51 protein-coding genes and 2 rRNA genes (1 of these 53 running past the window's edge) are annotated in these 57,671 nt (G+C 47.9%); 20 read left to right on the top strand and 33 right to left on the bottom strand.

Translation table 11 applies throughout. The features are described from left to right. Together M0P91_RS12260 and M0P91_RS12255 are read right to left on the bottom strand one after the other, a co-directional pair. A protein-coding gene (locus M0P91_RS12260; RefSeq protein WP_295067835.1) for an EAL domain-containing protein crosses the window boundary here: on the bottom strand, positions 1-686 show its 5' end (the start). It extends 2,578 nt beyond the left edge of the window; only the first 686 of its 3,264 coding nucleotides appear in the window; it begins with the start codon at positions 684-686; its stop codon lies off the left edge, out of view. A gap of 523 nt (positions 687-1,209) precedes the next feature. After that, the gene (locus M0P91_RS12255; RefSeq protein ID WP_295067832.1) at positions 1,210-1,545 is read right to left on the bottom strand and encodes a hypothetical protein; all 336 of its coding nucleotides are present in this window, start codon (positions 1,543-1,545) and stop codon (positions 1,210-1,212) included. A 208-nt stretch (positions 1,546-1,753) separates the two neighbouring features. Between M0P91_RS12255 and M0P91_RS12250 the strand changes: the two genes are divergently transcribed. The 8 genes from M0P91_RS12250 (at position 1,754) to M0P91_RS12215 (ending at position 12,776) form a co-directional block, all read left to right on the top strand. After that, entirely contained in the window at positions 1,754-2,521 is a 768-nt protein-coding gene (locus tag M0P91_RS12250; RefSeq protein ID WP_295067829.1) for a M15 family metallopeptidase, read from the top strand. Between the two features lie 8 nt (positions 2,522-2,529). After that, positions 2,530-2,976, top strand: a complete 447-nt coding sequence (locus M0P91_RS12245; RefSeq protein ID WP_295067826.1) for a nucleoside deaminase — start codon at positions 2,530-2,532, stop codon at positions 2,974-2,976. A 432-nt stretch (positions 2,977-3,408) separates the two neighbouring features. Next, complete coding sequence (locus M0P91_RS12240) at positions 3,409-5,052, top strand: methyl-accepting chemotaxis protein (protein WP_295067823.1); 1,644 nt, start codon at positions 3,409-3,411, stop codon at positions 5,050-5,052. 445 nt (positions 5,053-5,497) lie between these two features. Beyond that, positions 5,498-6,892: a cytochrome c gene (locus tag M0P91_RS12235; RefSeq protein ID WP_295067821.1), complete on the top strand. Its 1,395-nt coding sequence runs from the start codon at positions 5,498-5,500 to the stop codon at positions 6,890-6,892. Further along, entirely contained in the window at positions 6,892-8,214 is a 1,323-nt protein-coding gene (locus tag M0P91_RS12230; RefSeq protein WP_295067819.1) for a c-type cytochrome, read from the top strand. Before M0P91_RS12235 ends, M0P91_RS12230 begins: the two co-directional genes overlap by 1 nt. A gap of 583 nt (positions 8,215-8,797) precedes the next feature. Beyond that, positions 8,798-10,960 carry a TonB-dependent receptor gene (locus M0P91_RS12225; RefSeq protein ID WP_295067816.1) on the top strand — a complete coding sequence of 721 codons (2,163 nt, stop codon included), beginning with the start codon at positions 8,798-8,800 and terminating at the stop codon, positions 10,958-10,960. A gap of 9 nt (positions 10,961-10,969) precedes the next feature. After that, the gene (locus M0P91_RS12220) at positions 10,970-11,782 is read left to right on the top strand and encodes a hypothetical protein (protein WP_295067813.1); all 813 of its coding nucleotides are present in this window, start codon (positions 10,970-10,972) and stop codon (positions 11,780-11,782) included. Continuing rightward, positions 11,775-12,776, top strand: coding sequence for a 4Fe-4S binding protein (locus M0P91_RS12215; RefSeq protein WP_295067810.1), 1,002 nt, complete (start codon positions 11,775-11,777; stop codon positions 12,774-12,776). The genes M0P91_RS12220 and M0P91_RS12215 overlap by 8 nt, the downstream gene beginning before the upstream one ends. Positions 12,777-12,960: 184 nt before the next feature. Here M0P91_RS12215 and M0P91_RS12210 read toward each other — a convergent pair whose 3' ends face one another. The 9 genes from M0P91_RS12210 to M0P91_RS12170 all read right to left on the bottom strand — a co-directional run bounded on the left by M0P91_RS12210 (position 12,961) and on the right by M0P91_RS12170 (position 26,563). Continuing rightward, entirely contained in the window at positions 12,961-14,754 is a 1,794-nt protein-coding gene (locus tag M0P91_RS12210; RefSeq protein WP_295067808.1) for a hypothetical protein, read from the bottom strand. A 3-nt stretch (positions 14,755-14,757) separates the two neighbouring features. Next, entirely contained in the window at positions 14,758-17,502 is a 2,745-nt protein-coding gene (locus tag M0P91_RS12205; protein WP_295067805.1) for a DEAD/DEAH box helicase, read from the bottom strand. Between the two features lie 272 nt (positions 17,503-17,774). Further along, positions 17,775-19,895: a TonB-dependent receptor gene (locus tag M0P91_RS12200; RefSeq protein ID WP_295067802.1), complete on the bottom strand. Its 2,121-nt coding sequence runs from the start codon at positions 19,893-19,895 to the stop codon at positions 17,775-17,777. A gap of 4 nt (positions 19,896-19,899) precedes the next feature. After that, positions 19,900-20,352: a TonB-system energizer ExbB gene (gene exbB, locus M0P91_RS12195; RefSeq protein WP_295067799.1), complete on the bottom strand. Its 453-nt coding sequence runs from the start codon at positions 20,350-20,352 to the stop codon at positions 19,900-19,902. Positions 20,353-20,518: 166 nt separating this feature from the next. Further along, positions 20,519-21,325 (bottom strand): acyl-CoA dehydratase activase, encoded by an 807-nt coding sequence (locus tag M0P91_RS12190; RefSeq protein ID WP_295067797.1) that lies wholly within the window; start codon positions 21,323-21,325, stop codon positions 20,519-20,521. Beyond that, complete coding sequence (locus M0P91_RS12185) at positions 21,322-22,593, bottom strand: 2-hydroxyacyl-CoA dehydratase family protein (RefSeq protein WP_295067794.1); 1,272 nt, start codon at positions 22,591-22,593, stop codon at positions 21,322-21,324. Before M0P91_RS12185 ends, M0P91_RS12190 begins: the two co-directional genes overlap by 4 nt. Beyond that, positions 22,583-23,593 (bottom strand): 4Fe-4S binding protein, encoded by a 1,011-nt coding sequence (locus M0P91_RS12180; protein ID WP_295067792.1) that lies wholly within the window; start codon positions 23,591-23,593, stop codon positions 22,583-22,585. Before M0P91_RS12180 ends, M0P91_RS12185 begins: the two co-directional genes overlap by 11 nt. Continuing rightward, positions 23,583-24,551: a hypothetical protein gene (locus M0P91_RS12175; RefSeq protein WP_295067789.1), complete on the bottom strand. Its 969-nt coding sequence runs from the start codon at positions 24,549-24,551 to the stop codon at positions 23,583-23,585. The genes M0P91_RS12180 and M0P91_RS12175 overlap by 11 nt, the downstream gene beginning before the upstream one ends. Before the next feature lie 2 nt (positions 24,552-24,553). After that, positions 24,554-26,563: a TonB-dependent receptor gene (locus tag M0P91_RS12170; RefSeq protein WP_295067788.1), complete on the bottom strand. Its 2,010-nt coding sequence runs from the start codon at positions 26,561-26,563 to the stop codon at positions 24,554-24,556. 141 nt (positions 26,564-26,704) lie between these two features. On the opposite strand from M0P91_RS12170, the gene M0P91_RS12165 reads away from it, so the two are divergent. The 4 genes from M0P91_RS12165 (at position 26,705) to M0P91_RS12150 (ending at position 30,548) form a co-directional block, all read left to right on the top strand. Beyond that, positions 26,705-27,355 (top strand): sulfite exporter TauE/SafE family protein, encoded by a 651-nt coding sequence (locus M0P91_RS12165; RefSeq protein ID WP_295067785.1) that lies wholly within the window; start codon positions 26,705-26,707, stop codon positions 27,353-27,355. Then, entirely contained in the window at positions 27,352-28,086 is a 735-nt protein-coding gene (locus tag M0P91_RS12160) for a TonB family protein (RefSeq protein ID WP_295067782.1), read from the top strand. Before M0P91_RS12165 ends, M0P91_RS12160 begins: the two co-directional genes overlap by 4 nt. 98 nt (positions 28,087-28,184) lie before the next feature. After that, positions 28,185-29,453 carry a 3-isopropylmalate dehydratase large subunit gene (locus M0P91_RS12155; RefSeq protein ID WP_295067779.1) on the top strand — a complete coding sequence of 423 codons (1,269 nt, stop codon included), beginning with the start codon at positions 28,185-28,187 and terminating at the stop codon, positions 29,451-29,453. A 540-nt stretch (positions 29,454-29,993) separates the two neighbouring features. Continuing rightward, positions 29,994-30,548: a hypothetical protein gene (locus M0P91_RS12150; protein WP_295067776.1), complete on the top strand. Its 555-nt coding sequence runs from the start codon at positions 29,994-29,996 to the stop codon at positions 30,546-30,548. 188 nt (positions 30,549-30,736) lie between these two features. Here M0P91_RS12150 and M0P91_RS12145 read toward each other — a convergent pair whose 3' ends face one another. The 5 genes from M0P91_RS12145 to M0P91_RS12125 all read right to left on the bottom strand — a co-directional run bounded on the left by M0P91_RS12145 (position 30,737) and on the right by M0P91_RS12125 (position 35,896). Further along, the gene (locus tag M0P91_RS12145; protein ID WP_295067773.1) at positions 30,737-31,054 is read right to left on the bottom strand and encodes a nucleotidyltransferase domain-containing protein; all 318 of its coding nucleotides are present in this window, start codon (positions 31,052-31,054) and stop codon (positions 30,737-30,739) included. Between the two features lie 165 nt (positions 31,055-31,219). After that, positions 31,220-32,473, bottom strand: a complete 1,254-nt coding sequence (locus M0P91_RS12140) for an MFS transporter (RefSeq protein ID WP_295067770.1) — start codon at positions 32,471-32,473, stop codon at positions 31,220-31,222. After that, positions 32,470-34,599 carry a bifunctional acyl-ACP--phospholipid O-acyltransferase/long-chain-fatty-acid--ACP ligase gene (aas, locus tag M0P91_RS12135; protein WP_295067768.1) on the bottom strand — a complete coding sequence of 710 codons (2,130 nt, stop codon included), beginning with the start codon at positions 34,597-34,599 and terminating at the stop codon, positions 32,470-32,472. The genes M0P91_RS12140 and aas overlap by 4 nt, the downstream gene beginning before the upstream one ends. Further along, the gene (locus tag M0P91_RS12130) at positions 34,596-34,910 is read right to left on the bottom strand and encodes a metalloregulator ArsR/SmtB family transcription factor (protein ID WP_295067765.1); all 315 of its coding nucleotides are present in this window, start codon (positions 34,908-34,910) and stop codon (positions 34,596-34,598) included. Before M0P91_RS12130 ends, aas begins: the two co-directional genes overlap by 4 nt. Next, on the bottom strand, positions 34,907-35,896 hold the full coding sequence (locus M0P91_RS12125; RefSeq protein ID WP_295067762.1) for an amidohydrolase family protein: 990 nt from the start codon (positions 35,894-35,896) through the stop codon (positions 34,907-34,909). Before M0P91_RS12125 ends, M0P91_RS12130 begins: the two co-directional genes overlap by 4 nt. 269 nt (positions 35,897-36,165) lie before the next feature. Here M0P91_RS12125 and M0P91_RS12120 point away from each other — a divergent pair, with 269 nt between their 5' ends. Continuing rightward, entirely contained in the window at positions 36,166-36,633 is a 468-nt protein-coding gene (locus M0P91_RS12120; RefSeq protein ID WP_295067760.1) for a DUF2780 domain-containing protein, read from the top strand. Beyond that, entirely contained in the window at positions 36,633-37,217 is a 585-nt protein-coding gene (gene mobA, locus M0P91_RS12115; RefSeq protein ID WP_295067757.1) for a molybdenum cofactor guanylyltransferase MobA, read from the top strand. Before M0P91_RS12120 ends, mobA begins: the two co-directional genes overlap by 1 nt. On the opposite strand, the gene M0P91_RS12110 is transcribed toward mobA, so the two are convergent. Further along, positions 37,159-38,040 (bottom strand): hypothetical protein, encoded by an 882-nt coding sequence (locus M0P91_RS12110; protein ID WP_295067754.1) that lies wholly within the window; start codon positions 38,038-38,040, stop codon positions 37,159-37,161. The two genes, mobA and M0P91_RS12110, sit on opposite strands and share 59 nt — an antisense overlap. 263 nt (positions 38,041-38,303) lie before the next feature. Here M0P91_RS12110 and moaC point away from each other — a divergent pair, with 263 nt between their 5' ends. The 3 genes from moaC to M0P91_RS12095 all read left to right on the top strand — a co-directional run bounded on the left by moaC (position 38,304) and on the right by M0P91_RS12095 (position 40,171). Then, on the top strand, positions 38,304-38,789 hold the full coding sequence (gene moaC / locus M0P91_RS12105) for a cyclic pyranopterin monophosphate synthase MoaC (RefSeq protein WP_295067752.1): 486 nt from the start codon (positions 38,304-38,306) through the stop codon (positions 38,787-38,789). Beyond that, positions 38,755-39,024: a DUF493 domain-containing protein gene (locus tag M0P91_RS12100; RefSeq protein WP_295067751.1), complete on the top strand. Its 270-nt coding sequence runs from the start codon at positions 38,755-38,757 to the stop codon at positions 39,022-39,024. Before moaC ends, M0P91_RS12100 begins: the two co-directional genes overlap by 35 nt. Positions 39,025-39,121: 97 nt before the next feature. Then, the gene (locus tag M0P91_RS12095) at positions 39,122-40,171 is read left to right on the top strand and encodes a DUF6781 family protein (RefSeq protein ID WP_295067748.1); all 1,050 of its coding nucleotides are present in this window, start codon (positions 39,122-39,124) and stop codon (positions 40,169-40,171) included. 116 nt (positions 40,172-40,287) lie between these two features. Here M0P91_RS12095 and M0P91_RS12090 read toward each other — a convergent pair whose 3' ends face one another. The 9 genes from M0P91_RS12090 to M0P91_RS12050 all read right to left on the bottom strand — a co-directional run bounded on the left by M0P91_RS12090 (position 40,288) and on the right by M0P91_RS12050 (position 49,419). Next, on the bottom strand, positions 40,288-40,551 hold the full coding sequence (locus tag M0P91_RS12090; RefSeq protein ID WP_295067745.1) for a Txe/YoeB family addiction module toxin: 264 nt from the start codon (positions 40,549-40,551) through the stop codon (positions 40,288-40,290). Next, positions 40,548-40,772 carry a hypothetical protein gene (locus M0P91_RS12085; protein WP_295067742.1) on the bottom strand — a complete coding sequence of 75 codons (225 nt, stop codon included), beginning with the start codon at positions 40,770-40,772 and terminating at the stop codon, positions 40,548-40,550. The genes M0P91_RS12090 and M0P91_RS12085 overlap by 4 nt, the downstream gene beginning before the upstream one ends. 124 nt (positions 40,773-40,896) lie before the next feature. After that, positions 40,897-41,973 carry a 4Fe-4S binding protein gene (locus M0P91_RS12080; RefSeq protein ID WP_295067740.1) on the bottom strand — a complete coding sequence of 359 codons (1,077 nt, stop codon included), beginning with the start codon at positions 41,971-41,973 and terminating at the stop codon, positions 40,897-40,899. 1 nt (position 41,974) lies between these two features. Further along, positions 41,975-42,544, bottom strand: a complete 570-nt coding sequence (locus M0P91_RS12075) for a molecular chaperone TorD family protein (RefSeq protein ID WP_295067738.1) — start codon at positions 42,542-42,544, stop codon at positions 41,975-41,977. A gap of 145 nt (positions 42,545-42,689) precedes the next feature. Further along, on the bottom strand, positions 42,690-43,088 hold the full coding sequence (locus M0P91_RS12070; protein WP_295067735.1) for a hypothetical protein: 399 nt from the start codon (positions 43,086-43,088) through the stop codon (positions 42,690-42,692). Next, on the bottom strand, positions 43,088-44,269 hold the full coding sequence (locus M0P91_RS12065) for an ethylbenzene dehydrogenase-related protein (protein ID WP_295067732.1): 1,182 nt from the start codon (positions 44,267-44,269) through the stop codon (positions 43,088-43,090). The genes M0P91_RS12070 and M0P91_RS12065 overlap by 1 nt, the downstream gene beginning before the upstream one ends. Then, positions 44,269-45,366, bottom strand: coding sequence for a 4Fe-4S dicluster domain-containing protein (locus M0P91_RS12060; protein ID WP_295067730.1), 1,098 nt, complete (start codon positions 45,364-45,366; stop codon positions 44,269-44,271). Before M0P91_RS12060 ends, M0P91_RS12065 begins: the two co-directional genes overlap by 1 nt. A gap of 9 nt (positions 45,367-45,375) precedes the next feature. Continuing rightward, the gene (locus tag M0P91_RS12055; protein WP_295067728.1) at positions 45,376-48,288 is read right to left on the bottom strand and encodes a molybdopterin-dependent oxidoreductase; all 2,913 of its coding nucleotides are present in this window, start codon (positions 48,286-48,288) and stop codon (positions 45,376-45,378) included. 9 nt (positions 48,289-48,297) lie between these two features. After that, positions 48,298-49,419 carry a rhodanese-like domain-containing protein gene (locus M0P91_RS12050; protein ID WP_295067725.1) on the bottom strand — a complete coding sequence of 374 codons (1,122 nt, stop codon included), beginning with the start codon at positions 49,417-49,419 and terminating at the stop codon, positions 48,298-48,300. A 301-nt stretch (positions 49,420-49,720) separates the two neighbouring features. Between M0P91_RS12050 and M0P91_RS12045 the strand changes: the two genes are divergently transcribed. From M0P91_RS12045 to M0P91_RS12035, 3 genes are read left to right on the top strand one after another with little or no spacing between them, the layout of a single operon-like run. After that, entirely contained in the window at positions 49,721-50,326 is a 606-nt protein-coding gene (locus M0P91_RS12045) for a hypothetical protein (RefSeq protein WP_295067722.1), read from the top strand. Beyond that, a complete protein-coding gene (locus M0P91_RS12040; protein ID WP_295067719.1) occupies positions 50,323-50,697 on the top strand; it encodes a hypothetical protein in 375 nt (124 codons plus the stop codon). Before M0P91_RS12045 ends, M0P91_RS12040 begins: the two co-directional genes overlap by 4 nt. Next, on the top strand, positions 50,687-51,727 hold the full coding sequence (locus M0P91_RS12035) for an Mrp/NBP35 family ATP-binding protein (RefSeq protein ID WP_295067716.1): 1,041 nt from the start codon (positions 50,687-50,689) through the stop codon (positions 51,725-51,727). Before M0P91_RS12040 ends, M0P91_RS12035 begins: the two co-directional genes overlap by 11 nt. Positions 51,728-51,796: 69 nt before the next feature. Here the strand turns inward: M0P91_RS12035 and M0P91_RS12030 are convergent, their stop codons facing one another. The 7 genes from M0P91_RS12030 to M0P91_RS12000 all read right to left on the bottom strand — a co-directional run. Then, positions 51,797-52,213, bottom strand: a complete 417-nt coding sequence (locus M0P91_RS12030; protein WP_295067713.1) for a PAS domain-containing protein — start codon at positions 52,211-52,213, stop codon at positions 51,797-51,799. Positions 52,214-52,295: 82 nt separating this feature from the next. After that, positions 52,296-53,132 (bottom strand): hypothetical protein, encoded by an 837-nt coding sequence (locus M0P91_RS12025; RefSeq protein ID WP_295067710.1) that lies wholly within the window; start codon positions 53,130-53,132, stop codon positions 52,296-52,298. Next, the gene (locus tag M0P91_RS12020) at positions 53,129-54,079 is read right to left on the bottom strand and encodes a hypothetical protein (protein ID WP_295067708.1); all 951 of its coding nucleotides are present in this window, start codon (positions 54,077-54,079) and stop codon (positions 53,129-53,131) included. The genes M0P91_RS12025 and M0P91_RS12020 overlap by 4 nt, the downstream gene beginning before the upstream one ends. Positions 54,080-54,368: 289 nt before the next feature. Next, entirely contained in the window at positions 54,369-55,472 is a 1,104-nt protein-coding gene (locus tag M0P91_RS12015) for an outer membrane protein transport protein (protein ID WP_295067705.1), read from the bottom strand. A gap of 126 nt (positions 55,473-55,598) precedes the next feature. Then, entirely contained in the window at positions 55,599-56,849 is a 1,251-nt protein-coding gene (locus M0P91_RS12010) for an outer membrane protein transport protein (protein ID WP_295067703.1), read from the bottom strand. Between the two features lie 436 nt (positions 56,850-57,285). Beyond that, a 5S ribosomal RNA gene (gene rrf / locus M0P91_RS12005) occupies positions 57,286-57,401 on the bottom strand. 138 nt (positions 57,402-57,539) lie between these two features. Further along, positions 57,540-57,671 (bottom strand): 23S ribosomal RNA (locus tag M0P91_RS12000); the annotation flags it as partial.

The raw sequence follows: 57,671 nt of genomic DNA, 5'->3' as shown, positions 1-57,671 counted from the left end.
TGGATGCCGTGATCTTGCATCACTATCGCCGCCTCCTGAAGCGGTGTCGATTTGCACACCAGTTTCAGCTCGGTATGGGCCAACGCGGAAACAGACTCCGTCTCGTCTTGATCCCCGTGGATGCGAAATCGGGCGATATCGCGCTCGCTCACCACCCCATAAGGGGTCTGGTTTTCGAGGATCAGGACGTAATCTTTCCCCGCTTCGCGCATCTGCGCCGCCGCATCGGCAATGGTGGCCTCTTTTCCCATCAGCAGAGGGATTGCGTTCATCGCATCCTGAACCCGTTTGAATTTGACCAAATGTTCAAATCCCATATGGCGTAAAAAATCCCCCTCGCTCACAACCCCCCGATAACGCCCCTCCCCATCGGTCACCACGAGATGACGGTACTTTTTCTCTTCCATCGCCAAATACGCATCGTGCAGTACGGTATTCTCGTCCATACAAAATACCCCGCGCGTCATCACCTCCGAAAGCGTCACTGCCGAGGGGTCGTATCCGCTGATGGTTTTGAGGGTATCGTGTTCGGTGAATATCCCGATCGGCCGATACCTCTCATCCACCACCACAACCGAACTCACCTGATCGCGTTCCATCTGTTTCAGTGCATCCATCAACGCTATTTCCCCGCTCAGCGGAGTACTTTTCGAAGAGACAATCCCTTTTAAGGTCATAGTGGTCATCGTTTTTCTTTTCCCCCCGATGGATCGTTTTCCATCATAATGTTATGCACTTTCCGGGCAGAGCCCGAAAAGTGGCAGGGACATTTTGTCCCCTGCACCCCCCTGAAGCTTCCCGCATCTTTCGGATGCGGGAGAGATAAGCGATTTAATGTTATGCACTTTCCGAGCAAAGCCCGGAAAGTGGCAGGGACATTTTGTCCCCTGCACCCCCCTGAAGCTTCCCGCATCTTTCGGATGCGGGAGAGATAACCGATTTGATGTTACGCACTTTCCGGGCAGAGCCCGAAAAGTGGCAGGGACTAAAGTCCCTACAACCCCCTAAAGCTTCCCGCATCTTTCGGATGCGGGAGAGATAAGCACCCTTTACGCACTTTTCGGATACGGGAGAGTACGGACTCTTTTCACCCTCTTTAGAATAAGTGCTTCAGGTCCGTTCTGTTATTTATATAATACTCCAAGAAATCAAAAAAACAACACAAAAAAGGAGAGAACAAAAAAAAACCTTAAAAGCGCAGGGGGTGGTTTAACGAACCCGAACCAGTACGCGGCGCTGACAATCGCACTCTCCGAAATAGACCCACCGCTCCTCATACACCGGCTGTTCCGGGTAGACGACCGAAGCACCGATCGTCGCATAGGGTACCGATTGTCTGCGTGACTCTGTGAGGGCATACCCCAACACCCCTCCGACAACCAACGGAACAACCCAGTTGTTGCGGTGCGACGGATACCCCATTTTAACATGCCGGGGAGCGTCATAGCGCCCCCCCCGATCATGTTCGCCATGCCCCGCATACGCCGAAACCGAAAAAATCATAACGGCACCCACGACGGTACCGAGAATGTGCATTGTTTTCATAGGAGACTCCTATCGATTAAGATAACCGTATTCTCTCACCCCAACGTGAAGCGATTGTGAACATTCTCTCACCCGACACGATTCCCGAATCGATGCATAGTGGCTTTAGGGGGTTGTAGGGACTTTAGTCCCTGCCACTTTACGGGCTTTGCCCGAAAAGTGCGTAACATCAGAAAATAAGCTAAAATAGCATCCAAAAAGGGGAACCATGCGTTGTTTACCACTATTGGGGGTGCTCAGTGCCCTCGTCACCCTCAGCTGGGGAAATCCCGAATGCTACGTACAAGGGTATGGCCCCCTGATCACCTCTGCCGATGAAACGTCGCTGCTCTTACGAGACGGTACCCGCTTCCCCTATCACACCCCGACGCCCAAAGGGACATGGGATGAGACCATCAATAATGCCGATCTCTCCGTCCAGCTCTCGCAAACCTACGATGCGGGGGGGATCGAAACCCCTCCTCCGTATCTTTTCGATCCGGGGCGTCTTCGCTACCAGCCCTTTTTCCAGGCCCTCTACGGCAAAGACAAAAAAGGGATCGAAGCCAATCTCGTCACCATCGAATGGCCGACGCTGAAGGGGATGAGCACACTTCGGGTCAACCGTGTCGGGGGGGTGGATCAAAAACTCGCCGCCATCGGACGCGAAATCGCCGCCCTCCCGAAAAAAGAGCGGATTTGGGCGGAGGGGGCCTCCACCTATGAGTACCGGGTGATCAAAGACACCGACCGCCTCTCGATGCACAGCTTCGGGATCGCGATCGATCTCGCCCCGACCAAAACCCAATACTGGAAAGATGAAGCCCCTTCCGAAACGGCTAGAATCGGCTACCGCAACACGATGCCCCTCTCCATCGTCCGAATTTTCGAAAAACACGGCTTTATCTGGGGGGGGAGATGGTACCACTACGATACGATGCATTTCGAGTACCGTCCCGAACTTTTCGCCCCTTCCTGCGTTTCTCACAACCGATGAACCGTTGGATGCAAATCGCCCATGACGAGGCGCTGCGCGGCATGGGATCGGATGAGGGGGGGCCGTTCGGGGCCGTCATCGTCTGCAACGGCGACCTAATCGCCGCCGCCCACAACCGGGTCCTCTCCACCAACGACCCCACCGCCCATGCCGAGATGGGGGCGATCCGCCTCGCATCCGAAAAACTGGGGCGGTTCGACCTCTCCGACTGCACCCTCTACACCACCTGCTACCCCTGTCCGATGTGTATGGGGGCCATTCTCTGGGCACGGATACCGACCGTCTATTACGGCGCTACGGAAGAAGATGCCGCACGGGGAGGGTTTGATGACGAGCGGTTTCACACCTTTATCGCCGACCCCGGCACCGTACTCGATCTCAGGGTGATCGACGGGGAAAAAAACCGGGAGTTGTTTGACCGGTGGCTGGAAAAAGAGAACCGAAAACTTTATTAATATCTGATGTTACGCACTTTCCGGGCAAAGCCCGCAAAGTGGCGGGGACAAATTTGTCCCCTGCACCCCCCTAAAGCTACCCGCATCTTTCGGATGCGGGAGATTACTAACTGATGTTACACACTTTCCGGGCTAAGCCCGCAAAGTGGCGGGGACAATTTGTCCCCTGCACCCCCCTGAAGCTACCCGCATCTTTCGGATGCGGGAGATTACTAACTGATGTTACACACTTTTCGGGCTAAGCCCGGAAAGTGGCGGGGACAATTTGTCCCCTGCACCCCCCTAAAGCTACCCGCATCTGTCGGATGCGCGAGAAAAACTTCCCTTTACGTACTTGCTAAAGTAAGGTGCGTAAGGTCAGTTAATACCAATGTGATCAAATTGTAATAATCCTCCTTTATACTGTACGTATTTTTTTTCAAGGGTTTTTTTATGGTTTCTCCCCACTCTCACTCACTCTTTGCAAACCTCTCCATCCGAAAAAAACTGACCCTCATTGTCGTTTTGGCGCAGCTTTTTGCCCTTACGGCGGTCGCACTCGGGATTACCGGGATGTTTTTGTCCAACGGATCGCTGGAAACGATCCACAGCCAGAGCCTTGAACCCCTCCAAAATCTCCGCACCTGTAAAAACGGGATCGAAAAAGAGATTCTCCACACCGCGACCGAACTCTCCGAGGGGGTTGGAGATTTCGATGCGGCCGCCAAATCGGTCGCCGCTTCCCATCAACAGCTCAAAGAGAAATGGGGAATTTATCTCTCCGGGGAGATGACCGACGAGGAGAAAGAGATGATTCCGGAGGCGAAAAAGGCAATGGAGAGGGCGGAACGTTCGATCGTTTTGCTGGAAAAGGCTATCGAAGCCAAACAGATCATGACGATTCTCGATCTGATCCAAAGCGATTTTCCCTACAGTCTCACCCCGGCTGCCGAACAGCTCGACACCCTGATCGATCTACAGATTGCCAATACCCAGGCGCTCTATCTGAGCGCACAAGAAGAGTTTAACCAGACCCTTCTCCTGATTGCCTTGATCTTCCCTGCGGGGATGATCAGCGTCCATATCATTTTGCACTTCATCTCCCGTGATCTTCTCCAAAAAACGGCCAATCTCACCCAAATCGCCCGCCACCTCCGCTCCGGGGATCTTCTCCACCGGATCGATGCACACGGGAGTGATGAGCTGGCTACCGCCGCGCACAACATGAACGACTCGATGGATGAGTTGCAAAAAATCGTCGGAAGCATCAAATCGGCCTCCCATAACAGCATCGCTTCGGCACAGGAGCTCAATCTCGTCTCTGCGGCCATTAAAAACCGTCTCGAAGCAAGCAGTTCGGATATCGTACAAACCCATACCCAAATCATCACCCTTCAGGAGATTGTCCACCGCAGCAGTGCGGCGGCACACGATACCGACGAAAAAATCTCTCAGGCAAACGGCAACCTCACCCACGCTACGGACCAGATTGCCCACATGAACGATGACATCCAAACGGTCGCCGCCAGCCAGCAACTCCTCTCCGAGGATCTTAAAACCCTCTCCGCGCAAGCCAAAGAGATCAAAGGGGTTCTGGACATCATCGGCGATATCGCCGATCAAACCAATCTCCTCGCCCTCAATGCCGCGATCGAAGCGGCCCGTGCGGGGGAACACGGCCGGGGATTTGCCGTCGTCGCCGACGAGGTACGCAAACTCGCCGAACGGACACAAGAGAGCCTCTCTCAGATCAATATAACGATTAACTCTATCGTCAATGCCATCATCAACACCAGTAAAAAAATGGACAAAGCCACCGAATCGGTGCTGATCGTCTCTCAAGACTCCAACACGGTACAAGAGATCATCCGATCCTCATCCTCTCTCATCTCGATTGCCGCAAGCAGTGTCCGTCACTCCAACGATACCCTTGCCCGCTTAATGGAGGGGATGAACCTCATCTCCGCCAAAATCGACTCCCTCAATAGAATCGCTTCGTCCAATGCTGCCAGTATTCAAGAGATCACCGATGTGGCAACCGGACTCGATCACAACACGGCCGATCTGAGCCGACAGCTTCAGAAGTTTAGTGTGTAAGGTTAGCGTTTAACGTCAAAAATCGATCATCCGCTCAACCGGGCGGCCGATGATCTCCTCAACCTCCCGAATCAAATTTTCCCGTATCTTTCGGATACGGGAGATTAACTCCCATTGAAGTACCCCTTAAGGCAAGGTGCGTAAGGTCAGCTTTAACATAAATGTAACACTGTTTTTTCATAATGCTACTCTCGTAACTAAACTATTGAGGAGAAAAAAGGAGGAAAATACCGAGGAGAAAGCCTTAACGATCCGTCTGCCATCAGAATTGCAGCTCTCAGGCAGACGGAAAAACGTGTTGCACGGCAACGTCAAAATTATAGCGTTTTTTGGCGCTGTTTCTCCGACGTTGTCGTGCATATACACCTTTCAAATGCACTCTTTTAAAATCTTTCGCATAAATGCGAAAAGCTTTAGGGGGTTGATATAAAAACAAAGGATATATATGTTCGATTTCCCCATATTCGAAATGCCCACGATCGGGCTCAGAATGCTCATGGCGATCAATGCCATCATCCACGTCTTCGTCTCGCACGGCGGTGCCGTCGGAGGATCGGTGGTGCTGGCACTGGCCGCATGGTGGACCAACAAACGGGGCGATACGGCCGGGTATGAAACCGTCTACCGCCTCCTCATGGTCTTTTTTATCCTCTCTACCTCCATCGGCGCCCTCACCGGAATCGGGATGTGGATTCACGCCAACATCATCAGCCCCAACGCCATCGGCGGACTGATCCGCGTTTTCTTCTGGAAATGGTTTATCGAGTGGATCGTCTTTAACTTCGAGGTGATCTTGCTCCTGTTCTGGTTCATGACGTGGAAACAAAAAGAGACTACCCTCAAAGGGCGCACGTCATCGGTACGTTTCGGGATCTGGTATGCTATCTCCTCCTGGGTGACGATGCTGATCATCACGGCGATTTTAGGCTTTATGCTAACCCCGAATTTCGACGGTCAGCCGTGGGTTGATCCGGAAGTCTATCCGGGTAACGTCAACTACAACAATGCCCTCTTTAATCCGACCTGGTTCCCCGGCCTTTTAATGAGAACCTTTAGTTCGATCGCGTTTGCCGCCGCATTGGCGATTATGTGGACATGGCTTATCACCGCGTTTAGCAAAGACGAAGAGATTCGCAATACCAAAGAGCGCCTCATCAAGTTTTTCGCGACGATCATGATGGTTACCGTTCCGGTCGCTGCGGCATTCGGGTACTACTACCTGTTGCAAATCCCCGAAGCGGCCCGTGCCATGATCCCGACGGCGATGATGACGCGTGCGTTTGCCGACAAAATGGATTTGATGTACCTGATTATCAGCGGTATCGGCGGTGCGGTGGTGATCACCACGATCATCGCCTATTTCTCCCCCAAGCGGATGCCCTACATTGCGGCAACACTCATGGTCGCGGCATTCATGCTCTTTTGGGGTTACGAAGAGCGTACGCGTGAGTTTATCCGCAAACCCTACCTCATCTATCACTACATGTACGCCAACGGTATCCGTGTCACCGACGTCCCCTATCTGAACAAAGTGGGTATCCTCAAGCATGCTGTTTTCGTCGATGAAAAAGACAAAGTGATCAATGAGGATAAATCAAACCTTGTTAAAGTGGGTCATACGATCGCTCGAATCGAGTGCCGCGCCTGCCATACCGAAAACGGGATCAACGGTCTTAAAGCACTCACGGCGGGATGGAGCGAAGCGGCTATCCGCAACCGTATCAACAACCTCCCCGGCGGCGGAACACCGTATATGCCTCCGTTTGTCGGAACCGAAGCGGAAAAAGAGGCTCTTGCGGCCTATCTCGCAACACTAAATAAAAGAGGAGAGATCAAATAATGAACTGGAAACTCCCTTTTGACATCCCCCTCGTCATCCCGACGATGGGACTCCCCGGCTGGTTTTTCGATACGCTGGGCGTAATCGTCTTTGTCGTGCATATCGCATTTATCTATACCCTCATCGGGGCATCGACCGCGTCGGTCCTCTATAACATCACGGGGGTATTCAAAAAATCCAAAACGGATGATGTGCTGGCCTACAAAATGACCAACCCGACCACTATCAGTGAGAATATGGGGGCATTATGGGGGGTCGCGCCGCTGCTGGTGATCTCGGTACTTTATACCGGATTTTTCTATACGGCGATTTTGAAAGTCTCTCCCCATATTTTGCATATCATTTACGGGAACATCTTCGCGTTTTTGCTCTCGTATGCGTACAAATTTAGCTGGCATGCCTTGCACCGCCACAAAGGGTTCCATATCGCTATCGGACTGGTTGCGGTACTCACGTTCTATACGTTGCCTCCGGTGTTTATGTCGATGTCAAACCTCTATTTACAGCCGGAGACATTTGCCACGGTTCAAACCATCTGGGACATTATGCTAACCCCCCTTACGGGCTTTCGCTTGATCAACTTTTTCCTCACGGCGTTTAGCTTTACGGGGATCGTCATGATCTATCTGGGGGTCAAATGGATCAAAGCGGGCGGCGAAGATGCCGAAGCGGGACGTCTGGCGGTCGATCAGGGGAAAAAATGGTTTATGTGGGCGGCTCCGGTGAACATCGCCGTCCTTCCGCTCGTCTTTTTCGCTTTTTCACCGCGCTTCAGCGAAGCGTACATCCATACCCCGTTTGTATTCCTGCCGTTTGCGGCTTCGGCAGTACTCACGATTCTCTTCTTCTTCCTCCTCAAACGCTTCGGCGATGAAGAGATGAACCTCGGCGATGCGACCAAAGCACTCGTGCTGATGGTAGCGGCCGTAGCACTGATGGCGACCGCTCGCCACGGTATCCGTGTCGTGAGCTTCGAAGAGCCGCTCAAACTTCAGGCCGAAGCGACGGAAAAATACATGACCGACGTTATCGCCGAATACAAAGCATACAAAGAGGAGATGAAAAACGCTCCGGCGGTTGTTCTCGATCCCGCTGTTTCATTAGCCGATTCCAAAGGGTGTCTGGCGTGTCACAGCATCGATGCACCGCTCGTCGGCCCGTCGTACAAAGAGATCGCCGCCAAAGGGCAAAGCGCTGAAACACTCACCGCTTCACTCAAAAACGGCTCAACGGGCAAATGGGGGGAAACTCCGATGCCTCCGCAAACCCTCACCGATGAAGAGGCAAAAACTCTCGTCGTATGGGTGTTGAAACAAAAGTAATACCAAACTTTATGAACTAGGTATACTCTCGTCATTTTGTGCTACGACACAAAACCCAATGCAAGAGATGGATCCCGTATCAAGTACGGGATGACAAAATGCGTATGTACCGTTAAAGATAGACGGTACAACACCCAACGCGTCATCCTCGGGCTTGTCCCGGGGATCCATATTTAAAAAGGGTCAACCCATTTTCGGTTCTCCTGCCAATAGTGTCGCTCTCCCTCACACGAGAGGGGAGGCAAAATCTTATGTGATGTTACGCACTTTCCGGGCAAAGCCCGTAAAGTGGCAGGGACGGCCCAGCCGGCACTGCGTGCATCGGCCGGGTTCCAAAACTAAAAAAGCCAAGCAGTTGGCTTTTTTGACGCTTTTCACCCCTGCACCCCCCTAAAGCTTCCCGTATCTTTCGGATACGGGAGATTACCAACCTTTTCGCACGTGTTTAGACAAGGTGCGTAAGATCAGATCTTATTTTAAAATAAAAAATAATATATATTATTCATATTAAGCTACTTAACAGAAATGTAACACTCTTTCTTCATAATCGCACCCTTTATTCTCTGTACTCTAAGGAATTACGATGACACACCGCTCTCTTCTCCTCGCCGCCTTATTGGCAACCACCTGCGCCGCGACCGAAAACCTCGGCATCATCGGTATCGATTCGACAACGATCGATGACCGTTTCCACCCTTCCAAAACCGAGAGCTCTTCGACGTCGACGGTCGACGGCAAAAAAGTGGATGCCGCCCACATCGAAAACCTCCAGCAGATTCTCCAAAGTATCCCGGGAATGACCACTGAGCTCCAATCGGGAGACAGCATCAAAATCCATATCCGAGGGGTTGAAAACCAGCGCTATATGGGGGAGAAACCGGGCGTTGCCGTCGTCATCGACGGAGTCCCCGTGTTTGAGCGGACCGGACGGGTCAATATCGACCTCGACAACATCGCCTCGATCAAAGTGATCAAAGGGGGAGCATCGTATCTCTTCGGTGACGATGCCCTCGCCGGCGCCGTCATCATCACGACCAAAAAAGGCTCCGCGAATTACTCCAATGTCGCCACCGAATTCGGCAGTTTCGGATATCAAAAACTCCTCGGGGAAACCTCCTTTTCCAACGATAAGCTCAACGGCCGCATTCAGGTCAGCGAACGCAAAAGCGACGGATACTGGCAGGATTCACAATACCTCACCCGATACGCCAACGGCAAACTCCAGTACTACATCGATGACACCAGCGATATCACCTTCGGTGCGGAGGCTTCCCACCGTGAAAAAGACTCCCACGGAACCGTCGAGGGGATGACACAGGCGCTGAATGACCCCAAAAGCGTCGCGGGGCGTGATTACGCGCGCAAATACGACGTCGATCTCCTCAAACTTTTCCTCACCTACAGCAAGGATTTCGGCAGCGGCTCCAATCTTCTCGTCAATCTCTACCAGTACGGTGACGATACCAAATTCGTCAGCTCTCCCCAAAAATACGACGGCTCCGGAGCGGCCGTAACCGATACCAACGCCTATACGACCCTCAATGACTACCATCAGGTACAACGGGGGCTTAAGGGCGAATACCGCAGCGAAGGGGAAAAGGTCGCCTATCTCCTCGGTGCGGAAGCCCGGAACAATGTCTATGAGAATAAACTCTCCTACCTCGTCGATTTCCGGACACGCCCGACCCCTCCGACCTATTCAGCCGGAACCGTCACCGGAGACAACAAAACATTCGAAAAGGTGTATGCCCCCTATCTGGAGGTGAAACTCCCCCTCGGCAGTGCAACAACCCTGACCCTCAACGGACGCTACGACACCATCCGCCTCGACTATAACGACAATCTCAGCACCCTTGCCCTCCAAAAAGATTTTAACGTCTACTCCCATCGCGTAGGGCTCACCCATACACTCAACGATGCGGCCACCCTGTTTCTTAGCCGCTCTACCGGATTCCGGGCCCCGTCGATCGATCAGCTCTTCAACGGGACGATTTCGCTGGATACCAAAACACAAAACAACCCCGATCTTAAACCCGAATACTCACTCAACTACGATCTGGGAATCCGGGGATCCGTTCCGGCACTCGACAACACCCTCAGCTACGAGGCGACCCTCTTTTGGCTGGAGCGCAAAGACTACATCATGTCCTCCATCGGCCAGTACACCGCCGCGACGACAACCAATCCGCAGCGCTACGAAAACATCGGCGGAATGCGGAGCAAGGGGGTGGAACTCTCCCTCAAAAGCGATTCTCGCAAAACCTTCTCGTTTGATATGGCCTATACCTATCTGGATGCCTCCTTCACCCAATACGACAACTTTTATCTCGGTCTGGGAAGCCCCTATCTCCCCACCTATACTCAGGTCCATTACAACCTGACCGGCAACTCCGTCCCGCGTTCCTCACCCCACGTCCTCAACCTCACCGGGAACTACAACGTCACCCCCTCCACCCTCCTCTCGGCGGAACTGACGGCGAAATCAGGCTATTACGCCGATGAACTGAACCGGTTGCCGATGCCCGGATACGAAGTAATCAATCTCCTCGCCCGCCATTCGGAAAAATGGGGGGGCTACTCGGTCGAAATGTTTGCCCGAATCGATAACCTTTTGAATAAATTTTATTTCAACACCGCGCGCGCCAGCAACGACCGCGATTACAACAAAGTGTTCAATCAAGAAGACCTCTCCCTGACCGTCAATCCCGGCCGTGTCTATACGGCAGGCTTGTCCGTCAAATTCTAGGGGGAGAGGATGAAAAAAATACTCACCCCCCTTCTCCTTACCCTCTCGCTCTACGGGGGACAACCCCTCCATTGGGCACCCCATCACTGCGATACCGGCAACCGTGCCGCATCCAAACACGGCGGCCACGGCGGTAGCGAAAAAACGATGTTTAGTCTCATGAACGGAGAAAAGGAGGGGGTAGCCCGACTGATTTTGCCCGATCTTTCGACCGAAGAGCTGAACATCAGCCACGCGATCGTAACCCTTCCCAAAACGCAGATGGGGGGATACGCCGCCTTGGTGGTCAATCAGCGCACAGGTACCGGAGTGAACAGCGCCATACGCTATCTCTCCTTGCACGGCCGTCCGGTCAAAATATCTCCTACGAAACTCACCTCCCTTCCAAAAGCCGTACTGGAGATCGTACCGGCCCCTCTGCACCGGGAGCACGACCGATATACCGGATCCAAAGAGTACCGTTTCCTGCTCACCTTTCAGGGAGAGCCGTTACCCCATACCCCCCTTATACTGGAGACGAACAATAAAACCTCTCAAACCTATACTTCCGATGAAAAAGGGGTCTTCGCGATTACCCTCCCCAACGATTTTAAAAATGTCAAGCCGGGGCGCAGCGAAAACAAACCCTCGGAATTTTTGCTCACCGCCACGTTAAAAGATAGCGGCCTCCACTACCAAAGTACCTTATCGATGCCCTACTACGCCAATCCCAACGATTATTGGCAATCCCAACAGATGGGGGCTATTGCTATTTTCTTCGGCTTTATCGGGGGGTTGCTGATCTACCGACGAACCACATCCAAAGGGGTAAAACGTGGATAAACTATTAACGATGAGCGCCCTGCGACGGGTGATTCAACTCACAGCATTTGTCTTTTTCGTCTACGGTGCGACGATATTCACCACCTTTTATACCGGGGACAAACTCACCCAGAACCTCCCCGCACTCTCGTGCGCCTACGATATGAAGGGGGGAGATTTTTGTACCCTGATCCCGTTGCAGCATCAGATGGATCACCGGGTATCGGGGCTCTTTACCCAAAACGCCAAACTGATGGAGGCCCTTCTCCCCACCCTCATTACGATCGGAACGGTTGCCGCGCTGATCCTTGTCCTAAATAAAGCATTTTGCGGATGGCTCTGCCCGCTCGGATTCTTCCAAGAGGTCATCACGATGATCGGTACCAAACTGGGGCTGACCCAAATCACCGCACTGGGGCGGGAGACGGTACTGAAAATCCGTCCGATCAAATGGTTTATCTTTCTCTTTTTGGTCCTTATTTTTCCGATTCTGACCGGGATCGGACTGCTAGGGCATGAATGGGGAGCTCCGTTTTGCGCGATCTGCCCCAGCCGTATCATGACGACACTCGCCACCGGCGACATGGCACAGGTCTATGTTTCCGAGGCGGGGTGGGGGTACTTCGCCCTCTCGTTGATCGCCGATCTCCTCTTTGGCCTCATGGTGGCCCTCGCCCTCTTTGTCCGCCAGCCCTTCTGCCGTATCTGCCCGATCCTCCCGATGCAGACCCTCTTTAAAAAAATCGGGCTTTTGCGCCTCGTCAAAAACGGCTCCTCCCATTGCGATGGCTGCGGACACTGCGTCAAAGCGTGCCCGATGGACATTTATGAAATCCAGGAGGTAGCGGCCAATCACGACATCACCCACAGCGACTGCACCCTCTGCGGACGCTGTATCGAGTTTTGTCCTCAAGACGGGGTGATGAACTTCAAATACGGCCCCCTCACCCTCCACTCCTCTTCGAAGCAAGGGTTCAAAAAACGGCTAAAGATCGACAAATGGTGGAAGGGGTAGAGAAGCCATCCGCATCTCTCAAATGCGGGAGATTACTACCTGATGTTACGCACTTTCCGGGCAAAGCCCGTAAAGTGGCAGGGACTAAAGTCCCTACAACCCCCTGAAGCTTCCCGCATCTCTCAAATGCGGGAGATTACTACCCTTTTCGCACCTATTAAGAGAAGGTGCGTAAGGTCAAATCCTAAAAATCAATAAAAAAACCATTCTCCTGCACTATCTTTTTCACCTTCGGGAGATTCTCTTTTTCAACCAATATCCGATACCCTTGTCCTTTAATACAATACTCTTGGAGCTTTTTATGATTCATGAAGAGCGCTAAAAGTTCATGGTTGTTTTCTAAATGGATGACGATCTGTTTGGGTTCTTTTTTGAGCAAACAGGCTCTTTTTTTAATTTCATCAAAAAAATCTTGAAACACCTTCGGCGGATTGGAGGCTATCTGATTGTAAAAGGTATCAATTTTGATCTCAAGCGATTTGTACGTGCTACACTCTTTGAAAATTTTGCTGTAGCTTAGGGCGTATCGTGTATCATCTATCTTTTCGGCGTAAGCGTCGAGCTTGGCAATCGTGACACTGTCGTCGGGATGGAGAGTAATGATCGGTTTATACTCATCCAGTTTGAGTTCCTTGATCTCTTTTTTTACCACGATAGGGGTGTAGATTTGTGCGAATCCAAAGACGTATCGTCCGAGATCGCTCAATCGGATATACTTCAAGCCATCCCATGCGGAGATGTACCTTTTCCCTTTTGCCTGTATCGCGCAAGCAGAGAGGGGATCATCGTATTTTAGCTCCAACAGCCCTAATGCCCCCAGATAGAAAAACATCGCTTTGAGTACCGGTTGAAAAAAAAGTTCATCATAAAAATCTTCACAGTCAACCATCGTTTTATCCCCAAATCCAAACAAATCAACGGGATCACACTCCAAGGTATAGGAGTCGGTTTTATAACTCGATTCAAGATGAAATTCAACTTTTCGGTAGGTGCAAAAGCTATCGATGTTTTCGAAACTTACCCAACCCTCTTTCGGCATTTGCTCAATCAACTCTTTGACAAGAAGAAAAAGGCTCCGTTCTGAGGTATCATGGTAGCTAAAACGGACCTTTTTGAGGTGGGAGGTAAAAATACGGGAGATAAAGAATGAGATGCGGTTATTCAATTGAAGATTCACAAATGTTTTCAATGATTCCAGCTCTCTGTTTTTAAACCCTTTTTGGATATAGATAAAGTGGTAAAAGCTGCGTGTGAGCATATCGTTAGCGTAGAGGTCCATCCCTTTTTCGGTAAAAAATTCATCGATACCGCCGGATTGTCGTAAAACGTTGAGCGTTTTAGCGGAAGGCTTTTCATTGGTATCGCTCACATCGACAAGGCGGTGCTGAATCATCTCGTCAAAAACGCTCATAAACCCTAAAATGCCGCTTTCATTGCTGTAGGTGTACTCTGTCTTTGCTATCTCCTGAGCAGGGATCAAAACATAATGATCCGGAAGAGGGAGAAAATATTTGAGCAGTTCGGCTAGGGTATCGTCAATCATCAGATGAGATACCGCACCGGTGTAGCCAAATTGCGTCGAATGGGTAATCAAAGAAAAAGGGCTGGGGAGCTGAACCTTATGGGTGCCGTAACTTTTGTCCGGAACTTGGGGTTTTAGGAGCGATTGAGGAAGTTTCGCGGCGCTTAATGCTTCGTACTCCCACACAAGATTCCGATAAAGTTCTACCGTTTCCGAAGTAGAAGAGAGTATCGATACAATTTTTTTTCTAAAAGCGTTGTCATTTAGTTTTTTTTCCATAAACTTCATCTGAAGATTAGGTGATGCTTGGGAAGATACAAGGGTATCCGGCAGTGAAAACCTCTCCTCAAATTCCAATAGTTCGAGAATGAAATTAAAAAAGTTTTGAAGGCTTTCTCCATAAAGATTCCGTAGAAGGGTCGATACGCGTTTGGCGTCGTACTCTATAAATTCCATCCATTACCCCAATAAAAATTCTAACTCTTGCGCGGTAATCTGCTTGAGCCCGCTCTCATCGCCGCTGATAATACGATCACTCAAATCCTGCTTCTGCCCTTGAAGTTCCAGAATCTTCTCCTCGATCGTCCCTTTGGTGATCATCTTGTAACTAAAAACCGTATTCTTCTGCCCCATCCGATGCGCTCGGTCAATCGCCTGATTTTCCGCCGCTTTGTTCCACCATGGATCAAAAATAAAGACATAATCGGCTTCGGTCAGATTGAGCCCAACCCCTCCCACTTTAAGCGTCATCAGGAAAAGGGAGATTTTTTTGTCGTTTTGAAACCGATCCACAAGCGCTTGACGATCTTTTGTACTTCCGGTCATTGTCAGATACTCATACCCCATCGAGTCGGCTTTTGCGGCGATGGCGTCGAGTGCCCCTAAATAGTTGGCAAAAATAAGGACTTTGTGCCGGTTGGCGACAATGTCTTCGAGAAGTTCAAACATCGAATCAATTTTAGAGGAGGGGATAGGGGTGTCGCTTTTGAGCTCCGGAACCGAAGCGATTTGACGAAGATCGTTAAAGGCTTGGAAGATAGCGAATTTGGAATTTTCAATCCCGCTTGAAGCAACTTGTTGCTCTAAAACTTTTTTATAATAGGAGCGCTTTTGATCGTAAAAGGCTTTATGCTTATCCTCCATATCGACGTAAATAACCTGTTCTTGCTTGGCCGGGAGCTCTTTGAGGACATCTTTTTTGAGACGTCTTAAGATAAATGGGGTGATTTTAGTTTTGAGTATTTGTGCAATCTCTTCATCCTCTTGCCCTTGTATAGGGGCAGCAAAATCATTTTTAAAATGGTTGATCGAGGAGAACATCCCGTTGTTGATAAATCGAAAAAGTGAATAGAGCTCAAAAAGGGAGTTTTCAATCGGGGTACCGCTGAGGGCAAATTTATGTTTTGCATTGAGCAGCATCATCGCTTTAGAGGCTTGCGATTCAATATTTTTGATGTTTTGAGATTCGTCAAGGATAATGGTATCAAACGCATACTCCTTGATCTGATCGATATCGTTACGGACAATGGCGTAGGTTGAGAGGATAATGTGATGGTTATCAAACTGCGCAATGTCGCGCGTCGTTCCGTAATAGAGATAAAAGCTAAGGTTTGGATTGAATTTAATCAGCTCGTTTTGCCAATTGGTAATCAAACTCTTGGGCATGACGATCAAAGAGGCCCGTGCGGCTTTTGGATAAATCATCGAAAGCAACCCAATCGCCTGAAGTGTTTTGCCAAGCCCCATATCATCGGCCAGACACCCTCCAAACTGATTGTCATACAGATATTTGAGCCATTGCATTCCGTATTTTTGATAATCGCGCAGGGTAGCATTATTGAGTTTAGGCAAACTTGTTTTAGAAGATTTCAGCGATTCGAAACCTTGATAGAACGCTTTGGATTGGTGAAATACTTTTTGCTCTTTTTGGGCGATCAGCTCTTCGATTTCCGGTAAATCGAAAAACGATATCTTGACGTTTTTCCCCTCTTTTTTAAAAATCCTCTCCAGCTTAGCCATGTAGGATTTATCGATAATCGATTTTTCACCATTGCTTAGGGGAATATAGGAGTGTTTTTTATAGAGATTAATCATATCGAAGAGATTGAACTCTTCCTCTTCGATCGTCACACGCACCTCATCGATGCCCAACAAATCGACTCTGTTTTTAAACGTCACGTTAAGGGTCGGCTTGCTTGCGTTATATTTATAGCTTTTAAGCTTATCACTGCCATACATTTCGCACGTACCGATGATGGTGTGTAAATGATGCAATATAAATTCGCCCGCTAACGCCTGATCGATCACAAAAAGGCCCTCATCCTCACTAAAACCAGCCTCTTTAACGGTTTTCTTAAGGGCGCTCAGCTGTTTATAAATGGCGGAATAGGTCTCAAATACATCACTGTAATCACATTCGTAGACGTTAATGCTTTTGTCAAACTCATGGATCAAAACAATTTTTGAGACCGTGAAGTCATTAAAAAATTCAGGGGTCAACCCGCCGATCATGGCCGATGTCCGAAGGATAAGTTCGTTGTCTGCACTCACTTTTTCGAAAATAACGGCCGGTTTGATCCGCTTTTTTTCCTCTTTCTCTTCTACGCTGTACCCGTTATAGTGTATGGATAGGTTCTCAAAATGGGTGAATACGATCGTCAGGAACTCTTCGAGTTTCTCTTTGTCGATAACGGTATGCAAGCTATTGAGTTTCGTATAGCTCTCTCCGACCGTACGAACCTGTTTTACCCGATTGCCGACTAAGACGTAGCTTGAGGTTAAAAAGGAAAAATCACTCTCCCCTTCCACAAAAGGGGCGATATAAAGCTTATCGTTTTCATCGATGGTTAAATCGACCGTTGCAATCCCGTCGTCAAAATAAATCTTTTCGTTTTGTGCGTATACGTTATCACTTAGATGAAATAACTCTAAAAGTTTCGGATGCTTGGAGAGATACATTTTCGACTCCGATTCACCCCAGCTAATGGTGAAAAAATCGTTTTCTCTGTGCTCTTCCAGCAGTTGCAGTATCTCTCTGTCCAAACCGTTATAAACACGATAGTCAACTCCGCTTAGCGGCTTGTTATTTTTATCGCAGACCTCGATGAAAGCACCGTTTTCATCAAAATCAATGACATAGCGAAACGAACTTTTCTCTTTAGCCCGCGTCAAAAAACTTTTTTGCTGTTTGAAAATATCCAACACGACTCAATTCCCTTTTCCATCCGATTCGAACCTATTTTTTTATGAATACCTGACCTTACGCACTTTTTTCAAAAGTGCAATTAGAGATCGGTTATCTCTCCCGCATCCGAAAGATGCGGGTAGCTTCAGGGGGTGGCAGGGACAGCTGTCCCTGCCACTTTACGGGCTTTGCCCGGAAAGTGCGTAACATCCGTGAATATTATAGCCCACTTTCCGAACCAAGAGCAGCGATCCCGGATTAAAATTCCAAAGAGCGTATCGTAAAAAGTCCGTTACCACTTCCCTTCCAGCGTGAAAAGAACGGAGGGGCGGGAACGCTCTTTGTCGACTTGCGTCACAAAAGCACCGCCCCCGTCGGAATAGCGGGAGGTCGTTTCCACAACGGCGTGCGTCATATTGTTAAGATTGATCCGGGCTTTGAAGGTCTGATTGATCCGCTTACTTGCGTACAGATCGAGTGTGCCGTATCCATTTCGCGTTTGGGCAACGCCGCTCTCATCCATCGGGTCCTCATAACCGCCGACATAACGGTAGGCTGCGCCGTAGGTGAATCCGTATCCTTTGGGGGTATGGTCCGCACCGATATTGCAGAGGACTCGACTGGTCTGTTTGATCGGCCGGGTATAGCCGCTGATGGTATTGGTCAGCGACGAATCTTGCACGGTGGCGTTTGCGAAGATTCCCAACCCCTCCAGATACGCACTCAGCGATTTTTTGAATTCCAGCTCCATACCCCACAAATCCCCCCGCCCGGAGTTGTAGGGACGCATAACGTAACGCCCCCCTTCCAACCGTGTCAGATTCTCGATTTTGTCATTGATCGTCCGGTAAAACCCGCTGACGCCGGCCACCCCTTTGTCTTCAAAAAAGTGTTCATAGCGCAACTCGTAGCTGAGCGCCTTCTCTTCCCGGAGATTCGGGTTCCCCGTCGTATCGGGGCGGTAGAGGTCGTTGTATTCGAGTGAACTTACGACCGAGGTCGTCATCTGGCTCAATCGCGGAAGGCGAACCGTTTTTGCGACGCTGGCACGGAGGGTGTCGTTTTGGCCGAACCGTTTGAGCAGATGGAGGGAGGGGGCGAAATAATCGATGTCCGATACGGTACCGAAATCGCGGCTGAAGGTTTCGTACCGTATCCCCGGGGTCACTACGACACTCTCGCCGACGTTGATCTCATCTTGCAAAAAAACCGCCCCCCGATCTTCGCGCATACGGACGTTGTCCGACGCAAAGGTGAGATCCGCCCCGTTCGCGCTGCGCCGGATCTCATCGCGCTGATTTGATCGGCGAAGATCGATACCGGTCTTGATGAAATGGTCGCCGACGAAACGCGAATAGTTGCTCTCCGCCCCGAGAATCCGCATAAATCCGTACTCACTCTGCCGACGCTCACTCCGCGTCGGCAGAGACTGGATCGATACGCTCTCCCCCTCATCGGTGAGCTGGTGGATTTTCAGTTTCCACTCCAGCAGTTCATCCCCCGATAGGCGGTGTTCCCCGCTGACCCCGGACCACAGCATAAGACTCTCCGAACGGTCCGATTTATCGATCTGCGTTGTGGGCATTTTGGAGCCGTCGGGATAGATTGTAGAGCCGCTCTCTTCGACAGTTCGGTTGAACGTAGCCGATTCGCTGTAGAGGTATTTCGTTTTGGACGAGGGGGTATAGACCAGTTTGGTCGCAAGGGAGAGGCTGCGGTTGCGCACGGTAATGTCGCGCTCTTCGCTAGTCTCCGTCGCCCCCCCCGTTTTGAGGGTGGATGCGCTATCATTTCGGGTGGTGTCCGAACCGTTCACGCTAAGGAGATAATTGAGCCTATCGATTTTCCCTTCCCGTTGTCCGAACACACTTCCGGTCGCCGATGTGCCGTAAACGCCTCCGGACCCTTTGAACTTTGTTTCCCCCTGCGATTTCGGTTTCTTCAAGACAATGTTGACGATCCCCCCCATCGATTCGGCCGTATGTTCGGCCGATCCGTTCGTCATGATCTCGATGTGCTCAATCATGTCCGGAGAGATCTGCTCCAGCGGACTCCCCCGATGGGCCGTGCTCGCCGAGGTCGCTTCCCCGTCTACCATGACGACGGTATACCCTTTTCCCGGCGCTCCTCGGTTGGCTTTTCCGTCCGGTATCGTCACCCCCGGCGTCCGTTTGAGGATTTCAAGCGCATTCAGATCGCCGTACTGCGTCAGTTCGGAAGCTTTGATAATCCGCTTGGCAATGGAGTTGTCCCGCCGTTCGTCCATGGCCGTATAGTCGTCGGCCACCTCGATTTTTTCCAGCGTCACCGTCTCCTGAGCATACCCGCACGAAACGGCGACACCCGAAGCCATTAGGGCAGCGATGATAGATTGAGGGATCCCGTTGATAGACCCCGCCGGTTTCATACCCATCGGATCAACCTAAATTTTTCTGTGCATCGATGTCCCACTGCGCCAGGAGACGTTCCATCCTGCGAAGCAGGATATTGTAGAATACGATGGCGGGGATCGCGACGACAAGCCCCATCGCCGTCGCTTTCAGGGCCAATGCCAGCCCCGTCATGATCTTTTTCGAATCAACCGCACCGACGTCCCCGAGGCTATAAAACGTGATCATAATCCCAAGGACCGTCCCCAAAAGACCGACATACGGCGCATTCGAACCGATCGTTGCAATCGTACTGACATTGTTTCCCAGGTCCAGTTCGAGTTCCTCTTTAGTTGCATACATTTCGATCCGAATCCCGCCATACGTCATTATCCGTTCAACAAAAAGCCACAAGGAGACAACACTCATCAGTACTAAAATTCCGATAATCCCATAATCAATCCCGCTATGGGCAAATTCCAACCAACCGCTATTTTCCATCTGTTTTTCCTTTTTACTGATGTTATGCACTAAAACGAATACATCCGTTTTAGTGGCAAGGACTAAACTCCTTTGCAATCCCCAAAACAAGCGAAGCGCGCCCGAAGGGATGTTTCCTGAAACGCTACCCGTATCTTTCGGATACGGGAGATTAACTCCCCTTTGGTCAGTTTGCCGATTCGCTCAAAAATGCATCGCATGCCAAAACCGCCGCACCGTACGACGTCGTGATCTGCGGATATTCCGGGACAAAAATTTTATGCCCCAGTTCGTTTTCGATGGCATTTACCAATCCGTCGTTCAGCGCCGGGCCTCCGTCGAAATAGATGGTCTCTTTGACCCCGACCCGCTTCACCAGCTTCACAATCCGTTTGGCAATCGAATAGTGGACCCCCGAGACGATATCTTCCACGTTGTGCCCATTCCCTAAAAGCCCTATAATCTCCGATTCGGCAAATACGGCGCACGTACTGCTGATCGAGAGGGGTGTACCCACCGATTTAAAGTGGTAATCACTCAGCTCATCCACCCCGATTTCCAGATTCATCGCGACGACATCGAGAAACTTTCCCGTCCCTGCCGCGCAACGGTCATTCATCGCAAAATTGACGACATTCCCCTCGCCGTCGAGTGAAATCGCCTTGCTGTCTTGTCCCCCGATGTTGATGATCGTTTTGATCTCTCCGTACTCTTTCGCGGCTTGTTGCGCACCGATGGCGTTGGCGGTGATCTCGCTGATATTCTCATCCGCCTCTTTAAAAAGCTTACGCCCGTACCCGGTAGCTACCGTATAAACGACCTCTTTTTCATCGATCCCCAGCTCGCGCAACAACTCCGAGAGAGCTTCTTGAGCGTATTTGTAGAACATACTCCCGCTCGCGCTGATCTTATACCCGACCAAATTTTTAGTCTCATCCGCCACACTGATTTTGATCGCGGTAGAGCCGATATCAATCCCTACAAAATAGTTCATTTCTTCTTTCTCTTTCGATTTTTTAAGGACTCGACAAACGCCTCAACCCGCGTCGTGAGCTGCCCGTGCTGTGAGGGGCTGTAATCGCTCTCGATATAGAGGATCGGAATCCCTTCACGCTCCATTGCCGCAAGAACGCTGCGCTGTTCCATCTCATACACCTGACACCCCGCAAACGCCTGATAGATCACCCCATCGCCGCTGTAACTTCGCACCAATTGGATGATTCGCCGTATTCGGTCGTCGTTTTGGGTGAATATCGGGCACGTACACCCTTTGAGGTATTTGTCCGATACCGAATCGATCATGTCGTAGAGATTCCACTCATCCACCGCCGCCATGTCGTTGAACATACGGTTCGAACTGCACGTCTCATCGGCGACGATGATCGCATCGCTCTGTTCGATGATAAGGGGGATTTTATAGTTCGGGAAAATCGGCGGTGAACCGGTATAGATGATACGTGGACTCGCTTTTCCTGCCACATTAACACCGTCGTTTGCACGTCGTTCCAATTCTGAAACCAGTTTTTCGACCGCACCGATCCACTCATCGATTCGATCAAAGAAAAACGCATTGGTGACCAAAAACATATCGACTCCCAAAATCGGAACCGCTTTGTTTTTCCGAAATTCGGTGAGCTTGTGGTAGAGCGATTGCACGTACCCCACCTTTTTGATCGCCCTCTCCAGATTGGACCTTGTCAGCTTTTTCCCCTGAAATTTGGAGAGCTTCACGGCGAAACTTTTGACACTCTCGCGCCAGTAATGACGACTCTCTTCACTCTCTTTGGTTCTGGGGAATCCGACGTCGATCACGGTATGTCCGAAACTCTCGATGATGGCTCCCGCTTTGGTTTTTTGATCGCATGTCGTCGGAGAAAAAGTGATGTCGGGCTTATCGAAAAAATTGTCCGAAGCGAACCACCCCACCGTCGCTTTGACCAGCGGACACGATTTTTGAGGTAACAGATCGCTTCCGATCTCATCGTCCGTGGAAAACCCGTTGCACAGCCGGATCGGTACGGCGTCCAGTGCATAGATGATTTCCGAGGGGATTTGAATGCACATCGTCCCGATTTTCGCTTTTCCCTCATGGAGCGGTTCGTGATGGCAATAGACTTTTTCGAACCGATCGTAAAAATAACCCATACTCTGGATCGGGAATTTAAAATCCTCTTTGAGAGCATTGAGGACGCTGATCGCCTCCATCGCCTTGTGACGATTCTGTCGCTGATGCGGCGTTTCTATCGTATGTTCAGTTTCCATGTTTCTCCCCTCTCTGATCCATCGCCATCCGCAGGAGAAACCCCTCTTTGGTCGATTCGAAAATGGTTTTTCCCATAAAAGCGGCTTCCAGACACCCCTCTTCGGGACACGCCGCGACGCATTTGAGACAGAGGGTACAATCTTCCGTCACCAAATTTTTGCTCGTGACGTCATCGGCGATCTCTAAGATATCCATATCGCACGCCCGGTAACAGTCGCCGCAGCGGGTGCATTTGCTACCCTCTTTGTTGAGTTTCAGCAAAGCCGGTTTGGAAAAGATATACTGCAACGCCGCCATCGGGCAAAAATAGCAAAAAAACCGTTTTTTGATAAACGATCCGACCAAAAACAGCCCGGAGACGATCATCCCCAGCGTCGTCATTACGATGTCCGTTTTCGAGGAGAAGTCAATGTAAAACTGGTTGAAATCTCCGGTAAACGCCGGGATCATCATCCGTCCCGGGCAGATGTCGCAAAAGGGCATCGACAGCCCGTTAGGGAGTTTGGGAAGGCCGAAAACGGAGTTGGCGATCATCACCGGCAGCAGCAGTAAAAGGATCAAAAGGATATATTTGACACTTTTAATCTTCTCGCGGTTCGCCCACGAATACTCACTGTACCCGATTTTCATTTTTCCCCGGAGCATACTCAGCCAGTCTTGCATCGTCCCCAGAGGGCACACAAATCCGCACCACCCTTTATTGAGGACCCAGAACCACACGATAAACATCCCCAGAGAAATCAAAAAGGCGTATCCGGCATACCCCGCAAACGTCTCCAGAGGATGTTTAAGGTCGTGCTGAAGCATTCCGACATAACATTTTCCCCCGGTCCCTTCCGAATTGTAGACGCAGGCAAATGTCGGAAGCTTGTTCCCCAGATCCAACCCGGCATAACCGCCGTACACGATCAGGAGAAACGCGACGATTTGAAACCAGAACCGAAACCGCACCAAATTCATATTATTGACGGCACGGCGCAAAGAAAATTTATTCTTCATCAAAATAGATCTCCTTGGGTGTTTTACGCTTGCGTCGTCGGTGATAGTAAAGTCCCAGTGAAAAAACCAGCATAACACCGACCGCCGTTGCGAACCCCAGTGTTTTCGATTCGTATTCGAGCGGCGACGCCCCAAACGACAGCGGCATACTCATCACATAATGGACGCCATGGTAAGCTTCCCCGCCGTATACCCCCGATTCGTTAAGATCGTAGGCCGCTTCCACGACCATTTTTTCGGAATGTTTTTTCTCTTTTTCAGATTTTGGGTAGGTGATTCTGGGTATTTCAAAAGAGACGGTCCCATCCTCAGAGGGTGCGATCCGGTTCGTCCATCCGGTTTCCATCTGAACGCTCAACGGGACGTTTTTCAGCAGTTCCCCCCGATAATAGAGCTTAAACGGTACGATATCCCCCGAATAGAGGCAGCAATTGATATGGTGTCGCTTGATCGGACGCTGCAAGATTAGATCAAAAGGCAATGGGGCAAAAGGCTCTCTCCCATACTGCGAATCGTGTGTTTTTCCGCGCACCTCTTTGAGAAGGGAGTCGACGATCTCCCCCTCCTTGTTATAGATCCGCAGAGTGGAGAGGGTGACCTCAAGTATCCCCTCATGTACCTCTTTGTGTTCAAAAAAGAGTTGATAACTCCCTTTGTACTTCGGGGTGAACGAGACTTCTCCGTTCGTCACCTTCTGTTGCGTAATCGTATTGTCCGTCTCCCGGATATAAACGACGCCATTGCGTACATCACGGACAATCGTATTCTCCTGCACCGTCCCCTTTCGTATCGTAACCGTTTTTGCCCCCGATTCCGGTTCGCCCCCTTTGCAGCACCCTTTTTTCTTGGACTCCTCCAGCCATAGGGAGGTATCGGCAAACGACGGAACCGTTAGGGAGACCATCGCTACCGTCACCGTTATTGTAAAGAGACCGCTTTTCAAAAGTGCGCGGCACACGGTTAAAACGTCGCCCGTAAGCTACCGAATACGACTCTGCCGGGTGAGACGTAATACTCCGTAAAACTTCGGTCAAAAAGATCATCGACCGAAAAGGACGCTTCCACATTTTTGTTCAATTTTTTCGAGAGTTTCACATCAAACAGCGTGTAACTTTTGTATTCGGCGGTATTGGCGTCATTGCTGTAGCGATCGCCGATATAGCGGGCGGAAATCTTGGTATCGACAAAATCCGGATTCGTGTACATCAGACTAAGAGCCCCCTTGTGCTTGGGAACTTCGATCAGATATTTCCCTTCAAGGGCCCTATTTTCTTTGTACTCTTTAATCTTCGATTGATTGTACGTATAATTTGCGGATACCCGAAGGCGGTCGTTAATCGGATAGGAGGCGTCCACTTCCACCCCCTGTATTTTCACTTTTCCGACATTACTCTTCGTTTGTGCCGCCGTATAGCCGCCGCCGGGCGGGGTCGTAATGTAGTAAAAGAAATCTTTTGCATCATTTTGGTACGCCGTGAGACTCACTTTCCCGTCCTTAAAAACCGTTTGGTCTACCCCGATCTCATAAGAGATAATACTTTCGGGTTTCAGGTCGGGATTGCCGTACCAAATTCTCGATCCCGATACAAACGTATTGTACAGATCGGACAACGTCGGTGCTCTATAGGCACTCCCCGCAGAAGCCCTCACGGATGTCGTATCACTCAGATGATGTACTATCCCGATTTTTGGACTGAACCCGTTGGTCGACGTGGCAGCGTAATAGGTATCGGTCGTGGAGAGAGAACTATCGTATCCGTGCCCGTCGTAGTTGGTCCAGGAGTCATATCGGCCGCCAAGATTAATGATCCAGTTTTGATCCAGAAAAATCTCATCCTGCACAAAAAGCCCTATGTATTTTTGTTTCCCCCGGATTTTAATATCTTTTCCGCTTCCGTCAATATAGTGGTTAAACCGATCGATACTCCCCTGCCGTACATCGACCCCCGCGACAAACGTACTGGTTCCGAATAGGGTATGGTTGGTCAGAGGAAGTGTTGTTTGTATCGTCCCGCCACGGTCTTTATTGGTATTGGAACTCTCATATTGAACCGCCGTTTTGGCCGTATCGGCTGAATCGTAATCGCTGTACTCCTCTTTAATAAACGCCTTGACCATCACTTCGACTTCGTTCTCAAACGTTTTCGTGTACCCCGCCGTATAGGTTTTTTGTTCCTGATAAAACGGGTTGAAATCGGCAATCGGCAACGTCCCCGTGGTTTGGTTGTCATAATACGAACCGGATACAAAAAGCGAGGATGTGTCATCCAGATCGTACGTCAATTTTCCGTTAAAATTGTTTCGCTTCGTCCCCTTATCACGCGTGTAGGATTTAGTATTGGCGGGAGTCTCCGGATTATACCCGTCACTGGTTGTTCTATCTCCTGCGAACAGATATCCTACTTTTCCCGCTTTCCCGATCGTTGAGAGCGAAGCGATTTTTGTGTTCATACTTCCATAACTGAGGGAAACATCTGTTTTCGCTTTATCCGTCGGTTTTTTCGTAATGATGTTGATAACACCCCCCATAGCCCCGGAGCCATAGAGCGCCGATGTCGCCCCTTTTACAATCTCAATCCTTTGTATCATCGAGATAGGTATTCGATTCCATTCAAGATCACCGCCGTAGAGATCGTTCATCGGGACCCCGTCGATGAGCAATAAAACACGCCCCTCGGTCGTCCCCCCAAGCCCCCTCATCACCACTTTATTCGACGTGCCGCTCGTCACCGCCCCCATACTGTGTTTCAGATCCAATCCGGAGACCTCTTTTAATAATTCGTCCGCACTTTGTGCGACGGAATTTTTAATCTCCTCTTCCGTGATCACGTCGATACTTGCCGGAACATCAACCACTTTGCGTTCGGTCCGCGTCGCCGTCACCGACACGTCCCCCAAATCGACGACGGTGTCACCATAAACACTACCGCACATGGCAATAGCAGCAAAAGATAATTGAATTACCTTCATTTTTTCTCCTTATGAAAAAATCATGTCCATTATTTCAAAGGAGTGTTACATTAGTGTTAATTGAATAAAATGAATTAACACTAATGTAACAATTTTATTTCATACTTCTATCTATAATTTTATTAGACAGCTGGTTTCACAATGGAGTTTCTCCCTCTTCTATCCTTATTCGTTGTAGCCCTCTCCTACGGAGCCACCGCGTGCATGCTCTCCTGCATGCCGCTACTCTCTCCGATTCTGCTGGCCAACAGTTCGACGCGGCAGGAGAGTCTGGCCCTTTTGCTTCCGATCACTGCCGGACGGATCACCGGGTACACGCTGTTGTCACTGGTCGCTTATATCGGCTCCGCCTTGATTCAATCTCTCCTCAAAGACAGCGTCTTGATGGGGTATCTCCTCGGAAGCGTCACCCTCATTCTGGCCCTCCGGCTCTGGAGCGCTCAGCGCACCGCCAACGGCTGCTGCACCACCTCATCACGTCCAAAAGTACAGGGAAACATCGCCCTCTTTGCGACGGGGCTCCTCCTCTCCCTGTCCCTTTGCGCTCCCGTCATGACCATGATGGCACTGAGCGCGGCCACCCCCTCACTCGGATGGGCCCTCCTTTATGGCCTCGTATTCGGTCTGGGGGCAACACTGCTGTGGTTTCTCTTTTTCTCCGTCGTCATGACGGCCATACTCAAAGAGAGCCTTCTTCACCTCCAACGCTACCGCCGTATCTTGGAACGGCTTGCCCCGATTGTATTGGGAGCCGTCGGAGTTGCAATTTTTAACGGATGGATACACCTATGAATACCCGAACCAAAGCCTTTACCCTCTCCCTCTCCTTGCATACTCTGATGGCGATCCTGGCCATGGGGATCGTCACCCAGACCCGACCCCTACACGAACCGATCGCCATCCCGCTGAAAACGATGAACCTCGTATCGCTGAGCAACCCCTCCGCCGAAATCGCCCCCGCCCCCAAGCAGATATCAAAACCGGCCATCCTACCGCCCCAGCCCCGCATCGCTCCGCTCACCCCCGTAGTGCAGCCGGATCGTGCTTTGCGCAAGGAGGCCCCGGTTTCAGCACCCCTTACCCAAATTGTTCCGACCACAGCCCCATCGGTTCCTACGGCAGCACCCTCCACGCAAGCCGTAGAAGCACATCCGGTTGTGTCCAAAAGCGTCTCCCCTCCCGTGAGTGAATCGGCCCCCGCCCCGACGGTCGAGAAAAAAGCCAAACCTGACGTGAACACGGCGAAAAAAAGCTTTTTTGCCGCATTGCGGGGTAAAATCCAACATCAGCTCCGCTATCCCGCCGCCGCACGACGCCGGGGGATGGAGGGGGACGTCACTATCCGCTTCGTCCTCGAAAACAGCGGAACCATTCACGATATCGACATCCGTCAGGGGGAAGCAATTTTTCATGAAGCGGCAAAAACGGCCGTGGCCTCCGCTTCGGGGATCGCCATCCCCGAGGTACTGTCCGAAACCCTTCCGACACAGATCGATCTGGTTTTGGAGTTTCGGCTAAACTAATCTGCAAAGAAAATCGCAATGCCGCCCCTCCGCCTTAAAGAACCGCTCATCCAGACGTGGTATAATTCGCGTCACTATTTGACTACAAGGCATCGCTTATGGGACAAACTATTACTGAAAAAATATTCTCCGAACACGTTGGAAAACCCGTTTATGCCGGCGAAATCGTCCGCTCATCCATTGACATGGTTATCGGTAACGACATTACCACCCCGATCTCGATCAAAGCGTTCGAAGACTCCGGCGCAACCAAACTGGCCAATCCGGACGGCTTCTCAATCGTCCTCGATCACTTCATCCCGGCCAAAGATATCGCATCGGCAAACCAAGCCCGTATCAGCCGCGATTTCGCCAAAAAGCACGCGATGAAAAACTTTTTCGACGAAAAAGAGATGGGGATTGAACACGCCTTGCTTCCCGAAAAAGGGTTGGTTGTTCCGGGCGACGTCATCATCGGTGCCGATTCGCATACCTGTACCCACGGTGCATTGGGAGCATTCTCTACAGGGATGGGTTCGACCGATCTGGCGTTTGCAATGATCACCGGAGGCAACTGGTTCAAAGTTCCCGAGAGTATCAAAGTCGTTCTGAGCGGCAAACCGGGCACCTACACGACAGGTAAAGATATTATCTTGGAAATTATCCGCATGATCGGCGTCGACGGCGCCCTCTACCGCACCCTCGAATTTACCGGAAGCACGATCCCCTACCTCAGCATGGATGACCGTTTCAGTATGTGCAACATGGCGATCGAAGCGGGTGCCAAAAGCGGGATCGTCGCATACGATGAGATCACCGCCGAATTCCTCGCCGATAAGCCTTTGGCACGTGAACCGAAAATCCACACCTCAGATGAGGATGCGACCTACGTTCAGATCCTTGAGATCGACGTGGCTGCCCTTGAGCCGGTTATCGCCTATCCGTTCTTGCCGTCCAACGGCCACAGCATTACTCAAGCAGTCAGTGACAACATCAAAATCGATCAGGCATTTATCGGAAGCTGCACCAACGGCCGCCTCAGCGACCTTAAAATCGCCGCTGAAATCCTCAAAGGCAAACGGGTCCATCCGGATGTGCGCCTCATCGTCACCCCGGGAACCCAGCGGATCGTTCGCGAAGCGACAAAACTCGGCTACATCGACATCATCATCGATGCGGGCGGTGTTGTCTCTAACCCGACGTGCGGTGCATGTTTGGGTGGATATATGGGGATTTTAGGGGATAATGAAGTCGCCGTCGCTACCACAAACCGCAACTTCGTCGGACGGATGGGTTCACGCAGTTCAAAAGTCTATTTGGCAAACTCTGCCGTAGCAGCTGCTTCAGCGATCACGGGATATATTACTGATCCTGCAACTATAAGCTAAGAGATTTCTCTTAGCACTACTTCTCCAATAGAAAAAGTTATTATAAAAAGTATAACCTGAACGCTTTTGTTATATATATTTATGAACAATACCCCTAAGACAGTTTTTCACCATTCCCATAAACTTGAATCACTGAGTAACTGATGTTACGCACTGGATTTGTTTTCCGTCATCCTCGGGCTTGACCCGGGGATCCATCCCCATAAGAGAGCTGGATTCCCGATCAGGTCGGGAATGACGGAGCCAAAGGCAACTTTGAATGGCTTAAATCAATAATGTGCGTAAGGTCAGTGAGTAATTTTTCGATTCTACTAGTGAATCATAGAATACAGTGTAAAATTTGTCTTTACTGAACTGCCCTAAAGTCATATCAAAATCAGCTAGTTCATGATTTGTATATACATCATAAATTTCGCTAAAATCTATAAACTTTTAACATTGGAGCTCATGTGAAACTTTTGAATGAAATTATTGAAGCATTAAGTTCACAGGATTCTTTACCGCAAAGAAACAATACATTAAATATGATGAGAAAATATAGTGAGTCAAGATGATATCCTAGCATTAAGTAACGAAGAGTTTAGCCGTATTTATCTTGAAAGACTATCCAAGCTTAGAAAAGAGATATCAAGTATAGAGGCATACCAAAAAAAGAAAGCCAAACCCCTATCTAATAACCAAAAAGCGATCTATAAAATGATCTCAGGATCAGCCCAGTCTGCTATCATCACTGTAAATGATATTAGCATTATATTTCATATAGGGAATCGAAAATTTGGATTAAAACATATCTTGATGAGACACTATTGTGATGATTGCGATGGCAAAGTGTCAGCGATGGATATTATAAGTATTGAGCGATTTTTAAAAAAGAATCTCACATTTAGTGAAAATCAAAATAAGTATGGATATATCTATGATAAACATGTAGACGGAAATGTAGAAAAATACAAGCTATTGCTTTTCAAAGATGTAAACCATGATAATGTATTGAGTGTGTATAAAATAGAAGCTGAATCGGGAACAGGGGCAAACTCTCCGGTAGATAAATCTACGGAAACCTCTATGGGTGAACTTATCCTTTCAGAAAAGTAGAGCTTGGGATCCCGGTCCCATTTAATTCAGGACCAATTATATATAAAAATATTTTACAAGTCAATAGATAAAATTCGCTTCTTCGTCGGCGTATACGGACCGTAAAATTTATACGGGTTAGGCGTTAAATATTAACTTTCATCCTTCCTAGCATTTTGAGGATAAATTCCGCTTTTGCGCGGATGGAATCAGCTGACACGTTTTAAATCTTTCAAAATATATTTTTGACCTATCTCATTTAAAGAGGTGAGGGAGATTAAATCGACGGGGAGAGAAATCTCTTTTTCGATTTCACGCTTGATCTCCATGATTTTGCTAAAGGAACCGAAACCACCGTTACGTTCGGCGAATTCGGCAGGATTGGGGATTTCATAGAGCAAATCCAAATCGCTCTTGTCCGTCTCTTCACCTCGCGCATAACTGCCGCTGACTCCGATAATAACAAACCCTTCTGCACCAAAACGCGATTGCAGCTGCCGGAGTTTTGATTCTAAATCAGCGGTCATTTTTTCCCCATTTTATGTTGCATTGTTGGGTAATTATAACACAAGAGAAAGCTTAACGATACTTCTCTTCGATCCCGATCAGGGTTCAATAAACTTCTGCCCCTTCTTCTTTTTTACCCCTTTTTCAAAAAAAAATGCACAAGATCCGCTATCTAATATTCAGACTTAACATCGAACACGATAAATAATATACCCCACTACAGCCGTCCCCAACGCGACCATTCCAAACAACCATGCAATAGCATAACCCAAGGAGAGGATAGCGATCATCGTCACGGCTCCCAGAACCATAAAGAGTGCGTTTAGAATGTTATTTGCGGCGATGATCCGTGATCTCGCTTCAGGTGCGCTACGCTCCTGAACCAGCGCATAAAGCGGAACGCTGTAAAGCCCGCCGAAGATTCCCAGCAGTGTCACATCGGCAACAATCCGCCAAAAATGGAAATTCTGCGACAATGCACCGGAGGGTTCAAACGTTCCGATCCCCCATGCAAAATCAATCCCTGCAACCGCCATCCCGATCCCTCCGGCAACGACAATACCGTAGCGGACATGATGGTGACTGAGTCGTTCACACAATGCCGATCCGACACCGATCCCCAGAGTAAAGAGGGCGAGGATCAGCGTCACCGTCTCCTCACTCCCCATCAAAAGATCTTTCACCAATGAGGGGAACTGCGAAAGGAGCAACGCCCCATAGAGCCAAAACCACGAGATTGCCAAAATGCCTAAAAAGACGAGACGATCTCGATATGCCAGCGAAAGTGCATCCGAAGTGTGTTTCCAAAACCCTATCCGAAACGGTTCTTCGCGGTGCGGAGGCGGTGCAGAGGGGATATAGCGGCTAAAGAAATAGCCAACCACGGCAACAATCAATGCACACGATGAAGCGATCACTCCACCCTCAGGGATTGCGGCGAGCGCTCCCCCCGCAATCGTCCCCAGTAATATCGCCCCGAACGTCCCCGACTCGATGAGCGCATTCGCCCCGATTAGCTCATTTTCCCTCATATGTTGGGGAATGATGGAGTATTTGATGGGACCAAAGAGGGTCGAGTGCATCCCCATCCCGAATACGACCAAGAGCAGTGTCGTAAAAGAGTGGGTGGCAAATCCCGCCACGGCGACGATCATCATTATGATCTCCCATACTTTGACGATCCGTGCAAGACGCGCTTTATCGAGTCGATCGGCAATCTCTCCGGATAATCCTGAAAAGAGAAAAAACGGGGCGATAAAGACCGCTCCGATCAGCGGAGCGAGGAGAGCTGAGGATATCGATGTCCACTCGGCGGCTTGAAACGTGAGAAGTACCGCGAGGGTATTTTTATAGAGGTTATCGTTAAACGCCCCTAAAAACTGGGTACCGAAAAGGGGGGCAAAGCGGCTTGTGCGAAAGAGATAAAACGGCGTGCTCATACGTCCGCCGCCATCGATTTGAGGGTGACGTAATCGGTTTTACCGGTACCGAGAACAGGGATAGCATCGACGTAAACGATTTTGCGCGGGACGGCGATCTCAGGGTATCCTCCGGCGCGCGCTGCTTGTTGGAGGGTATCGCGTTTAAGCTCTCTGTCGGTGGTAAAGAGGACGAGTGCTTCCCCTCTGGACTCATCACTTTGGGACGACGTCGCGTGAAAATGGCTCGGCGAAGCCGTAAGGGCGAGTTTCTCGACCGATTCGAGGGAGATCATCTCCCCCGCAATCTTGGCAAACCGTTTTACCCGTCCTGAAATACGGATAAAGCCCTCCTCATCGATGGTGACGATATCGCCCGTGTCGTACCATCCCTCACCCGCATCGGAAGTAGGTTTTTCGAGGAAACCGGGACGCTCGGAGCGCAGATAGCCGTTCATAACATTGGCACCTTTGACGTGCAAAATCCCCCCCGCATCGATCCCCGGAACAGGGATTACTTTCGTCTCGATCCCCGGCAATACCTGCCCGACACTACCGCTTCGGTAGGACATAGGGGTATTGACCGCGATGACGGGAGCCGTTTCGGTCGCTCCGTACCCTTCGAAAATCCGTATTCCAAATTTCTCAAACCACAAATCACGCACGCTTTCGGAGAGTTTTTCTGCCCCTGCCACAACATAGCGCAAACGATAGAAATCGTACGGATGGGCATGTTTGCCGTAATTGTTTAAAAATGTCCCCGTCCCGAACAAGATCGTACACGATCGGTCATACGCGATCTCAGGGATAACCCGATAATGCAGAGGCGACGGGTACAAGAAAAGACGTATCCCGCCCAAAATGGGGAGCAGTGTTCCCGCCGTGAGTCCAAAAGAGTGGAAAATCGGCAGTGCATTAAGCACCTTATCTTCGGTGGAGAAATCGACGATGGCACGGATTTGGGCGATGTTTGCCAAAATCGCGTTATGCGAGAGAACGACCCCTTTGGGTTTCCCCTCAGACCCGGAGGTAAAGAGGACAACGGCAGGCGACGCCGGATCGGATTGAACACTTACGGCTCGCGGGAAATAGCGCGCGTACCCCATCAGCCAGAGTTTATTGGACAGTGTCATCTCCTCTTTGATATCTTCGAGATAGAGGATGCTTACACCGTCTAATGCACTCAATTTGGGCTCGAGTTTGGCTTGTTCCACAAACGCTTTTGAGGTAACGATGGTTTTGATCACGGCCCCCTCACACGCACTTTGCAATCCGTCCACTCCGGCAGTAAAATTGAGCATCGCAGGAACACGTCCCTGAGAGCTAAGGCCCAGAATCAGTGCCAATGTCGGAACCGCTGTCGGCATCAAAACTCCGACCGTTTCACCGGATACACTGTGATGCCCCATCAATCGCCCCATCCCCAGCGTCATCGTAAGAAGCTGGCGATAGGTGTATTCGATCTGCTTTGTGTCTTCGACGATTTTACGAGAACTCCCATACCTATCAACGGCATCAAAAAATGTCCCGTGCAACGTACTTGGCCGACGGGATTCGAAAAGACATTTTTGCAGCAGTGTCCGCATCGCCTCACCCGATTTGGTACGTCTTTGATGAGCGGTTCCCCCCTCTGTTATGGTCAGTTTTGTCGGCGTACAGTAGGTGAGGGTAATCTGAGGAAACCATCGGGTCGGATGATCGTTTCCCATACGCGACAGTGTACTGAACGTCGCCCCCTCGATGATGATCGGATGGATCGTCGCTGCGGTTTTAAGGGTAACGAACGCCGAACCCTCATAGATTTTCATCAAACTCCCCGTCGTTGTGATCCGCCCTTCCGGGAAGATAACGACCGGGCGTCCGCTCTCGACGAGTCGAATGATCTGCTTGATAGCCATCGGATTAGCAGGATCGACAACGAGATATTCGCCGAGTGACAGGAACATCCGGACAAGCGGGCGTTTAGCGATTTCGGTATTGACAACAAATACCGGTTGAATCGGAAGAAAAAGCCCTAAAATTAATCCGTCCAAAAATGACTGATGGTTGGCGATGATGACCGTGTGGTTTTCTTCGCGTTGAAACTCTCCGACCACTTTTACCCGAAATAAAAAGCGGACGATCGTATACAAAATCGCTTTAATCATTGAACGTTTCCTTTTAAATAATTCAGAACATTGCCAAAGGTCTGCTCCAATAACGGCTTGTTGATCCAAAACCACACCTCTTTCCCTTTTTTCTCGCTCAAGAGCACTTCGGCCTGACGGAGGATTTTGAGATGGTGAGAGACGGTAGTACGCGCCAGTGTCGAGGCATCGGAAATCTGCCCCGCCGTGAGCCGCTCGTTCGGTTCAAACAGCATCAGCATCCGCTGACGGTGTTCATCCCCCAACGCGGTAAAAATATCGGACATCGGTTTCCACTCGGGTGGAAGAACGTCGGTGTAATTGGTTTTCATGCGGCTGTTCCTAATAGTTTGGTGTAGTTGGTATAGATGGGACTGCTTGCTGGGAAATATTCTAAAATCGCTTTGGCATAGCGGTCAAACGGGTTCGCTTCGCGCGAGAGGGCAAAGCGTTTGCGATACGGTAGATCGTAACTATTGAGCATCGTGCTAAAGGGGACGGGGAAATCGGTGCCGAAGAGGAGCTTGTGATGGATGTCGCTCTGTATGCTCAAATGTCGGAGCACTTTTGCTCTCACGGGGGTGAGGAGGGCGCTGATGTCGGCGTAGAGATTGGGATAGCGCTTGAGCATATCGATGAGGAGGTAATACTCGTCGTTAAAATGTTTCGGATTTTTGGAGAGGGCTTTAAATATTTGGCGCGGCTCATAGGTGAGTGCCATGTGGGCGCAGATCACCTGAACTCCTGCCTCCAAAGGCTGATCGAGCATCTCGATACTCTCGCACGATTTAAAAGAGTGCACACTGCTCTCACTCCCCACATGGACGATCAACGGTAGACCACGCTGTGCCAGTTTGTCAAAATAGGGACGGTAACGCGCTTCGCGGGTATCGACTCCCCAGTAGTTTTGCAAAAACTTTGCCCCCGCAAATCCCGCATCGGCGTAACGGTCGATGAGATCGAGGGCATCGGGGCGTTTTGGGTTGATGGAGAAAAAGGGGATGATAACATCCTCATTCCCTCGGTACAACGCCGCTACGTCTTCATTGGTCGCACAGACGGTGATGTCTTTGTGAAGACTATTCCCCACATCATCGACCAGATCATCGACACCGAAAAGGACAATTTTATCAACATGCTGAGAGTTTCTGACTGATTCTACCAGAGCACGGGTGTATTCGCCATACGGATCACGCGCGAGCGCTTTGTGGTCCATACCGAACTTTTTAGCAAAAAAGCGCAATGCTATTTTGTCATACGAGCGTTGGAATGCAACGTCACTGCTGAGGAGATGAGTATGGATATCGATGGTTTTCATAACTATATTCCTAAAAACTTAGACATATCGAAATATTAAGGAAGCTTACCTGAATTTTTCCTGAGATTGATACCTTTATTTCCTTTAAATACATGGCAGTATTTTAGTATAAAAAAACTAAAATTAACTTATTTTTACGATTAAATCTCAGTCGGATTGTCTCAAATTACTGCTATACATCAACATTCTCACAGTACACTAGCCTCAAAATATAATAACCGTTATATTTCAGATCAGCTATACTTTTGAATCTAATATTTGGAGTTACCATGCGTTCAATTACTCTCGCAACTTTACTTTTATTCGGTTCTTTACAAACAGCAAGCGCATTTGATTTCGGTTCTTTGATGCAGAGTGTCGCTCCCGTAGCCACTGCCGTTGCTCCGGTTGCCGACAATGTGCTGGTTTCCAATCCCCTGATCAAAAACATCACCACGACTCTGGGCGTCACCCCGACTCAAGCCATCGGAGGGACGGCAGCCGTACTCAACGACGCCAAAGGGAAAATGAAACCCGCCGATTTCGCCACGCTGACCAAGCAGGTTCCTCAGGTCAAAACTCTCCTTGCTGCTGCTCCGAAGGGGATGCTTGCCCTTGGAAATACCGAATCGCAATTCTCGATGCTCGGGATGGATGCTTCAATGATCACCAAATTCACGCCGTTGGTATTGGACTATCTCCAAAGCGGCGCGGCTCCGGGAATGGACAAAATCCTTTCAACCGTGTTTGCCCAGTAATGTTTGCCATCCCCTGCATCCTCTTCGCCGGGGGAAAAAGTTCCCGAATGGGGGAGGATAAATCCCTCTTGCCGTTCGGAGGATTTCCCACCCTTGCCCAATACCAGCACACCCGTCTTGCAAAACTCTTCTCCCGTGTCGCGATCTCAACCAAAACCGCCGACAAATTTGATTTTTCCGCCGAGTTTATCCTCGATCCGGCCAATGTTGATTTTGCCCCTACGGCAGGTTTTGTAAGCGCCTTTGCCTCTATCAGAGACGATAGGATAATGGTCCTGAGCGTCGATACCCCTTTTATCGATAAAGGGGTATTTCAACGGTTGATGGATGCGGATGAAGAAGGATTGGATGCCGTCATCGCGAAAACGGCGGAAGGGTCGCATCCCTTATGCGGTATCTATCATCGATCATTGCTGGAAGAGTTTGAGAGAATGCTGCGCGAAGGGGATCACCGTTTAGGCAAATTACTCGCTTCGCACCAAACCGAATACGTCGAATTTGAGGAGGAAGAGGTGTTTGCCAACCTCAATCATCCGCACGAATATCAAGAGGCTCTTTCTCGCTTTTGCGAACAAGATAAATAAAAATGGCAAATACCAACAATAAAAAGGCCAATGCCCCGATCAATGCCGAAGCGTAGGGTAAATCTTTGTAGTTGTGTATCGAGATCTTAAAGACCACAAGCAATGCCTCGATCAGCAACGCGATAATAATGGATGCCGAAAAATTGATCAAGGTTTTCGCATTAAACACATCGCTGACATGTTGCGTTTTCGGAAGTACCTCTTGTTCAAATATGGTTTTTCCCAAATCATAGACCGCAAGGCCGAGCGTCAGTGCGATAATGGGTTTAAACACCGCATCGATCGTCAGTTCATCGCTCCCGAATACGTATCCCCCAAAAGTATAAAATCCGTACAGTACGACGAACAGACCGAAAAAGAGAAGCCCTCCTCCGATGATTGCATACGAAGAACGGTTAACCCGCTTAAACACATCATCCTTTTCGATCAAATCAAACCGCTCCAGCAGTTTTCGGAGCCTAAAATCCAAAAAGAGGTACTCTTCCCCTACCGCATACACCACGGTGATACACAGATATCCCGTCGCCGTTGAAATGTAGGGCTCACTGATAAAATACCCTTTCTGGATAGCGACCTCATCGATCAGATAACTCCGATCCACCCCGATATGGTGTGCATCTTCTCTATCATAATAAATATTCGAAGAGTTTTGGACGAACCCCTCATCGCTCTTATAGAGCAGCTCAAGACTCGGAAATGTTTTATAGAGCCTCTCGATCAGTGATGTATTGAGTATTTTTAGATTGACATTACCCAGTGTCGTCAAAATAAATTTTTGAATCAATGGGGCATTGGCATTATAACTTTTAACCAAATTTTGCATCATTTTCCCCTTTTTTATAAATCGTATTATTCTTTTGTGGATTACCCGTTTTCCGTCTCCGTCACGGTTACACATGCGGAGGGAAGCTTTGAAAGGTTAAGGTGCCATGAGGATTCGGGATTTAGATGCCATCTTCAGCACGACCCGAATCTCATGGCAAAACTATAACCAAGTTTTAATCATGCTTATGATTATTTTTTAATCATTCAACAATTTACCCCCTCTTGCTATAATTAGGAAAACAGAATAAAAGAGTAGGTACGATGAACTTAACCCATTTAGATGAACAAGACCGCCCTAAAATGGTCGATGTCTCCGACAAAACTACCACCTCCCGAATTGCCGTCGCCAGCGGGTTGATCACGATGAGTCAGGATGCTTTTAATGCCGTCATCCACCAAACCGCCAAAAAAGGTCCGGTACTTCAAACCGCCGTTATCGCAGCCATCATGGGGACCAAAAAAACAAGCGACCTGATTCCGATGTGTCATCCGCTTAACCTCAGCGGCGTCCATTGCGATGTTGAAGAGCTGCCGGATCTTCCGGGTTTTCGCCTTACCGTTACGGCCAAACTCAGCGCTCAAACGGGAGTAGAGATGGAAGCGCTCACCGGAACCAGTATCGGATTGCTCACCATCTATGACATGCTCAAAGCGATCGACAAAGGGATGGTCATCGGGCCCATTCAACTGGAAACCAAAGAAGGGGGGAAAAGTGGTAATTATCAACGAAACGACGCAAAAGCTTGAATTAACCTATCCGTGCACCTGGTGCTATAAAGTCGTCGGATACGAACGTGCCGGCATCGAAATCGCGGCTATGGAGATTTTCTGCGAACGGAACTATTCACTTGAACCCTCCAAATTGAGCCGGGGCGGCAAGTACATCAGCATGAACTTAGAACTGTTGGTGCATAATGAGGACGAACGAACCTATTTTTTTGAAACACTCAAAGCGCATCAACACATTAAAATGGTTTTATAAAGTGCACTATCGCACCGGATTTACGGCCGAAGAAACGTAGTGTTAGCGTAGCTGATCGGGATGTATTCCGATGACGCATATCATAAAAGGAGCGATTATGAATCTCGAAACATTTAAACGCGATATAAAAACAAGGTATAAATCTCTCCCGGACGCTTCAATGGAGTCCAAAGTTGAATCGATTATGGGATCGATTCGAAACGATTGGTCCATAGAGCCCAAAGAGCTCACCCTTCCCGAGATGCACGTCCTCACTGCCGCCATCCTCGAAGAGGAGACGGTAACACTTCACGATACGATCGAAGATCTTCTTGCCCAGAAAGAGCGCTTAGAGCGTCAGATCGCCCGTAAAAGCGATGAAGTCCAGCACGTTAAATACTCTTTGTTCAATACGCTCGAAAAAACAATCGGGGATGATCCCGCCGTCTTGGAAAAACTCCACCAGATCAAGCTTCAGTCCATCGACCTCCTTGACCTCCTCCAAGAGATGGTTGAATCGGCGATTATCACGACCCTCGAAAAAGGGTCCGATATCGAAGATACCCTTCATGAAATCATCAAAGAGATCACCTTCCAGTCGCTCAACGCAAGCGTACTCAATGCGATACGGATTCGCCGTATCCTTGCCAGCATCCTCCAAAGCGCCATCAACGTTGCCGAAGCGACCCCGAATCAGGCAGAGACGATTTTACGCGGAACCCTGCTGGGTATCCGTACGGCATTGATCAAATCGATCGAAAAATTCCGTCAGTACCTTCTGTACCTCCCCGACGAAGTCAAAGCCCTTTATCGTGACGAATACAAAACCATTCAGGAGGAGCTGTCACAGATCGAAACCCTCATGACGCAGGTGCTCCACTCCCTTTTGAAAAACAACTCCGCAACGATGATCCAGATGCTCGAAAAGATCAGCCGCGACATCCGCTTCGACTCAGAAGAGATTACCGCCCTCTCCAAAGAGACCGTTGATCTGCTTCGAAACCGATTGTCCCAATTGACCAAAGGGGTTTCCGATCAACGAGAAAAGCTCCTCAATTCAAAATCGGCCCAAGAGGCAAAAGCGATGGGTGTACGCGCTTGGAGTGTCGCCAAATCGGCGATGGAGGGGGCAATCAAAGGGGCCAAAGAGGCAATGGATAAAAAATAGCCTTCATCGGCCTTTTTTACTCACATTCTTGTTGACTTGTTTCTCTTGTTCCCACTCTCCGAGACTGTGAAGGAGGGAACGATTGAAAATTTAAGATTGAAATCTCTATTTGATGATTATTTTTCATAATGATATTTACATGAAACGATGGCGATGGCGGTTTCAGTTATTTTATAGACTAACCGATGTTCGTCGGTGATCCGTCTCGACCAATATCCGGCAAAATCATGCTTTAACGCTTCAGGTTTGCCGATACCTACAAATGGATTACGGTCAATATCTTTGATAAGCGCTATAATTTTTTGATAGACTTTTTTATCGTTTACAGCCCATTCGTTAAAATCATTAAAGGCGCGACCTTCAAAAACAACCTGCTTCATCCAAAAAGTTTCGGGTCTGCCGTATGTAAATTTTGGTTATTTTGAATATTGGACATCGACTCCAAAAGGAGTTCTTTATTCACTTTTGAAGCGGATAAATATTCTGTCTCATCCATCTCCGTGATGGATAATTCTATCCGTTTATTTTTGAACATTTCCCGGAGTTTATCAATAAACGCATAGTTTAATTCGTTACTATCGAGAACAAAATTAGCATTCATTTTGCTATCCTTTCATTCAATATTTTTGCACTTTTAAATATTTTATCATAAAATGGCGTAATGAAAAATCAAGATTCGGCAACGCCGCATTTTTTTCGCTCCTCGGAGAGTTCAAACGGGGTACTTACATATCCCGCGCGAGCGTAAACATATTGGCATGGTTCGTTACAAAACTGGAACATCGGTCGCAAATCGGATCTCCCCCTTTGTAGGGAAACGGGCATCGGCACTCATGACACATCACCATATCGTAATGGACCAGCTGTTCTGAACGCTCATAGGCGATACTGACCAAATCGATCCCCTCTTTAGCGCTAATGGCTTTAGGCTTGCAAATGGCTTCACAAATACCGCATCCGATACATTTCCCTTGCGAAAAATAGATCCCCTGCTTATCCGATGTCGGGAAAAGGGCATCGGTCGGGCAAAACTGGGTACATTCCCCGCAGTTGGTACACGCATTAAAATCGATTTGTTTATTAAAAAAGAGGGAACTTTCCCCCTCTAAAATCGTCTTTTTCATCTCACCGACATGTTCTTTGAGCGAATTTTTAAGCAAAATGCGTTTTAACGGCATCCGCATATCGGGTAAAGCGTGATGCGCGGAGGTCATCGGCTGAAGGACGCTATTCCCTTCGGCTATGGCCACTTTTGCTTTTTCGATCCCTTTGCGAAAAAGTGCGCGCCGATCCGACTGTTCCTCTTTGACATCGATCGTTCCCACCCGATTTTCAAAACCGATCGTCTCTAAAAACCCATTAGCACCATCGATTGTGGCCCGGATTTTCGTTTCCAGCTTGCCGTTTTCATTCAATACGCATCCGGCACAATGACTCAGATCGCACGTAATCGCCTCTTTACCCCGCAATACCATCACCAGCATATGTTCGCTGTCAAATACCCCGAGACACGGGGTAGAAACCTTACACGATATCGCACTATTGTTTTGCTGAGCAAACGATGCGGCAAATTGATTCGGGTCGAAATTCTCAATTTCCAACGCTTCAGTCGGACAGGTACCGATACAACCGGCACATTCGACACACTCATTATCAAACAGTGTCAGTTTGTTACGAACGATATGAAAAGCCCCTTTGGGACACAAATCGATGCATAGACGGCAATCATTGTGGTAGTACTCATTGCGCAGACAGCGGGTAGCGTTAAACGAGAATAAATTGCTCTTTTGAACAAAATTCATATTACCCATTTTCTCCTCCGCCATTCAAAAATTCATAATCAGCACATAAGAACTCAACGATAAAATCACAGATGTCACGATAAAACGGCGTATCCGCCATACTCTTCATCCCTATCATATACGGTATCACCCATAAGAAAAGGTGTTTATCCAAAAATTCCAATTGCGGAGCAACTTCGTTACGATAAACCAGTGTCTGCATAAATGCAAGCTCTATGGAGAGGTGATCGGGAGCCATAAGCTCCGTCTGGTCCATATTCAGTTCGAATCCGTGGGTAAAATAAAACGCCATAACCGGATTTTGAAGTCCGACCAGTGTTTCATTTTTCGCATCCAATACAAAAGACTCCACCGGCTGGGTATTGAGGATAAACATCGAGGAAAAATCAACATTCATTGCTTCATACAACGTTGCCGTATCGTTGCTTTTTATCCACTCTTTCGTCTCTTCACCGATAATCTCCAGTAATGTTTCGTTATTTCTAAGATCATCAATAAAACGGCGATCCGGGATATCGCTCATAACCCGAGATAAAAATGCATAAATATAGAGCCGATATTCGTTGTTCATCAAAAGTTCCTAAAATGTAAGGGATTATAGGCCTTCTCATTCCCGCGAAGGCGGGAATCCGGCTTATATATAGGAGGGGATCCCCGGGTCAAGCCCGAGGAGCTCAAAGAGGTTCTTGTGCCCTCCGTGTATGACGGGTTGATTATTATAAACAACCCTTAAAGAATGACTTCTTCGGTGGCGGCGGAGCTTTAAACTCGGTCGCTTCAATGGTATTGGTGGCTTCGTCTAACATACCCACAATAACAACACCGTTTTTATTCATCCCTTCACCCAGTTCAGAGACTTTCAGTTTTGAGGTATCGATCTCGTACACTTTTCCGGTTCCGTGTTGGAAAAGAGCCAATTTCGGCTTAGTCGTTTCACCCGGCTGGATTTTTTTGTAACAGCCGTCAGAACCGCAGGTGTAGTTTTCCAAATAACAATCCGCAAATGCACCCTGAGCGGCGCATGCAGGAGTTGTTAAAAGACCTTCAAACTCTTGTCCTTCATTTGCGAAAGCACTGATCGCCAGTGCCGCACAAATCAAAGCAATCTTTTTCATTATTCTACCTCCGCTTTGAGAGTTTTGAGGTACGCCACGATATCTTCGAGTGTTTGCTTATCGAGGGAGCTGTAATCGGTCATCGTAGAGACACGTTTACCTTTCTCAAGATTATACCATGGTGTATTGCTGTGGGCGTTTCGGTTATAACCCGGTACGACAACCGCTGAGGGTTTTACCAGCGATTCGCGCAAATAAGCTGCTGTTGAATAGCCGCCGACATTTTTAAGTGACGGCGCCATAACCGATTTCGGATCGGTAGCTTCGACCTGGTGACAGCCGTTACAGCCGTTCGCCGCCAAGGCCTCTTTACCTTTGGCTGCATTTCCTTTTGAATCGGCAAGCTCAGCGATAACGGCACCGTTCGCTTTTTGACCTTCGAAATTGATCGCAACCCATGAGCTCAAGTTTTTAAGGCCGTTACGACCCATTTTCGATCCGTCCCATACCGCGATAGAGACCGGAACCGTACCGCCAAGATTTACATATCCGTCTTTCAACGGACGGATAAGCGTCCCTGACCATCCGTTTGTTCCATAGGTCATAGCGGCATTGGATTGGATAGAGTTATCTTTCACTTCCGTCAAAGAGCGGAATCCTTCACCGACAAACACACGCTCATAGTCGGTATTTGCCAGACTCGCGACTTTTGCATCGTAATCGGCCAATTCTTTTCCGAATACGCCGGTTTGTTGACGGTTAAGCTGCGTACCGACATCTTTGTTGCCGTTTGGCTCATACACTTTTTCAGTTGCTTTTTGAAGGTGAACCACTACAGGACGCCCGTCCGAACCCATCCCGATATACGGAAGGGGCTGAGCTTTTTTCGTAGCACCTGCAAATTGAACCGCAAACCCGTCCGGATACAGCGTTGATACATATCCCGATTGGGCATCTTTTGTACCGTCAGCCCATTTTACCATCAAGGCAATGTTCTTGCCGTCATACAAAGCACCGACTTCCGCTTTTTTCGCTTTAGGAGCTTCATTCGCTTCATTCGCTTTTTTATCATTGAATTCGATCGCGGTTTGTGGGTAAAGCATTACGGATGAGAATTTAGCTTTTGACCATGCAGCCGCATCTGCAACATTGGCAACTTTAACTGCCGTAACGGCATCCGCCGCAAGAGCAGCCGATGCAGCGACACCCAATGAAAGGAGTGATGTTAGAACTTTATTCATTAGTGGTGTCCTCCCGCTTTTGTAAATTTACCGGCGATATAACGTGTATCGACCGGCGCCAACGGATTACGTTTGTTCTCTTTGGCAACCTGCTGATAATAGTGGTTATCCAAACGGAACATATCGGAGTGCTGGTATGCGATCAATAGATCCATCAATTCGCTCACCCCTGTTTCTTTACGTTTTTTCATCTCTGCTTTGAGCGTTTTAATCGCATCGTGAACCGCAGGTCCAAACAATTTTTCAAGCTCTTCTACCGGAAGACGGGTTGAACCTTCGATGATTTTACCCTCAGCGTCAAATTTCGCCGGAGATTCGGTCGGAGGAACATAGTATACGTTCGGTTGCGTACCATAGTCTGAACGCAAGCCCAGTGCTACTTTGTACTTGTGAACCAATTTGTAAACTTGTGACTCTTCATCATCCAAAAATCCTACGAAACGGATACGACCGACACACTGCTGTGCACACGCCGGCGGAAGACCCTGCTCGATACGTGGGAAACAGAGGATACATTTCTCCGACTTCGAGATTTTCGGATTGAAATAGATCTTTTTATAAGGACATCCCGCGATACAGTAGCGGTACCCCTGACAGCGATCCAGGTCAACCAGCACAACTCCGTCTTCTTCACGTTTGAAGATCGCGTCACGTGGACACGCACTCAAACATCCCGGATTAGTACAGTGGTTACAAATCCGTGGAAGATAGAAGAAATAGTTGTCTTGCGGGAACGCTCCCGCCCCCTGATCTTCATCCCAGTTCGGTCCCCATGTCGGCGACACATGCGGGTGGAAGCTGTTGCTATCCGACATTCCGCCCATCAACGACTCATAGTTATAATCCCAAGGTACCCCGTAATCCGCTTCAAGATTCGGGATCACACCCGGCTGGAGATCACCGGCCGCGTCAAATCCGCCGCCCAGCTCCATCCAGTTTTTCGGATAACCTGTACCCGGATACGTTTCTACGTTATTCCAGTACATATACTCACGACCGTTACGGTTCGTCCATTGTGTTTTACATGCTACGGTACATGTCTGGCACCCGATACATTTGTTCAGGTCCATTACCATTGCTAATTGTCGTTTAGACATCTATTCCCCTTAGTACTGTACGTCTTTTGCTTTTTCGTAATTCACGGCGCCATCGTATGCGTACTGGTTACCGTCCCAAAGGCCACCGAATTTAAGGTGCCCCCATCCATCTGCCATTTCCAAAAGGTTCAATGCCGTCGGTACAACTTCATTGTGCCCTTTGTTTTTCAAATACATGTACGGTTCCCATCCATGTTCTAAGACGATCCCGTCAGCCGGAGCGGATGAAGAGAGTTTTGCCATTGCATAGAACTCGCCGAGTGCATTGTAGATACGGATTGTTTCACCGTCTTTGATCCCTTTTGCTTCGGCAACCACACGGTTGATTTGCGCTGCGGGAACTCCACGCTGAAGGCGCAACAACGTACGACTCGTTTTGTAGTTCGAGTGGATCGACCAGCGGGCGTGCGGTGTCATGAATACATACGGATAGTCTTTGGACTGAGGACGAATCCCCTCCATCCCGGTATTCGTCGCCGCACCCATTTTGATGTACATATCATGGTCGACATAGAATGTTTGACGCCCCGACAAGGTCTCTAAACGTTCGAATTTATAGAGATGGAACTCCATCGAGCTGTACGGACGGTCTGAATAAAGAGGTGAGCTTTTCGCCGCTTTTTCATTAATCAGCAAGAATCCCCCAACTTTGTACATTTTTTCCATCGTCCACGGCTCATACTGCTCACATTTTTCCAATGCAGCCTGTACTGCCATTTTGTCGGTTCCCAGATACACTTCACCCGCACCTTCCGACTCGGCATCGGTATTGGTGTACTCTTTATGGAAGATACTCAAGTCATGGAAACCCGGTTTCGCGAATTTCGGATGATCTTTAACTTTTGCTTTATCGATATTTTGCGGTCGGTTAGCAATCTCTTCCATTTTTTTGGCGAGGAATGTAAACATAGACCACTCATCCATCGCTTCACCGACGTTTTTGATGTTCGCTACCGGTTGAGCCAGGTTCGTGAAACGGTGGTAACCCGGAGACGTCCGAAGGTCATACACCTCATAGTGCGATTTTGCCGGCAATAAGATATCGGCAAATTGCGCCGCTTCCGACATACGGTAATCGACGTACCCGTAGAATTTCGTTTTGTTCAAGAATGCTTTACGGTATTCAGAGCCTTTGTTACGGCGGAATTTGGAATCGGCCACGATCAATGCACAGTCAGGCTGCCACCACGGTTTGTTGACATTGCCGTGCTTAGAGGCTTGGTTAACCTTGTCATTTTCACCCGATTTGAGCATCTCCGACAATACAGCCATGTACTCTGCTTTACTCATCCCGTTCTGGGCCCGCTTGACATCTTCATCTCCGAAGTATTGGTCAAACGTTTTCATCCCGTCACCGAATACGAACTCACCGACAAAACCGGAGCCGAAACGGGCGTTGTATTTGCCGCTGAAGCCTGAAAGCGCTCCCAGCCCTGAAAGGGTGAATTCATTTTCCGTGTTCAATCCGCCGTAAGGTCCCATACGTCCGGTCAATCCGCAGATCGACGAGATATTCCAGATCGACATAACCCCGTTGAAGTATTTATTGAGTGAGAATCCGGTTGTGATCTCGACCACTTTCGGCAATGCGATATCACGTGCCAATTGGCGTGTTGTGTCCGGATGAACACCGGTGATATCTTTCGTTGCTTCCGGAGCAAATTTCGCTGCCGATTTCTTGAGCATTTCAAATACGGTCGTCACTTCTCGCTTATGTCCGTGGATATCGGTAATTGTCCATGTCCCCTCAAGCTCAGGAACAATCCCCTGCTCATCAAGACGGAGTGATTTAATGGCACTTCCCTCAGAACCCGGCATCAATGCAATTTTCCCGGTCGCTTTGTTCATGCTGTAGAATTGCTCTTCAAATTTATGATGATCCTCTTCATTCGCAGCATGCTCGATGTCAGAACGTCGGATCATTTTTTGTGTTGCCGTATCTACCAGAAACGGAAGGTCGGTAAACGTTTTCATGAATTCCGGCTTATAAAGCTTTTCGTTCAAAATAACATTGATGACACTCATGGCCAAAATATTGTCTGAACCTGCTTTGATCGGAATCCAAAGATCGGATGATTTCGCCGTCGCGTTAAACTCCGGAGTAATCGTGATGATTTTAGCGCCGTTGTATTTTCCTTCCCATACGAAGTGAGCATCCGGGATACGGGAAACCGATGGATTTCCGCCCCACATTACCGCAGTATCGACCGTATACATGAAATCCCATGTACAACCGACGTTACCCTCACCGTATGCAATCGCAGCACCGGAGAACATATCCCCAAGATACGATGACGGATAAATACGGATCGCACCCAGCTGTGTCGAGAAACGAAGCGGTGCACCACGGCGCCCTTCCGTCAACAGACCCGTACCGGCATGAACCATCAATTTATCCGGACCGCGTTCAGGATCCGTCATACAGTCAAAAATCTCCTGGCACACACGCTCAGCCGCTTCATCCCAGCTGATACGTTTCCATTTCCCTTCTCCACGCTCACCGACACGCTGCATCGGATAAAGGATACGGTCTTTTTGGTACATCACTTGTGAATGCTGTACCCCCTTGTTACATCCGCGCGGGTTGAAGTCAGGGATTTTTGCATTGATGACCGGATAGCGAGCCGATTGGTTTTCACGCGTTACAACGCCGTTATTGGACCAAACTTCCCAGGCACAGTTACCTTGACAGTTTACACAGTGGTATGCAAAACCGTGCTCCTCTTTTTTACCGTACGTAAATGAAAATTCATTACGGTACATATCTTCAGTGTAGTTGGTATTCGGATAATTGTTTTTACCGTTTTCGACTGAAATTACATTAGTTTTAGCGAAAAGGGACCCTTGTGAAGCCACCAACGCTGCCGTCATCCCTGATACCTTCAGGAAGTCACGACGATTATTGTTCATTACTTTTGTCATAGTTCTGCCTTATCTTTTAATCGGAAGGTTCATATCGTTGCCCCAAACATCCCAGCTACCTGTAAAAACTTTAACATTTTTATAGCCAAGAAGTTGAAGTGCCGTAATATGTTCAGATCCGCGACCCGCACCTACTTGACAATACGCATAAATCGTTTTGTCCGGAGTGACGCCATACGACTCATACACTCTTTTAATTTCATCTGATGATTTAAAAGAAAGCTTGTTGTCTGCGTCTGAAATACGGCTCCATTCAATAAATGTCGCACCCGGAATATGTCCGCCGCGTGCGACATTATCCATCTTCCGCTCACCGATAATTTCCGCAATACCGCGTGAGTCAATAATGACGTATTTAGAACTTTTACCGTTTTTCAGGATATCTTCCATCGCATGTTTGACTTCATTTTTTTCGGCGATAACACTGTATTTGATGTTTTTCGGATCAATTTTATAGGTTTTCGATTTAACCTCTTCATCCCCTTTAACAACCAAAAGACGTTTCTCAACACCGTCCATTTTCGCTTTCAGGGCTTTCATGTCATCATCCGCTTTTTTGATGGATGCTTCAAGGGCCGCTTTATCGGCATTGGCATCTTTTTTCAATGACTCTTTATCGGTTTTTTGAGCTTTTTTGAGCTCTTTGAGCTCAGCATTCAAAGCATCATACTCTTTTTGTGCCGGGTCAATAGCAACGATAGAAGCACGTCCACCGTTTAGAACTTTTACATTCTTATGCCCATAACTGTCAAAGAATGAATAGACACCGGTCGCGTTGGGACCTTTATAGTCATCGTAAGCGATGACCATCATATCATTGCTAATCCCTTTTTTACCGATTGTTTGTTCAGCGTCGTCAATACAGCGGTACAAAGGTGCACAGTGCATCTCCCCGTCAATTTCAGAATGATGTAAATGGTGCGCATACATCTCAACTGAACCTTTTATGTGCCCGAGTTTATAAACGTCTTCGTTATCACCCGATACGAACATCACTTTTGGGTTACCGATCAGCTTTACCGCTTCTTCGGCTGAAATAAGAATAGAGTTGTCCTTATACCCATCAGCCGCTATTACGGTTGCTGCTGATAGTGATGCCGCAACACATAGTGTTTTAAGCAATCTGTTCATCCGTGCTCCTTTTTTATAGTCTGCACACAATTGTGCGTTAATTTACGGAATTACCACTCCCATTATAGGAGTGGGACTCTTAATAACTGTTAAATTGTTCCCGTACAGAGGATGCAGTATTACAAAATGTTACATTTGTATCACAATTTTTCTCCATTGCATGAATAAATATTCTTTATTGTTCCCTGTATTTTCCAACTCTGTTTTTAGCCTTATAAACTACTACTAATTCTTATAATTTAATCACTTTTTGATAGTATGGCACTTATTATTACTATCATAAAATCACAGGAGTCTGCCCATGAGCACCGAGACCCTCGCGCAAGCAATCGAGCAATCGGACACCGCAAAACTAATCGAGCTACTTGAAAACAAATCATTGCCGATTAACGATGTTGAAACCATTTATAATGCGTTTAAAGACCATAAAGAACTTGTCGGACAGGTTGCCATGAATCTCTCATTACGGACAAGTGTCTACGAAAGAGACCGTGAATACAGCCCCGTAATGGTACGGCTTCTTATTGATATTGCCAACAATCCCATCGATATGGGGGCACGCTGGGCCGTCGCCAAAAATCCCCATACGCCGGTAGAGGTTTTACGCCATCTGTCCAACGATTCCATTAATCTTGTACGGGCCCTCGTCGCTACCAATCCATCAACGCCGAGTGATGTACTGGAAAAATTTTTCAGTGACGAAAAAATCGTCCGTGACGGTTTATCCGGTAATCCGAATACTTCTGCCAAACTTCTAAAAATTCTTGCCGATGACAACGATAAAATGGTCCGAATGCGTCTCGCCGAAAACCGCGCCGCACCGATTGATATCATCGAACGACTTCTTAACGATAACGATATCGATGTCAGCAAAGCAGCTGCTGCCAATCTGGGGAGCCGAGGATGAAACGCCAACACCACGAAGAACGCAGTAAGTTTACTGCCCTTGAAAATCACTTTTTAAATACGTTTTTTTCAGGACTTTACCTGAGTACAGCCGACTTTATCCGTATCGGGAATTCAAATGGTCTCACCCTGCAGATGCACTCACGCGAGATGCTTATCAAAGACCTTCTCAATGGATCGGATAAAATCGGCACCGTTACCGATGTCATCAAAGCGCTGAATGCTCTTATTGATGAACGAATTTCGACCTATCATCGTCTTAGTCTTGAATACCCGGGTGCACGGGCGGCACTCGCCAAACTTGCTCAAAAATCCAACGGGACAAAAGCCCTTTTGGCACGTGAAAGCAGAGGTAATCCCTATGAACACTAAAGATTTAGAGTTGGCCCTTCACGCATTCCCGTATCCGGGATTGACACGCACCCTTGGCGAGCTCAAGCTGGTCTCCGCAGTAAAAGTAACCGCTAATACAGCGGTAATCGAACTTCTCACCGTAAGTGACGATTCGTATCTTACCCTCAAGAATGCGATACTCGCCTCTTTCGCCGATGTATTTGCCACAATCGAAATTACCAAAAAAAAGACCGTTACCAAAGATACCAATTACGGCAACAGTGCGGCGCCCAATAACCGTGCGCCGTATGCTAAAAACATCATCGCGGTCACGAGCGGAAAGGGGGGAGTCGGCAAAAGTACCGTAAGTGTCAATCTCGCCATTGCCCTTGCCCAAAAAGGGTATAAAGTCGGCCTTTTGGATGCCGATGTCTACGGCCCGAATGTTCCGCGTCTTACCAACACCGACCTTGAAAAAATAAAATGGAACGATGCTAATCAGATTGTCCCGAGCGAAAACTACGGTATTAAAATCATGAGTGTTGCCCTAACAACTCCTACTTCCGATACTCCGCTCGTATGGCGCTCATCCGTTGCAGTTTCCGCACTGATCCAGTTTCTTGAAGACGTTGCATGGGGTGAACTCGATTTTATGGTGATCGACATGCCTCCAGGTACCGGTGACATCCAGCTTACTATGGCACAGGAGCTTCCGATCACCGCAGGAGTTATCGTCACTACGCCGCAGCTCGTTGCATCGGATGATGTTAGCCGTGCCATCCGCATGTTTCAAGACATCCACGTACCCATAGCAGGTCTCGTAGAGAATATGAGTTACTTTATCGCCCCCGATACAAAAATCCGTTATGATATATTCGGAAGCGGAGGGGGTAAGCGACTCGCCCAACGCTACAATATAGCGCTTCTTGGACAAATTCCGATCGATATGCAGATTCGTGAAGGATCCGATAACGGCGAACCGCCCGTAGCATTGGGAAGCGATACCCAAAAGAAATATTATCAAGATATTGTTCAACGAATGCTAGAAGAGATAGAGTTTAAATTATAACGTCATTCCCGCGTAGGCGGGGATCCAGCTGGATCCCCGGGTCAAGCCCGAGGAATAAACGAACGGGAACTACTCTTGCGCCCGAAGCTCGGCGTAGAGCTTCTCGCATGCATCCACATTATTTCGTGAAGGCTTCAGTCGTACCGAAAGATAGGTTGTCGTTCCATCGGGATGGTTCTTTCGAAGTGCAGTCGCATATACCCAGTAATATCCGTTGTCCTTGCGTCTATTCTTCACATAACCGGTCCAGAACCCTTTGTTGCGTAAATCATCCCATAACCCTTTAAACGCAACTCGCGGCATATCCGGATGACGAACAATATTATGGGGCTTTCCTATCAGCTCTTCGCGTGTGTATCCTGCAATTTCACAGAATAGATCATTAGCGTATAAAATAATACCGCGATCATCCGTTTCACTCAGAATATAGTGTTTTTCATGAAAAAGCCACTCGTCACTTGTTAAATCTTTATAGATATCAGACATAATAATCACTTCTTAAAGAGAGATAATTTGAAAAAGTATAGCGAAATAATGAAAGTTTTCCCCCAAAAGGGGGAGGAAGAATTTATTTGAAGATTTTCTTGAGGTCATTTTCAACAGCACCCGGTACCGTTGCAATGGTCATAAATTCGGTCATAGTCAATGCAGGATAACTGATTGCAATAAAATATTTTGCACTCAATGCTTTCGCCTGACCTGCTTCGATTAGTACTGCCCATGGGAGCAATTCAGCGTTTTGCGTTCCGATTTTTTTCACAAAACCGTTCGTTCGGCGGTCCATCTCAACAAATGCGACATACCGCTCATCCCCCAGCTTGACAACAGCCGTTGTCCCTTTTGCTTTTTGCGCTTTGGCTACGAGTTCGGCAGTTGTCCCCTCTCCGATAAGACTCATGTCTTCATAATACGGCATGCCGACCATAAAATGGTATCCGGACAATCCCTCAAATTCCCATTTGTCATTTGAGTTTTTCAAAGGACCAAACGCTTTTTCAAGTGATCCCAATACGGCAGAAGCCGTTGCATGGTTATACTCTTTTTGCATAAACGCTTTTCCGAAATAAATCGGATTGGCAATACTGATTTGTTTACGCTCATCATCGACAAGTAGTCGTCCTACCGCAGCCAATCCGCGCGTCGGCTTATTTGCCATCGCTTTCATCGCACTGTTGGTGAAAAGGATAGTGGTTCCGTTCTCAAATGATTTATACGCACCAACCACTTCGAATCCGGCAGAAGCCAACTTTGCCTTAGCATCATCGGCACTGAGATAAGCCGCTATCTTGTAAGTAGAAACCTCTTTTTCAATCTTAACTCCCGCTTCTGCAGCCGGAGTCATCCCGGCGCACCCGCAAAAAGTCAACATAAACGCCGTACCGATTAGGGCATAAAATTTTTTCATAGCTCTTTCGCTCCAAGTTCCGTCATGATACCGATAATCTCTTTATCCAGATCGTGAATCGAATCAACCATCTTTTGATCTTTGATTCCCATAACAGCAATCCAGTTTTCCAAACGAGGCATACCGATCATCAGCTTGTTAGAGCCTTTGTCAACATACATATACATTGAGCACGGTGCGAATGCGCCGGCATCCGGTCGTCCTTGATTGAAAATCCCTTCCGAAAATTTGAAATGGCAGAGCGAATAGACCCAATACGCATCGTATCGTCCGAATTCTACTTTTTTATCCGCCATTGCCTCTTTTACGTTTTTGAATCCTGCAATAATGTATTTCTTCTCTTCAAATTTCGCTTCAAATTTACCTTGGAAATCATCAATGAAATTCTGTAAATTTGCACCTCGCTCAAAATTCATTTCAAACGTCATCATCGGTTTCGCCGGCAACGCTTTATAATCAACGGTTTGAACAGTTGCGCCAATCTCTTTTGAGACCAGTTGGTCAAGATCACCGAATGATGCTACAAATTTTTCACGTACCGCTTTCTCTTTTACCCCTACGATGTCCAACATCGTATCCGGCATAATATGGCCGACGTACGTCTTATTTTCCTCTTGTTTTTTATAGATATGGAGATTAAACGGTGAGAATCCGCCCAATGACGGCTCTTTTACAAGCAATGGCCCGATATCGGTATCTTTCATGATCGAGAAAAATCCAAGATTGTCCAAGTTTGTAGAACCGTATTTCGTTTTGTACCCATCATTGATACGCTCATGCGGATCAGAAAGGACAAATCCGATTTCAGCAATCTTTTCATTAACCATACTCATATACTCTTTTTCTTTGTCACCGTCTCCGACATAGAATTTAACCCCTTGGGCACCGAAAGCCATTGAAGCTGCTAATGATAGCGCAGCTGCCCCGATTAGTAAACGATTGAACATAAATCTTCCTTTTTTTATGGTGTCGTAACACAACTGCTACGAATCGCTCTTCCTGTTCAGAAGGAGAACGTGCTCCACTGTTATTTTATCACAACAGTATCAAAACTTCCTTGTATTGCAAAAGTAATACTACTTTCTCGTCCATCCGTTTCGAGTAGCGATCTTTGTGTTACTTTATGAAATACCAAGAATTCTAAATCCTGAGATATTTTATCTAAAAACATTAAACCTAATAATTGTGAAGAGATCGTGAAAAGCATACCTGCTCTCGCAGGTATAAAAAGTGGAATTAAAAATTAATCGTAAGCTGTGCGCTTATACTTGATTGTGTATGTTTCGTAGTCACACCGCTAAGAGTTTCACTCTTTTCTGGCGCGTACACATACGCACCGTCAAAAGAGATTTTTTTGTTGAAAGCATAACTGCCGCCTACAGTGTAATGCGATGTTATTATTGCCGGAAAACCGATAAGATTTAGCTGATTAATGGTAGCATTTGCGTTATTCTGAATAGGGCTTTTTGCATAATTATATCCTGCTCGGAGTGCCCAGTTATTTTTGTTGTATTCATATCCGAACGCACAGACATCTTGATTATTCCATCCGAAGTCTTTATACCCTATTGCTTTTGACCAATTGATACGTTTATAATCGACAGCGATCTCGTGCAATCCCATTTTATAGGCAATCCCTGCACCTATCTCTTCAGGCTGTTCCAAATCATCACCGATTCCGCTTAAACCATAATCCGAAGTGAAAGCAGAAATCTGACCGCTGTAATGCATTTTGATCGGTGACTTATATACTGCACCAATGGTTAGGTCAGAAAGCGTGTATGCAATTCCTGTGTTATATCCGAATGCCAAATCTTGTGCGGCACCTTTAGTGGTGCTGGAGAGATAGTTGATGTCTAATGCACCGTATTGCAAAAGAGGAGTAATCCCGATACTAAAGCTACCGGTTTGATAAACAAGCGGAACCCCAAACTGCATCAACTGCAAATTGGTAACCATATTATCGTTTTTGCCGGTATCTCGATAATCCACACCCATCCCTGCAGTTCCCCACATCCCGATCCCGGTATAAAAACCATTACCGAGATTTGAAGCAATAGATATTTCCGGGATAACACTTATATCTGCTTTACTATTTTCACCATTTGCTTCAACATTCGGCATAAACATCGTTCCGCCAAACGATATCTCTGTTGATTTTACCAACGCAATCATTGCAGGATTGGCAAGAGCCGATTCCGCACCATGACTCATCGCAATTCCAACACCCCCCATCCCTCTGGCTTTTGCACCCAGCCCGATTAAATGATCACCGTTGGTTGCATAAAGTGCCGTTGAAAGCGCCGTAAAAGCAGCAATGTACTTGAATTGTGATGTCATACTAAGTTCCTTCTAAGAATGTAACAATTACTTGATACGAATGACAGAAGAATAGCGAATTTTGGATTTGAGATTTATTAGACAGATGCGAGCGGACGGAAACCGCCTCGCTCAAAAGAGGAATACTTAGAATTTGAAGTTAAGCTGCGCACTTCCACTTGTTTGACTATGCTTTGTACTAATCGATGTTGGGTTCATTGGACCAAATCCTGCAAAAGCAGCCATACTATAGGTATCGGTTACTTCAGGTGCATAAACGTATGCCAAGTCTAAAGAAGTTGTTTTACTGAATCCGTAACTTGCACCAACTGTATAGTGAGTTACGATTGTTGCAGGAAATCCAAGCAGGTTAAACATATTGAGTGCTGCACCATTTCCACCAGCTGCTCCAGCTGCACTATGCTCTTTAATTGGATTTTTTGCGTGGTTATAACCAGCACGTAATGCCCAGTTATCCTGTGCGAACTGATAACCTAGAGCAAGAACATTTTGGTTTTCCCAACCGAAATCTTTATACCCTTTTGCATCTGACCATTTAATTTGCTTATAATCAATAGCAAAGGTATTTCCAGCCATTTTATAAGAAGCCCCTACACCGATTTCTGCCGGCTGTTCCAAATGATCACTAGTCATACTTGTTAACAATCCAAAGTTCTGAAATGCTTTCAAAGCACCAGTCAATTGACCTTTGTATTCCATGTCGATTGCAGATTTGTAAGAAGCTCCTAAAGTTAAATCTGACATTTCAAGTGCTACACCTGCAGTGTATCCGAATCCAAGATCTTGAGCAACACCGGCACCGCCAGAAACTGCTGGATAGCCCATTGACATATTGGTAGCATCCAAATTGCCTTTATAGTTAATATCAAGTGAACCGTATTGGAGAATAGGAGTTACGCCCACACTAAAGCCATCTACCTTATATGCCATCGGAACACCGAACTGCATCAATTGAAGGTTTGTTACCATATTGAAGTTAGCCGTATTACCGGTAGCATCACGATAGTCTGTACCCATACCGGCAGTACCGAACATACCGATACCCCAGTAAAAATTTTCAGAAGCTTTTTGCCCAATAGCTACTTCAGGGATTACACTTAAATCTGCTGCGCTATCTGCATATCCTGCACCAAAGTTAGTGGATACTTTAGGCATAAAAACTGTTCCGCCAAAAGAAACTTCAGTTCCTTCAACCGAAGTGATTAATGCAGGGTTCGCAAGTGCAGACTCCGCACCATGGGACACACCCACATTGACACCACCCATACCACGGGCCTTTGCACCCAAACCGATTAAGTGGTCCCCATTTGTAGCGAAAGCCGCTGTCCCTGATAGTGCTACTGCAGCTGCTAATGCTAATTTAATTGAACGTTTCATTAACTCTCCTAAGTCATATATAGTTTGAATCGGTAAACGATTCATTAACAGCACCATTATAGGGGTGAAAAAGTTAATTGAAACTTAACACAGAGATATCACAAAATAACTTTTAATTATAATTGTAATTATATAAATTATATGACGTCTTATCTATATACTAATATAGAAATAAAACGTCAAAAAGAAAGGATATCACCTTAAAGTGCATATTTTTCATACAACTATTGTCAATTTAATGACAAAATATTATTGATTGAATTGAAAGAAATATAAAAAAAGTGTATACTTTAGTAACAAATAAATGAGAGTTTTTCATATCTCTAAAGTTGATTATCGCGTTGATGAATTTGTATCGTTGGTCAAGAAGCGTAGTTTTCGATAGTAAAACAGAATTGATTTTTGATTGCATAAGAAGAGAGAAGGAAAATCCGAGGCCAGGCGGCGACCTACGTTTCCACACCTGAAAGATGCAGTATTATGAGCGAAGAGGGTCTTAGCTTCCGGGTTCGGAATGGGACCGGGCGTTTCCCCCTCTCTATAGCCACCTGAACACTCAGAAGGAAAGACACCGAGGTGTTTTTTCTTCTAAGTGTTTATGTCACTTGATTGTTATTGTTAAGTCGTCAGACACGTAACTATTTGTTCATTTCACCTTATTGCACTTATGCTTAATAAGGCGGTGAGCTTAAAAAAAAGACGAACGTTCTATTAGTACTAGTCAGCTGAAAGAATTGCTTCTCTTACACACCTAGCCTATTAACCTTGTAGTCTTCAAGGGAACTTCAGGGAGAGTTCATCTTGGAGTTGGCTTCCCGCTTA

Source organism: Sulfuricurvum sp., assembly GCF_023229695.1.
Classification (GTDB): domain Bacteria; phylum Campylobacterota; class Campylobacteria; order Campylobacterales; family Sulfurimonadaceae; genus Sulfuricurvum.
Note: the sequence above shows the minus strand (reverse complement) of the source record. Positions and strands in the feature narration are given on the sequence as shown.

Coding starts and splice junctions, on each gene's coding strand:
- M0P91_RS12010 (WP_295067703.1), bottom strand. CDS start 56,849: ATGAAACGTTCAATTAAATTAGCATTAGCAGCTGCAGTAGCACTATCA.
- M0P91_RS12165 (WP_295067785.1), top strand. CDS start 26,705: ATGGAGTTTCTCCCTCTTCTATCCTTATTCGTTGTAGCCCTCTCCTAC.
- M0P91_RS12040 (WP_295067719.1), top strand. CDS start 50,323: ATGAAACGCCAACACCACGAAGAACGCAGTAAGTTTACTGCCCTTGAA.
- M0P91_RS12130 (WP_295067765.1), bottom strand. CDS start 34,910: ATGAAAACCAATTACACCGACGTTCTTCCACCCGAGTGGAAACCGATG.
- M0P91_RS12180 (WP_295067792.1), bottom strand. CDS start 23,593: ATGAAGAATAAATTTTCTTTGCGCCGTGCCGTCAATAATATGAATTTG.
- M0P91_RS12065 (WP_295067732.1), bottom strand. CDS start 44,269: ATGAATAAAGTTCTAACATCACTCCTTTCATTGGGTGTCGCTGCATCG.
- M0P91_RS12120 (WP_295067760.1), top strand. CDS start 36,166: ATGCGTTCAATTACTCTCGCAACTTTACTTTTATTCGGTTCTTTACAA.
- M0P91_RS12210 (WP_295067808.1), bottom strand. CDS start 14,754: ATGGAATTTATAGAGTACGACGCCAAACGCGTATCGACCCTTCTACGG.
- M0P91_RS12235 (WP_295067821.1), top strand. CDS start 5,498: ATGTTCGATTTCCCCATATTCGAAATGCCCACGATCGGGCTCAGAATG.
- M0P91_RS12240 (WP_295067823.1), top strand. CDS start 3,409: ATGGTTTCTCCCCACTCTCACTCACTCTTTGCAAACCTCTCCATCCGA.
- M0P91_RS12075 (WP_295067738.1), bottom strand. CDS start 42,544: ATGAACAACGAATATCGGCTCTATATTTATGCATTTTTATCTCGGGTT.
- M0P91_RS12170 (WP_295067788.1), bottom strand. CDS start 26,563: ATGAAGGTAATTCAATTATCTTTTGCTGCTATTGCCATGTGCGGTAGT.
- mobA (WP_295067757.1), top strand. CDS start 36,633: ATGTTTGCCATCCCCTGCATCCTCTTCGCCGGGGGAAAAAGTTCCCGA.
- M0P91_RS12080 (WP_295067740.1), bottom strand. CDS start 41,973: ATGAATTTTGTTCAAAAGAGCAATTTATTCTCGTTTAACGCTACCCGC.
- M0P91_RS12145 (WP_295067773.1), bottom strand. CDS start 31,054: ATGACCGCTGATTTAGAATCAAAACTCCGGCAGCTGCAATCGCGTTTT.
- M0P91_RS12225 (WP_295067816.1), top strand. CDS start 8,798: ATGACACACCGCTCTCTTCTCCTCGCCGCCTTATTGGCAACCACCTGC.
- M0P91_RS12015 (WP_295067705.1), bottom strand. CDS start 55,472: ATGACATCACAATTCAAGTACATTGCTGCTTTTACGGCGCTTTCAACG.
- M0P91_RS12190 (WP_295067797.1), bottom strand. CDS start 21,325: ATGAACTATTTTGTAGGGATTGATATCGGCTCTACCGCGATCAAAATC.
- exbB (WP_295067799.1), bottom strand. CDS start 20,352: ATGGAAAATAGCGGTTGGTTGGAATTTGCCCATAGCGGGATTGATTAT.
- M0P91_RS12055 (WP_295067728.1), bottom strand. CDS start 48,288: ATGACAAAAGTAATGAACAATAATCGTCGTGACTTCCTGAAGGTATCA.
- M0P91_RS12140 (WP_295067770.1), bottom strand. CDS start 32,473: ATGAGCACGCCGTTTTATCTCTTTCGCACAAGCCGCTTTGCCCCCCTT.
- M0P91_RS12185 (WP_295067794.1), bottom strand. CDS start 22,593: ATGGAAACTGAACATACGATAGAAACGCCGCATCAGCGACAGAATCGT.
- M0P91_RS12035 (WP_295067716.1), top strand. CDS start 50,687: ATGAACACTAAAGATTTAGAGTTGGCCCTTCACGCATTCCCGTATCCG.
- M0P91_RS12030 (WP_295067713.1), bottom strand. CDS start 52,213: ATGTCTGATATCTATAAAGATTTAACAAGTGACGAGTGGCTTTTTCAT.
- M0P91_RS12245 (WP_295067826.1), top strand. CDS start 2,530: ATGCAAATCGCCCATGACGAGGCGCTGCGCGGCATGGGATCGGATGAG.
- M0P91_RS12110 (WP_295067754.1), bottom strand. CDS start 38,040: ATGCAAAATTTGGTTAAAAGTTATAATGCCAATGCCCCATTGATTCAA.
- M0P91_RS12160 (WP_295067782.1), top strand. CDS start 27,352: ATGAATACCCGAACCAAAGCCTTTACCCTCTCCCTCTCCTTGCATACT.
- M0P91_RS12050 (WP_295067725.1), bottom strand. CDS start 49,419: ATGAACAGATTGCTTAAAACACTATGTGTTGCGGCATCACTATCAGCA.
- M0P91_RS12255 (WP_295067832.1), bottom strand. CDS start 1,545: ATGAAAACAATGCACATTCTCGGTACCGTCGTGGGTGCCGTTATGATT.
- M0P91_RS12045 (WP_295067722.1), top strand. CDS start 49,721: ATGAGCACCGAGACCCTCGCGCAAGCAATCGAGCAATCGGACACCGCA.
- M0P91_RS12125 (WP_295067762.1), bottom strand. CDS start 35,896: ATGAAAACCATCGATATCCATACTCATCTCCTCAGCAGTGACGTTGCA.
- M0P91_RS12200 (WP_295067802.1), bottom strand. CDS start 19,895: ATGGGTATGAAACCGGCGGGGTCTATCAACGGGATCCCTCAATCTATC.
- moaC (WP_295067752.1), top strand. CDS start 38,304: ATGAACTTAACCCATTTAGATGAACAAGACCGCCCTAAAATGGTCGAT.
- M0P91_RS12020 (WP_295067708.1), bottom strand. CDS start 54,079: ATGTTCAATCGTTTACTAATCGGGGCAGCTGCGCTATCATTAGCAGCT.
- M0P91_RS12025 (WP_295067710.1), bottom strand. CDS start 53,132: ATGAAAAAATTTTATGCCCTAATCGGTACGGCGTTTATGTTGACTTTT.
- aas (WP_295067768.1), bottom strand. CDS start 34,599: ATGATTAAAGCGATTTTGTATACGATCGTCCGCTTTTTATTTCGGGTA.
- M0P91_RS12060 (WP_295067730.1), bottom strand. CDS start 45,366: ATGTCTAAACGACAATTAGCAATGGTAATGGACCTGAACAAATGTATC.
- M0P91_RS12070 (WP_295067735.1), bottom strand. CDS start 43,088: ATGAAAAAGATTGCTTTGATTTGTGCGGCACTGGCGATCAGTGCTTTC.
- M0P91_RS12085 (WP_295067742.1), bottom strand. CDS start 40,772: ATGAATGCTAATTTTGTTCTCGATAGTAACGAATTAAACTATGCGTTT.
- M0P91_RS12250 (WP_295067829.1), top strand. CDS start 1,754: ATGCGTTGTTTACCACTATTGGGGGTGCTCAGTGCCCTCGTCACCCTC.
- M0P91_RS12090 (WP_295067745.1), bottom strand. CDS start 40,551: ATGAAGCAGGTTGTTTTTGAAGGTCGCGCCTTTAATGATTTTAACGAA.
- M0P91_RS12230 (WP_295067819.1), top strand. CDS start 6,892: ATGAACTGGAAACTCCCTTTTGACATCCCCCTCGTCATCCCGACGATG.
- M0P91_RS12220 (WP_295067813.1), top strand. CDS start 10,970: ATGAAAAAAATACTCACCCCCCTTCTCCTTACCCTCTCGCTCTACGGG.
- M0P91_RS12155 (WP_295067779.1), top strand. CDS start 28,185: ATGGGACAAACTATTACTGAAAAAATATTCTCCGAACACGTTGGAAAA.
- M0P91_RS12095 (WP_295067748.1), top strand. CDS start 39,122: ATGAATCTCGAAACATTTAAACGCGATATAAAAACAAGGTATAAATCT.